Raw genomic sequence first — 56,247 nt, forward strand, 5'->3', positions numbered from 1 at the left:
CCGGTGGCGGGGTGCCGCAAGACGCTCCCCGGAGCCTCTTGCGGCGGTATTTACCTCGACTCGCTAATTCACTCGAACCAGTGCTTGCGCGCTTCCATGATCAGGGCCTTGGCCCGCTCCTCGTCCACGCCCTCGATGTCGGTCAGCTCGTCGGTGGCCAGGTCGGCCAGGTCGTCGCGGGTGACCACGCCGCGCGAGGCGAGCGTGAAGGCCAGCGCCTCGTCCATGCCGTCCAGCGACAACAGGTCGGCGGCGGGCTGGTGCTCGTCGAGCTCCTCTTCCGCGGCCAGGGCCTCGTTGAGCAGGGCGTCGCGGGCGCGGGCGCGCAGTTCCTCGACGATGTCCTCGTCGAAGCCCTCCACCGCGAGCAGCTCGCCGACCGGCACGTAGGCGATTTCCTCGACCGTGCTGAAGCCTTCCGAGACCAGGATGCCGGCGATTTCCTCGTCGACCTCGAGCTTGTCCTGGAACAGCTGGCGCGCCGAGGCCTGTTCGGCTTCGGACTTGGCGGTGACCTGGTCCTGGGTCATGACGTTGAGCTGCCAGCCCGACAGGCGGCTGGCCAGGCGCACGTTCTGGCCGCCCTTGCCGATCGCCTGGGCCAGACGGTCCTCGGCCACGGCCAGGTCCATCGAATGCTTTTCTTCGTCGACGATGATCGACTGCACTTCCGCCGGCGCCATCGCGTTGATCACGAACTGGGCCGGGTTGTCCGACCACAGCACGATGTCCACGCGCTCGCCGTTGAGCTCGTTCGACACCGCCTGCACGCGCGAACCGCGCATGCCGATGCAGGCGCCGATCGGATCGGTGCGGTTGTCGTGGGCGAGCACGGCGATCTTGGCGCGGTCGCCCGGATCGCGCGCGCAGGCCTTGATCGAGACCAGGCCCTGGCCGACTTCCGGCACTTCGAGCTTGAACAGCTCCATCATGAATTCCGGCGCGGCGCGGCTGATGAACAGCTGCGGGCCGCGCGGCTCGGTGCGCACGTCCTGCAGGTAGCCGCGGACACGGTCGCCGGCGCGCAGCACGTCGCGCGGGATGCCCTTGTCCTTGGGGATGATCGCCTCGGCGTTGCCGCCCAGGTCGACGTAGATGTTGCCGCGCTCCACCCGCTTGACGATACCGGTGACCAGCTCGCCGACCCGGTCCTTCCAGGCGTCGACGACCTGCGCGCGCTCGGCTTCGCGCACGCGCTGCACGATCACCTGCTTGGCGGCCTGGGCGGCGATGCGGCCGAACTCGGGGTTTTCGATCTGCTCTTCGATGTAGTCGCCGACCTCGACGCCCTCGACTTCGTCGACCGCGTCCATCAGGCGGATCTGCCGGTCGGGCGACTCCATGACCACGTCGTCGGCCACCACTTCCATGCGGCGGAAAGTCTCGTAGTTGCCGTCCTTCTGGTCGATGGACACGCGCACCAGCACGTCCTCGTCGTGGTAGCGCTTCTTCGCGGCCGACGCCAACGCGGCTTCGATGGCCTCGAAGATGACCTCGCGCGGCACGCCCTTTTCGTTGGCGACCGCATCCACCACCAGCAACAGTTCCTTGCTCATTTCGTCACTCCGCACGGGTCGGCGTTCCGCCGCCGGCTATTCGGGTTGGTATTCGGCTGGAAGCGCCCGGCGCTCCCATGTTCGTCACTTCTTCTTCGAGGCGTCCTGCTTCGAAGCCTTGTCCTTGGCCGGCTTGCCGCGGCTCGGGCTGCCCTTGCTCGGGGCGAAGCCCAGCGCGGCCCAGTCCGGCACGATCCGGCCCTTGTCGATGTTCGAAAACGGCACCGCGAAGCGCACGCCGTCGATCGCGAACGCGACCTGCTCGCCTTCCACGCCGAGGATCTCCCCCTGCAGGCGGCGACGGCCCTCGTGCGGCAGCTTGAGCCCGACCTTGACGGTCTGCCCGGCGAAACGGCGGTAGTGCTCGAGCGTGAACAACGGCCGGTCGATACCCGGCGAGGACACTTCCAGGGTGTAGTTGCCGCTGATCGGGTCCTCGACGTCGAGCTGCGCCGACACTTCGCGGCTGACCGCCTCGCAGTCTTCGATGCTCACCGAGCGCGGTTCCTCGCCTTCCGGCGTGGCGTCGACTTCGGCCGCCGGCACGTCGATGTACAGGCGCAGGGTCGCGCTGCCCGGCGCAGGCAGGTATTCGATGCCGAGCAACTCCACGCCCAGCGACTCGATGGTCGGGGCGAGCATTGCGGCGATTTGGCTGGCCTTGTCCGTCACGCGCCGGAACTCCCTATGTTGCGATTGCCAAGAGGTGCGACTGGTACGACCAATCTTTGGATACGCGAAGCTTGTGTACGCGAAACGGTATATCGCGGGGCCCTGCGGCGCGTCGCGCCGCGAACCGCATCGCGTCCCGGATTACGGAAACCCGGATTACGGAAACGCAGAAACGACAAAGGGCCCGTTGGGCCCCTTGTCCGTTACCGCTGGATTTCGGCGTGGCCGCGCGAGCAGAGCGCAACCACAAAGCCCGAGCCTTAGCCGAAAAGAAAGCCTCATCGGAGGCATTCCCTCAGCCGAAGCTGGTAGCGGGGGCAGGATTTGAACCTGCGACCTTCGGGTTATGAGCCCGACGAGCTGCCAGACTGCTCCACCCCGCATCAGGCCGACCATGATAGCGGTCGACATCACTTCCTGCAAGCCTCCGATCTCGATTCGGGATCTTCCGCTTGCCCTGCGTTCCGTCGTCGTTGCCGACTGCGTCTCGCAGGAACGCAATAATAAGGCGGTTTCAAAATTATTCAAGCCTTATTACGCGGCGAATGCATTTTGATGGATTCGGGCAAGCTCGGGACTCGGGACTCGGGACTCGGACTTGGACTTGGACCTAAAGCGCGACACCGCAGCGACCCACTCCAATCCCCTACCCCGCCTTTCGAGTCCCGAGTCCCGAGTCCCAAAAAAGCGAAAGGGCCGCGAAGCGGCCCTCTCGTCGCGCCTGCGGCAAACGCCTCAGGCCTGGAAGGCGCGCAGGCACCAGTCCATGATCGGGTTCCAGGCGATGCCCAGCGCCAGCAAGCCCAGGGCATTGACGCCGAACACCACACGCAGCGGACGGTCGTCGCTCGGCGCCGGCATCTTGCCGTCCGGCTCGTCGAAGTACATGGCCTTGATCACGCGCAGGTAGTAGAAGGCGCCGACCACCGCGAACACGATGCCGACGATCGCCAGCCACAGCATGTCGCCGTGCAGCGCGGCCTTGAGCACCGCCAGCTTGGCCCAGAAGCCCAGGAACGGCGGCAGGCCGGCCAGCGAGGCCATCACGCACAGGACCATGCCGGCCATCCACGGGCTGCGTGCGTTGAGGCCCTTGTAGTCGTCGATCTTGTCGGCCTCGAAGCCGCGGCCGGACATGACGATGATCGCGGCGAAGGCCGCGGCCGACATCAGCGAGTAGCTGATCGCATAGAACGCCGCCGCGGCGAAGCCCTGCCCGCCGCCGCCGGCCATGCCGATGAACAGGAAGCCGACGTGGGACACGGTCGAGTACGCGAGCAGGCGCTTGAGATTGGTCTGGACCAGCGCGCTGAGGTTGCCGATCGCCAGCGACAGCACCGCCAGGCCGGCCAGCAGCAGGCGCCAGTGGCCGTCCTGACCGGCCGCGCCGACTTCGAGCAGGCGGTAGGTCATGCCGAACGCCGCCAGCTTCGGCGCCGCGCCGATGAACAGCGTGATCGGGGTCGGCGCGCCCTGGTAGACGTCCGGCAGCCACATGTGGAACGGCGCCGCGCCGAACTTGAAGGCGATGCCGGCGACCACGAACACCACGCCGGTGATCAGCATCAGCGAGGACGGGCCGACCTGGCCGGCGACCGCGATCTGGTCGAGCATCAGACTGCCGGTGGCGCCGTAGATCAGCGACAGGCCGTACAGCAGCAGGCCCGAGGCCAGCGCGCCGAGAACGAAGTACTTGATCGCCGCTTCCGAGGCCAGCGGGCTGTCGCGGTCCACCGCGACCAGCGCGTAGGAGCACAGCGCCAGCATTTCCAGGCCCAGGTAGACCATCACCAGGCTGCCGGCCGAGACCAGCAGCATCATGCCGGCCAGGGCGAACAGCATCAGCACCGCGACTTCGCCCTTGTACAGGCCGCGCGAGCGCAGGTAGGGCCAGGTGTAGATCAGCGACAGGATGCCGACCACGCCGATGCCGAGCTTGAGCACGTCCGAGGCGGTATCGCGCACGAACATGCCGGCCAGGACCGACCCGTGGCCGCCGACGTCGAAGGCGATCAGCGCGGTGGCGACCGCGACCGTCGCGATCGCGAACACGTGGGAGACGATGCGATTGCGCTCCTCGACGAACAGGTCGAGCATCAACAGCGCGAACGCGCCGAGGATCACCACCAGTTCGGGCAGCAGGGGCATCAGATCGGCGAAGGTCCGTACGGGCATGTTCATTAGTGCATCTCTTGGCGGATCCGGCTCGGTGGCGAGCCTTGCTCTAGGAGCGAGCGGAGGGAAGTGAGAAGCGAGCGGACCACCGCCCTGCCTTTCTCTCGCACCTCACTCCTCGCTGCTACTCACTTCCAGGACGGCGGGCCACCGGCCCGTCGTCCGTTTACAGCTTGCTGGCGACGATCTGGCTGGCCAGATTGGCGATCGCCGGCTCCATCAGGTCGGTCAGCGGCTTCGGCCACACGCCCAGGATCAGCACGCCGGCCGCGAACACGCCCAACACCAGCGCTTCGCGCGGGTTGATGTCCTCCAGCTCGGCGACGTGGGCATTGCCGACCTCGCCCCAGATCACCCGCTTGACCAGCCACAGGGTGTAGCCGGCGCCGACGATCAGGGTGGTGGCCGCGCCGAACGCGATCAGCGGATGCTGCTGGAACGCGGCCAGGATGACCATGAACTCGCCGACGAAACCGGAGGTGCCCGGCAGGCCGGAGTTGGCCATCGCGAACAGGACCACGAACGCGGCGAACCACGGCATCACGTTGGCGACGCCGCCGTAGTCCTTGATCATGCGGCTGTGCATGCGGTCGTAGAGCACGCCGACGCAGGTGAACATCGCGCCCGAGACGAAGCCGTGGCTGATCATCTGCACCATCGCGCCCTGCAGGCCCAGGCGCGCGGCGTCGGTGCCGTGCGCGTCGCCGTTGTGGACCAGGGCGAAGGCGATGAAGGTGCCCAGGGTGACGAAGCCCATGTGCGAGACCGACGAATACGCGATCAGCTTCTTCATGTCGTCCTGGACCAGGGCGACCAGGCCGACGTAGATCACCGCGATCAGGCTCAGCGCGATCACCAGCCAGGCGTACTCGTGGCCGGCGTCCGGCACGATCGGCAGGACGAAGCGCAGGAAACCGTAGCCGCCGATCTTCAGCATGATCGCGGCCAGGATCACCGAACCGGCGGTCGGCGCCTCGACGTGCGCGTCCGGCAACCAGGTGTGGACCGGGAACATCGGCACCTTGACCGCGAAGGCGATTAGGAAGCCGAAGAAGATCCACATCTGCTCGGTCGCGGTGAGCTGCAGCGCGTACATGTCCGCCAGCTGCCAACTGCCGCCCTTCAGGTACAGGTAGATCAGCCCGACCAGCATGAACACCGAGCCGAGGAAGGTGTACAGGAAGAACTTCACCGACGCGTAGACGCGGCGCGGGCCGCCCCAGACGCCGATGATGATGAACATCGGGATCAGCATGCCCTCGAAGAACACGTAGAACAGCATCGCGTCCAGGGCGGAGAACACGCCGACCATCAGGCCTTCCAGGATCAGGAAGGCGGCGTAGTACTGGTGGACGCGCTTGTCGATCGAGGTCCAGGCGCTGATCAGCACCAGCATCGAGGTCAGCGTGGTCAGCGCGATCAGCGCCGCCGAGATGCCGTCCGCGCCGAGGTGGTAGCGGATGTCGTAGGCCGGGATCCAAGCGTGGTCTTCGACCAGCTGCATGCTCGCGCTGGCGAAGTCGCCGTGGCTGAACATCAGCAGGCTCAGGCCGAGGGTGGCGATGGCCACGATCAGCGCGAACCAGCGCGCGGTGTTGGCGCGCTCGTTGCCGAACGCGAGGGTGGCGAAGCCGCCGAGAATCGGCAGCCAGATCAGGATGCTAAGCAAGGGCACGGGGCTCACGTCGGGTGTCCTTGTCGGATTAGTGCCAGTAACGGATGACGACGGCGAGCAGAGCAATCAGGCCGACAATCATCGCGAAGGCGTAGTGGTAGAGATAACCGGACTGGACCCGGCGAGCGAGGTTGGCGACGAAGCCGACCAGGCTGGCGCTGCCGTTGACCGCGGCGCCGTCGATCAGCTTGCTGTCGAACAGGCGCGAGACCTTGCCCAGGCCGACGCCGCCGGCGGCGAAGCCGTCGATCCACAGGTTGTCCATGCCGTACTTGTTCTCGAGCACGCGGATCGGCAGCGCGAACAGCTTGCGCGCCTTGGCCGGCAGCTCCGGCTTCCACCAGTACATGACCGTGGCCAGCAGGAAGCCCGAGAAGGCGAGCCAGAACGCCGGCGCCTGGAAACCGTGCAGGGCGAACGGCAGCCAGCCGTGCCAGGCTTCCGCACCGACCTGGGCGATGGTGTCGCGCGCCGGCTGCAGGTCGATCGCGCCGAGGAAGAACGGCAGCTGCTTGGCGTGGCCGGACATGTCGGTGCCGAACAGCATCGGACCGGCGGTGAAGATGCCGATCAGCACCGACGGAATCGCCAGCAGCACCAACGGCAGGGTCACCACCCACGGCGATTCGTGCGGCTCGTGCGGGCCGTGGTGGCCATGATCGTCGTGGGCGTGATCGTCGTGCTTGCCGTGGCCGTGGTCGTCGTGGGCGTGCGCCGCATGATCGTCGTGGCCATGGCCGTGATCGTCGTGGGCGTGCGCGTCGCGGAACCGCTCCTTGCCGTGGAAGGTCAGGTACAGCAGGCGGAAGCTGTAGAACGCGGTGACGAAGGCGCCCAGCAGCACCGCCCAGTAGGCGTACTGCGAGACCCAGGTCGCGTGCTCGCCGCTGGCGGCGTGGTGCGCGGCCTCGATGATGGTGTCCTTCGAGTAGAAACCGGCGAAGAACGGCGTGCCGACCAGGGCCAGGGTGCCGAGCAGGCTGGTCCAGTAGGTGATCGGCATGTACTTGCGCAGGCCGCCCATCTTGCGCATGTCCTGCTCGTGGTGCATGCCGATGATGACCGAGCCGGCGGCCAGGAACAGCAGCGCCTTGAAGAAGGCGTGGGTCATCAGGTGGTAGACCGCGGCCGAATAGGCCGACACGCCCAGCGCCACGGTCATGTAGCCCAGCTGCGACAGGGTCGAGTACGCGACCACGCGCTTGATGTCGTTCTGGACGATGCCGATCAGGCCGGTCCAGAACGCGGTGGTGGCGCCGATGAACAGGACGAAGTTCAGCGCGGTCTGCGACATCTCGAACAGCGGCGACATGCGCGCGACCATGAAGATGCCGGCGGTCACCATCGTCGCGGCGTGGATCAGCGCCGAGATCGGGGTCGGGCCTTCCATCGAGTCCGGCAGCCAGACGTGCAGCGGCACCTGCGCCGACTTGCCCATCGCGCCGATGAACAGGCAGATGCAGATCACCGTCGGCAGCGACCACACGATCGGGTCGGCGCCGCCCCACACCGTGATGGTGCGGCCGGCCAGGGTCGGCGCGTTGGCGAACACGGTGCCGTAGTCGAGCGAGCCCAGCGCCCACAGCACGGCGCCGATGCCGAGCAGGAAGCCGAAGTCGCCGACGCGGTTGACCACGAAGGCCTTGAGGTTGGCGAACACCGCGGTCGGCTTCTTAAACCAGAAGCCGATCAGCAGGTACGAGACCAGGCCCACCGCTTCCCAGCCGAAGAACAGCTGCAGGAAGTTGTTGCTCATGACCAGCATGAGCATCGAGAAGGTGAACAGCGAGATGTAGCTGAAGAAGCGCTGGTAGCCCGGATCCTCGGCCATGTAGCCGATGGTGTAGACGTGGACCAGCAGCGAGACGAAGGTCACCACGACCATCATCATCGCGGTCAGCTTGTCGACCATGAAGCCGACATGAGCCTCGTAGCCGCCGATCTGGAACCAGGTGTAGACGTTCTCGTTGAACGGCGCTGCGCCCTGCCCCACGAGCTGCCACAGCACGTAGATCGACATCGCGCAGCTGGCGGCGACGCCGAGGATGGTGACCGTGTGCGAGCCGGCGCGGCCGATCTTGCGCCCGAACAGGCCGGCGAGGATCGCGCCGAGCAGCGGCGCGAGCACGACCGCGAGCAGGATGGTCTTGGAAAGTACGACGGGTTGCATGCCGGTCAGCCCTTCATCGTGTCGATTTCAGCGACGTTGATCGTGCGCCGGTTGCGGAACAGCGTGACCAGGATCGCCAGGCCGATGGCGGCCTCGGCGGCGGCCACGGTCAGGATGAAGAACACGAACACCTGACCGGCCGGATCGGCCAGCTGACGCGAGAACGCGACGAAGTTGATGTTGACCGCGAGCAGCATCAGCTCGATCGACATCAGCAGCACGATCACGTTCTTGCGGTTGAGGAAGATGCCGGCGACGCTGATGCAGAACAGCACCGCGCCGAGGGCGAGGTAGTGGCCCAGCGCGAGGCCGGCTCCGAAGAATTCGCTCACGGCTTGGCCTCCTGTGCGGCGGGCTCGGCGGGGGCCGGAACGACCGGCTTGACCGCTTCCATCTTGATCATGCGGATGCGGTCGCCGGCGCGGACGCGGGCCTGCTCGCTCGGGTTCTGGTGCTTGGCCCCGGCGCGGCGGCGCAGGGTCAGCATCACCGCCGCGATCACCGCCACGGTCAGGATTACCGCGGCGACCTCGAACGGCAGCAGGAAGTCGGTGAACAGCGCGTGCGCCAGCCACTTGGTGTTGGACTCGCCGGCGGCGTCCGCGGTCAGCGGCGCGGCCAGGCTGGCCTTGACCCCGATCAGGGTCAGCATTTCCGCCAGCATCACCACCGCGACCAGCAGGCCGACCGGCAGATACCGGACATAGCCTTCGCGCAACGGCGCCACGTCGATGTCGAGCATCATGACCACGAACAGGAACAGCACCATCACCGCGCCTACGTAGACCAGGATCAGGGCCACGCCGAGGAACTCGGCGCCGGCGATGATCCAGACGCAGGCCACGGAGAAGAACGTCAGCACCAGGCTGAGCGCGGCATGGACCGGGTTCTTGACGCTGATCACGGCCACGGCCGAAAGCGTGGCCGCGGCGGCGAAGACGAAGAAGGCGATCTGGGCGAGATCCATGTCGGGGTACTCAGCGGAAGGCGGCGTCGGCGGCGCGGCGTTCGGCGATCTCGGTCTCGAGACGGTCGCCGATCGCCAGCAGCTGCGGCTTGGTGACGATGTTCTGTCCGCGCTGGTCGAAGTGGTATTCGTGGATGTGGGTTTCCACGATCGAGTCGACCGGGCAGGACTCTTCGCAGAAGCCGCAGAAGATGCACTTGAACAGGTCGATGTCGTAGCGCGTGGTGCGGCGGGTGCCGTCCACGCGCTTCTCCGAATCGATGGTGATCGCCAGCGCCGGGCACACGGCCTCGCACAGCTTGCAGGCGATGCAGCGCTCTTCGCCGTTGGGATAACGGCGCAGCGCGTGCACGCCGCGGAAGCGCGGCGATTGCGGGGTCTTCTCCATCGGGTACATCAGCGTGTACTTCGGCTTGAACAGGTACTTGAGCGTCAGCCCGAGGCCCTGTGCGAGCTCGATCAGGAGCAGGCTCTTGAAATAGGAAACGATGCGATTCATGTAGGTGCCTGCCTTACTGTCCCGGCTGGAAGACGCCGTAGTACGCCATCACCGCGACCACGCAGATCCAGGCGATGGTCAGGGGGATGAACACCTTCCAGCCCAGGCGCATGATCTGGTCGTAGCGGTAGCGCGGGAACGACGCGCGGAACCAGATGAAGCAGCTGGCGAAGAAGAACACCTTGATCAGCAGCCACCACCAGCCGTCGGCCGACAGCAGCGGGATGCCCAGGCCCTGGAACGGGCTCAGCCAGCCGCCGACGAAGAAGATCGAGGTCAGGAAGCTGATCAGGATCATGTTCGCGTATTCGGCGAGGAAGAACAGCGCGAACGCCGAACCCGAATACTCGACCATGTGGCCGGCGACGATTTCCGACTCGCCTTCGACCACGTCGAACGGCGCGCGGTTGGTCTCGGCCACGCCGGAGATGAAATAGACCACGAACAGCGGCAGCATCGGCAGCGCGAACCACTCCAGCGCGCCGGCGTTGCCCGACTGGGCCATCACGATCTCGCTGAGGTTGAGGCTGCCGGCGCCGACCATCACGCCGACCATGGCGAAGCCCATGGCGATTTCGTACGAGACCACCTGGGCCGCGGCGCGCATCGCGCCGAGGAAGGCGTACTTCGAGTTCGAGGCCCAGCCGGCGAGGATGATGCCGTACACGCCCAGCGAGGTCATCGCCAGCAGGTACAGCAGGCCGGCGTTGGCGTTCGACAGCACCACCTGGGCGTCGAACGGCACCACCGCCCAGGCCGCGAAGGCCGGAGCCAGGGCCAGCAAGGGCGCCAGCTTGTACAGGAAGGACTGCGCCCGGGTGGGCTGGATCACTTCCTTGAACAGCAGCTTGAACACGTCGGCGAAGGCCTGAAGGATGCCCATGCCGACGTACATCGGGCCGCGGCGGACGTGCATCCAGCCGATCAGCTTGCGCTCCCAGACCACGTAGAACGCGACCGAGACGATCACCGGCATGGCGATCAGCAGGATCTTGAGCACGATCCAGGCCACGGCGCCGGCCATGCCGAAGGAGAGCAGGAACTCGCGCACCGGGTCGACCACGTGGGTCGTGAACATTCCATCCGTCATGGCTTAGGCCCTCCCCGCCTGCACGCGGCCGGCGCCGAGCGGCGCGGTCGCGCCATGCCCGCTTTCGATCCACACCGTGCCCGTCGCGACCTTGGCGCTGAGCGCCACCGGCAGCGTCGCGGTGCCGGCGCCCGCGCCGAACTTGGCCACCGCGCCGTCGGCCAGGCCGAGCGCCGCTGCGTCGTTCGGATTCAGCACCGCGCGCGGCGCCAGGTTGAGCGGATGCGACTGCAGGGCCGGCGCGCGGCGCACGGTGGCGTCGCTGCGGTAGATCGCGGTCGACACGGCCAGCTCCAAGCCTTCGCTCGCCGACTTCGGCGCGCGGCCGGCGGCCGGGGTCACGCTGCGCGGCGCGATGCCGCGGCGCAGGCCGTCCAGGTCGGTGAACTCGAAACCCTTGGCGCCCAGCTCGCCGCCGAGCGCGCGCAGCACGCGCCAGCCGGCGCGCGCGTCGCCCGGCAGCTTGCCGCCGGCGCTGGCAGCCTGGGACAGGCCGTCGAGATTGGTCAGGGTGGCGTCGACTTCCGGCAGCAGGCCGATCGGCAGGATCACGTCGGCGACCGCCTTGGTCGAGCGGCAGGCGTAATGGCTGAACGCCACCACCTGGGCCGCGCCGAGCGCGCGCAGGGCGCTCTCGCTGTCGGCGAAATCCAGGCCCGGCTCGATGCCGTAGACGATATAGGCGCCGCGCGCGTCCTCGAGCATGGCGCGGGCGTCGCGCGCGCTCGGCAGCACGCCGTGGCGGGCCAGGCCGACCGCGTTCGCGCCTTGCGGAATGCGGCACAGCTTGGCGCCGGTGGCCTCGGCGAAGGCCTTGGCCGCGGCGCGGATCGCGGCCGCGTGCGGGCCGTTCTCGGCCAGCGCGCCGACGATCAGGGCGACATGGTTGCCGGCCTTGGCCGCCTCGCGCAGGGCTTCGTCGGCGAGCGCGCCGGCGAGCTGCGACGGGGCGACGATGCGCTTGCCGGTCAGGTCGAAGGTGAAGTCGAAATCGACCGGGTTGATCGCGTGGACCTTGGCGCCGCGGGTGAAGGCCTTGCGCACGCGCTGGTGGACCAGCGGCAGTTCGTGGCGCAGGTTCGAACCCACGATCACCACCACGTCGGCGCGATCGATCTCGGCGACCGGCATGGCGAAGGTATCGGCGACCGCGGCGTCGGTCAGGTCGTGCTGGCCGATGCGGTGGTCGAGGTTGCCGCTGCCCAGGGCCTCGGCCAGGCGCGCCAGCAGCGCGCCCTCTTCGTTCGAGGTCGCCGGATGGGCGAGCACGCCGAGGTTGTCGCCGCCGTTGTCGCGCAGGATCTTGGCCGCGCGCGCCAGGGCTTCGTCCCAGGACGCTTCGCGCCACTCGCCGTTGTCCTTGACCAACGGACGCTGGGCGCGGTCTTCGGCGTACAGCCCCTGGTGCGAATAGCGGTCGCGGTCCGACAGCCAGCACTCGTTGACCGCTTCGTTGTCGCGCGGCACGGTGCGCAGCACGTCGCCGCGGCGCACGTGCAGGAACAGGTTGCTGCCCAGCGCGTCGTGGTAGCCCAGCGACTCGCGCGCGGTCAGTTCCCACGGGCGGGCCTTGAACTGGAACACCTTGTTGGTCAGCGCGCCGACCGGGCAGACGTCGATGACGTTGCCGGACAGTTCGGTGGTCAGCGGCTTGCCGTCGAAGGTGCCGATCTGCAGGTTCTCGCCGCGGTACATGCCGCCGAGCTCGTAGGTACCGGCGATCTCGGCGGTGAAGCGCACGCAGCGCGTGCACTGGATGCAGCGGGTCATCTCGGTCGCGACCAGCGGACCGATGTCCTCGTCCGGCACCACGCGCTTGCGCTCGGCGAAGCGGCTGACCGAACGGCCGTAGCCCATCGACACGTCCTGCAGCTCGCACTCGCCGCCCTGGTCGCAGATCGGGCAGTCCAGCGGGTGGTTGGCGAGCAGGAATTCCATCACGTTGCGCTGCGACTTCAGCGCGCGCTCGTTGCGGGTGAACACCTTCAGCCCGTCCATGACCGGCGTGGCGCAGGCCGGCGACGGCTTGGGCGCGGCGCGACCGCCGACCTCGGTGTCGACCAGGCACATGCGGCAGTTGGCCGCGATCGCCAGCTTGTCGTGGTAGCAGAAACGCGGGATCGGAATGCCGGCCTTGTCGGCGGCATGGATGATCATCGAGTTCTTCGGCGCGGCCAGCTCGACGCCGTCGATGAAGACGGTGACGTGGTCGGGCGGCAGATTCGGATTTACGGGCTGCGCGCTCATGCCGCCACCTTCTTTTCAATGACCGTGCCGGCGCGCTGGTCGTCGACCAGGAAGCGCTTGTTCACGATCGCGTACTCGAACTCGTCCCAGAAGTGGTGCAGGAAGCCCTGCACCGGCCACGCGGCGGCTTCGCCGAACGCGCAGATGGTGTGGCCTTCGATCTGGCCGGCCGCGGCGCGCAGCATGTGCAGGTCGTCCAGGGTCGCCTGCTGCTGGGCGATGCGGGTCAGCATGCGGTACATCCAGCCGGTGCCTTCGCGGCACGGCGTGCACTGGCCGCAGCTTTCCTTGTAGTAGAACCGGGCGATGCGCTGGCAGGCGCGGACCATGCAGGTGGTCTCGTCCATGACGATGACCGCGCCCGAGCCGAGGCCGGAGCCGGCCTTCTGCAGCGAGTCGTAGTCCATGGTGCAGGCCATGATGGCGTCGGCCGGCAGCACCTTCATCGACGAACCGCCGGGGATCACCGCCTTGAGCTTGTTGCCCTGGCGCATGCCGCCGGCCATCTGCAGCAGTTCCGCGAACGGCGTGCCGAGGCGGATCTCGAAGTTGCCCGGGTTGGCGACATGGCCGGAGACCGAGAAGATCTTCGGGCCGCCGTTGTTGGGCTTGCCCAGATTGAGGAACCACTCCGCGCCGTTGCGCAGGATCGCCGGCACCGAGGCGTAGGTCTCGGTGTTGTTGATCGTGGTCGGCTTGCCGTACAGGCCGAAGTTGGCCGGGAACGGCGGCTTGTAGCGCGGCTGGCCCTTCTTGCCTTCCAGCGACTCCATCAGCGCGGTCTCTTCGCCGCAGATGTAGGCGCCGGCGCCGAGCGCGCCGTAGATGTCGATGTCCACGCCGCTGCCGAGCACGTTCTTGCCCAGCCAGCCGTGCTCGTAGGCTTCCTTCAGCGCCTGCTCGAAATGCTCGAACGGCTCGTGATGGAACTCGCCGCGCAGGTAGTTGTAGGCCACGGTCGAACCGGTGGCGTAGCAGGCGATCGCCATGCCCTCGACCACCGAGTGCGGGTTGAAGCGCAGGATGTCGCGGTCCTTGGCCGTGCCCGGCTCGGATTCGTCCGAGTTGCACAGGATGTACTTCTGGGTGCCGCTGCCCTTGGGCATGAAGCTCCACTTCAGGCCGGTCGGGAAGCCCGCGCCGCCGCGGCCGCGCAGGCCCGAGGCCTTGACCGCGTCGATGATCTGCGCCGGATCGGTCTTCTCGGTCAGGATCTTGCGCAGCGCGCTGTAGCCGCCGGTCTTGAGATAGTTCTCGTACGACCAGGGGGTGTCGTAGTGCAGCGTGGTGTAAACGACCTGATGCTCCTGCGGAGCCGGGCCGACCGGGCCGTAGCCCTTGGAATAATCGTGGTGACCGTGCGCCATCTCGCCCGACCTCACTTCAGACCGTCGAGCAGCTCGTCGACCTTGGCGGCGTCGAGCTTCTCGTGGTAATGACCGTTGATGACGACCACCGGGGCGCCGCAGCACGCGGCCACGCATTCTTCTTCGCGCTTGAGGAAGACGCGGCCGTCGGCGGTGGATTCGCCCAGCTTGCAGCCCAGCTTCTTCTCGGCGTGGGCGACGAGTTGTTCGGCGCCGTTGAGCCAGCAGCTGATGTTGGTGCAGAAGGCGACGTTGTTGCGGCCGACCTTCTCGGTCTCGAACATCGAGTAGAAGCTGGCGACCTCGTAGGCCCACACCGGCGGCAGGCCCAGGTACTTGGCCACCGCGGCGATCAGCTCGTCGGTCAGCCAACCGCCGTTCTGCTCCTGAGCCGCGTGCAGACCCTGCAGCACCGCCGAACGCTTGCGGTCGGGCGGGAACTTGGTCAGCCAGTGATCGATGTGCGCGCGCGTCGCATCCGACAACGCCACCATCGGATCGACGTGCTGTGCGGCTTCGAAATTGCCTGTCGCTTTCATGCTTGAACCTCCGGGACTCGGGACTCGGGACTCAGGACTCGTGGAGCCCGATTCGCCGATCGCCGAAGATCGCGGAAAGAATGTTGAGAAATTGCTATGCGGAAGAACGGCCGAACCGCTCCTGCGAGTCCCGAGTCCCGAGTCCCGAGTCCCGATGCGCTCACCGATCGATCTCGCCGAATACGATGTCGTAGGTGCCGATCATCGCCACCACGTCGGCCAGCATGTGGCCCTTGACCACCTCGTCCATCGACGACAGGTGGGCGAAGCCCGGGGCGCGCAGCTTGACCCGGAACGGCTTGTTGGCGCCGTCGGAAACCAGGTAGCAGCCGAACTCGCCCTTGGGCGCTTCCACCGCGCTGTAGGTCTCGCCGGCCGGGACGCAATAGCCTTCCGAGAACAGCTTGAAGTGGTGGATCAGCGCTTCCATGTCGTCCTTCATCTCCTCGCGCTTGGGCGGGGCGACCTTGAAGTTGTCGACGATCACGGGGCCGGGGTTGGCGCGCAGCCACTTCACGCATTGCTTGATGATGCGGGTGGACTCGCGCATCTCGGCGACGCGGACCAGGTAGCGGTCGTAGCAGTCGCCGTTGACGCCGACCGGAATGTCGAAATCGACTTCCGCGTACTTGGCGTACGGCTGCTTCTTGCGCAGGTCCCAGGCGATGCCGGAACCGCGGATCATCGGCCCGGTCATGCCCCAGGCCAGGGCCTGTTCGGGCGAGATCACGCCGACGCCGACGGTGCGCTGCTTCCAGATGCGGTTGTCGGTCAGCAGCGTCTCGTACTCGTCGACGCGCTTGGGGAAATCGTCGGTGAAGGCGTCGAGGTAATCGAGCATCGAGCCTTCGCGCCACTCGTTGAAGCGCTTCAGGCTGGCGCCCTTCTTCCAGGGCGACTCCTTGTACTTCGGCATCCGGTCCGGCAGGTCGCGGTAGACGCCGCCCGGACGGTAGTAGGCCGCGTGCATGCGCGCGCCGGAGACCGCCTCGTAGCAGTCCATCAGCTCTTCGCGCTCGCGGAACGCGTACAGGAACACCGCCATCGCGCCCAGGTCGAGCGCGTTGGAGCCGATCCACATCAGGTGGTTCAGGATCCTGGTGATCTCGTCGAACATGGTGCGGATGTACTGCGCGCGCACCGGCGCCTCGATCCCCAGCAGGGTCTCGATCGCGCGCACGTAGGCGTGCTCGTTGCACATCATCGACACGTAGTCGAGGCGGTCCATGTAGCCGATCGACTGGTTGAACGGCTTGGACTCGGCCAGCTTCTCGGTGCCGCGGTGGAGCAGGCCGATGTGCGGATCGGCGCGCTGCACGACCTCGCCGTCCATCTCCAGGATCAGGCGCAGCACGCCGTGCGCGGCCGGATGCTGCGGGCCGAAGTTCAGCGTGTAGTTGCGGATCTCGGCGTTGTTGAGACCGGAGGTGTTGGCTTGCGGCATGACGCTAGCGGGGTTGCTCATTTCACTTCACCTCGCGCTGCGCCGGCTCGCGTTGAGCGAGCTCGCCCTGCGCGGTCTGGTAACGGGCGTCGTCGCGGATCACGCGCGGCACGCCGACGCGCGGGTCGATCGAGACCGGCTCGTACACCACCCGGCGCTTGTCGGCGTCGTAGCGCACTTCGACGTTGCCGATCAGCGGGAAGTCCTTGCGGAACGGATAACCGACGAAACCGTAGTCGGTCAGGATGCGGCGCAGGTCCGGATGGCCTTCGAAGACGATGCCGTACAGGTCGAAGGCTTCGCGCTCGAACCAATTCACGCCCGGCCAGATGCCGGTCAGCGAACCGACCACCGGCAGGTCGTCGTTCGGAGCGAAGGCCTTGAGCCGCAGCCGCTGGTTGTGCTGGCACGACAGCAGGTGGGCGACCGCGGCGAAGCGGCGCTCCGGCGCGATCGACGCGGCGTTCGGGCTTTCGCCCCAACGGAAGCGACCGGCGCTCTTGCCTTCGACGCCGCGCGAGAAGCCTTCCGAGGACACGTCGGTGTCCCATTCGTCGCTGCCGAAGCTGAGGTAGTCGACGCCGCTGACGTCGACGCACTGCTCGAAGCCGAACTCGTCGCGCAGCGCGCGGGCGGCGGCGAGCCAGTCGGCGGCGGGGACTTCCAGGGTCAGTTCGCCGCGCGGCTCGGCCACGACGACGGTAGCGCCGGCGAAACGTTCGCGCAGACGCTCGGCGAGGTTGGCGGTGCTCATTCGCGGACGCCCTGCTTCTGGTCGCCGAAATTGGTGCCGCGGCGGATCTTGCGCTGCAGCTGCAGGATGCCGTAGATCAGCGCCTCGGCGGTCGGCGGGCAGCCGGGCACGTAGACGTCGACCGGCACCACGCGGTCGCAGCCGCGCACCACCGAGTAGGAATAGTGGTAGTAGCCGCCGCCGTTGGCGCAGCTGCCCATCGAGATGACCCACTTCGGGTCCGGCATCTGGTCGTAGACCTTGCGCAGCGCCGGGGCCATCTTGTTGACCAGGGTGCCGGCGACGATCATCACGTCGGACTGGCGCGGCGACGGGCGGAACACCACGCCGTAGCGGTCCAGGTCCAGGCGCGCGGCGCCGGCGTGCATCATCTCGACCGCGCAGCAGGCCAGACCGAAGGTCATCGGCCACATCGAACCGGTGCGGGCCCAGTTCCACAACGTGTCGAGATTGGTGGTGACGAAGCCCTGCTGCAGCAGCGGGTTCTCGCCTTCCGGGCGCAGGATATCGTCGAGGCGGCCTTCCGGGAGCGGGTTGTGCATCAACCCGGAAATCGTGTCGCCAACGCTTTGGATCACTCCCATTCGAGCGCTCCCTTCTTCCAGACGTAAACGAAGCCGAGCAGGAGCATGCTGGCGAAGATGCCCATCTCGATCAGGCCGATGATTCCGAGGTCTCGGAACACGGTGGCCCAGGGCACGATGAAGATGATTTCCAGATCGAAGATGATGAACTGGATCGCGATCAGGTAGTAGCGCACGTCGAACTGCATGCGCGCGTCTTCGAAGGCTTCGAAGCCGCATTCGTAGGGAGACAGTTTCTCCGCGGTCGGGCGCTTGGGCCCGAGCACATTGCCTACCACCAACAGGGCGACGCCGATACCACCGGCGACGATCAGGAACAGCAGGGTCGGCAGGTATTCGGCCAGCACGCGGTGTTCTCTCGGCTACTTGTTCGGCTACATGGGCGCGTTACCGCGACCTTGGCTTGGCGCTATGGCGCCCAGTCGTTTGGACGCATTGCGCGGCCCGCCGTGCGTGCCGCACCTGCGTACCGTGGTGCGAGTTGCGAATAACTGAAGCAAAGGGATGGATGTGGTGCCCAAAGGGGGACTCGAACCCCCACGACCTAAGTCGCTACCACCTCAAGGTAGTGCGTCTACCAATTCCGCCATCTGGGCACTGTTACCAACCGCGGCCATCCTGGGCCCGACTCCGCAAGCGCTGCGAAGCCCCTGGTCATCGCTGACCTGCCCTGCCGTCCGTGCGGGGCGATGAAACCGTATTTTAACTCTTTATTTCACTTACCGTCAGCCGGCTGTTTTGCCGGGGTTGCCTGCTCGGCGGGCGCCGGAGCGGGCGCGACCGGAACCGCGGGCGCCTGGGTCGCGGCCGGAGCCGGGACCGACTGCGCCGGCGCCTGCGGCACGCCGGAAGCGGGCGCGGCCGGAGCGGTCGCCGCCGGGGCGGGAACCGTCGGCTGGGCCGCCGGAGCGGTCGCCTGCGGCGCGCCCATCAGGCCCATGTCGGGCTTGCCGGCTTCGGCCGAGGGACGGCTCGCCTGCCAGGCCATGAAGAGGCTGATGGCGAAGAACGCGATCGCCAGCCACTTGGTCGCCTTGGACAGGAAGTTCGAGGAACCGCGCGCACCGAACACCGTCGCCGAAGCGCCGCCGCCGAAGCCCGAGCCCGCCTGCGCGCCGGCGCCGCGTTGCATCAGGATCAGCGCGACCATCGCGATCGCGATCAGCACATAGATGACGTTGAGGAACAACAGCATCGCTTTGGATTCTTCGGTTCGGACTGCTGGTTACGACCGCATCGCTGCGGCGCCGTGCGCCGCAACGCTTCGATCAGGGCGCCGCCGCGGCTGCGATGGCGTTGAAATCCGCGGCCACCAGCGAGGCGCCGCCGACCAGGCCGCCGTCGACGTCGGGCTGGGAAAACAGCGCGGCGGCGTTGTCGGCCTTCACGCTTCCGCCGTAGAGGATCGGAAGCGAGCCAGCGATTGTAGCATCGTGCGCGGCGATTTCGCTACGAATGAATGCGTGGACCTGCTGGGCCTGCTCCGGGCTGGCGGTCTTGCCGGTGCCGATCGCCCAGACCGGCTCGTAGGCCAGGACCGCGCCGTCCAGCGCCTGCGCGCCGAGCAGTTCGAAGATCGGCGCCAGTTGTTCCTGCAGGCGCCATTCGGTCTTGCCGTCTTCGCGCTCGTCCAGGGTCTCGCCGACGCACAGGATCGGGGTCAGGCCGGCGGCCTTGGCCGCGGCGAACTTGCGCGCGACCAGTTCGCTGCTCTCGCCGTGGTACTGGCGGCGCTCGGAATGGCCGACCAGGCCGTAGCCGGCGCCGACATCCTTGAGCATCGCCGCCGAGACTTCGCCGGTGTAGGCGCCCTTCTGGTTGGCGCTGACGTCCTGCGCGCCGAAGCCCAGGCCGCGCTCGCCGTAGTGTTCGATCAGCTCGCCCAGGTACGGCAGCGGCGGCAGGATCAGCCGTTCGACCCCGGGCGGCGGGGTCTGCGCGGCGACCTCGTCGAGCAAGGCGAAAGCGAACTCGCGGCTGCCGTGCAGCTTCCAGTTTCCGGCGACGATCCTGCGGCGCATGGTCTCTCCTGTTGCGTCTGAACGCGCAGTTTAACCCAGCCCGCCGCGCCCCCACCCTATCCCGGCACATTCGCTGCCCCAGCCCAGTCCGAACCCATCGCCGATGACCGCGACGCCCCCCGCCCCCGTCCGCAGCTTCGCCCCGATCGAATCGCCGCAGGCCTGCGTGCTGGTGCTCGGCAGCATGCCCGGCGTCGCCTCGCTGAGCGCCGGGCGCTACTACGCCCATCCGCAGAACCGGTTCTGGCCGATCATGGGCAGCCTGGTCGGCGCCGGCCCGGAACTGGACTACGAGCGGCGCATCGCACGCCTGCGCCAGGCCGGGATCGCGCTGTGGGACGTGCTGGCGCAATGCGAGCGCGAGGGCAGCCTGGATTCGGCGATCCGCGACGAGACCGCGGTCGCCAACGATTTCGCCGGCTTCTTCGCCCGCCACCCGCGGCTGCGTACGGTGCTGTTCAACGGCGCCAAGGCCGAACAGAGTTTCCGCCGCTTCGTCCTGCCGACCCTGGCCTCGCCGCCGGCGCTGCGGCGCCTGCCCTCGACCAGTCCGGCCAACGCCTCGCAGGCCAACGCGAGCAAGTGGAGCGCGTGGCGCGAGGCGCTGCGCGAGGCCGGGGTGGCGGTGCTCGACTGAGCGCGGGGCGCTGCGGCCGCTGCGGCATGTTGCAGGTCTGAAACTTCGCCGCCTCCGCTTTCGCCTCCGCAAGATGGCGCAAACCACTGGCAGCTAAGGCTTTTTTGGCCCGCCGGCCGGCGGTATGACCAACCGGCGACCGGCCGCCCGCCGGCGCCGATGTGCCGCCGCCCTGTCCTGCCCCCTGCGACCCCGGCGTTTGTTGGGGTGACCGCCCGCATCGGGCCCCTCACCGCCAAGGATCGCTTGCGAGCCCCGCCCCCGGAGCTCGCGGGACAGGGAGTGTTCGCCTGCGCAAACCAGCGCCGCCGGCCGGCGCCCGCTTCCCGCCCCGATCCAACGCACGCGCCTTCCGGGTCGGGGCGCGCGCCGGCGACCGCCGACCCGTTCATCGCCCTCAGGGAAGCGATACCACAAGGAGTTCCGCCATGAAGTCGCAGCACCGCTCGCCCCGCCCCGTCGCCCGCCTCGCCGCCCTCGGCGCGCTGGCCCTGACCTTCTTCGCGGCCCAGGCCGCCGATGCAGGCAAGACCGTCCGCACGCCCTACGGCGAAGTGGTCGAAATCCAGGCGCCGCAGTCGCAGCAGCGCCTGTCGGCCTCGGCCCAGGCGCATCCGTTCGCGACCGCCCGCCAACGCGCCGCGGTCAAGCCACTGCAGTGGACGCAGCGCGACGACAAGGCCGCCGCGGCCCCGGCCGAGCTGACCGAGCAGTTGGTCCGCGCCGCCGGCAGCGCGCCCGGCGGCGAAGCGCCGGCGTTCGCCAACTACCTCGCCCGCAACCACTTCCGCGCCACCTGGCAGCGCCTGGACGCGCTCGACGCGGCCAAGGGCGCGGCGGCGCCGACGGCGCTGTCCGACGGCGAGAAGGACGGCGCGCACTACGGCTACACCCGCTATCCGGGCAACTACTACACCAGCCAGTGGAAGACCACACCCTGGAACAAGATCGGCAAGCTCTACTTCACCAAGCCCAATGGCAGCGGCTCGTACTGCACCGCCAACGTCGCCAGCGGCAACTCGGTGCTGGTCACCGCCGCGCACTGCGTCTACACCCTCGGCGCGGGCTGGAACTCGAACTTCGTGTTCGTGCCCGCCGAACGCTACGGCGAAGCGCCGTACGGCCGCTTCGGCTGGAGCAGCGCGCGCATTCCCAGCGGCTACCTGCCGTCCGGCGGCCGACGCTGGGACGTGGCGGTGATCAAGCTCACCGGCGAACAGACCAGCGGCTTGCCGGTCACCAGCTATGTCGGCTGGCTCGGCCGCACCTGGAACCGCCCCTACTCCGAGTACGCCTATTCGCACGGCTACGCCAGCAACCTGAGCACCCAGTACACCCACGTCTGCGCCGGCCAGACCTACGACTCGCCCAGCGAAGGCACCAACGTGCTGGTGCAGGGCTGCGACATGACCTACGGCGCCAGCGGCGGCGCCTGGCTGCTGAACCTCGGCGGCAGCCACTACGTCAACAGCGTGGTCAGCGGCCCGCACATCGGCGCCTTCGGCACCGCCTGGGTCGGTCCGCGCTTCGCCGACGACAACATCGTGGCGCTGTGTGCGGCGATTGGGTGCTGAAGCGGGAATGGGGAATGGGGAATGGGGAATCGGAAAGCGGGTTGCGACTCGCCTCCTCCCCTGGCCAGGGAATGGCCTGTGCAAGAGGGAAGAAGCCGGCGTGGGCCGGCTTCTTCTTGCCCGGACGGCAGCGGGAACCGAAGTGCCGCGGGTCCGCAATGGCCGATGACAAACGCCGGGCGGTGCCGTCTGGCATCGCGATGGCTGGTTCGCTCCGGGAGAAAAAGAAAAAGCCGGCGCGAGCCGGCTTTTCCGTTGCTGCGATGCCTCGCGCGCGAGGCTTACTTGAGCTTGATCTCGCGCAGGCGCTCTTCCAGATAGCCCTGGGCGGTGATCGGCTCGGGGTAGCGGCTGGGGTTGTCGGCGCTGATCGTCGAGGGCAGCACGTCGATCAGGAAGTCCGGGTTGGGGTGCAGGAAGAACGGGGTCGAGTAGCGCGGCTGGCGCGCCTGCTCGCCCGGCGGGTTGACCACGCGGTGGGTGGTCGAGGGATACACGTGGTTGGTCAGGCGCTGCAGCATGTCGCCGATGTTGACCACGATGGTGTCGGCGTCGGCGGTGAACGGCACCCACTCGCCCTGGCGCGACTTCACTTCCAGGCCGGCGGCGCTGGCGCCGACCAGCAGGGTGATCAGGTTGATGTCCTCGTGCGCGCCGGCGCGCACGTTGGGGATGTCGTCGGTGGTGATCGGCGGATAGTGGATCGGGCGCAGGATCGAGTTGCCCGAATTGGTTTTGTCGGCGAAGTAGTTCTCCGCCAGGCCGATGTGCAGGGCCAGCGCGCTGAGCACGCGCGAGCCGAGCCGGTCCAGGGCCTGGTACAGGCCGTAGGCCTGCTCGCGGAATTCGGGGATTTCCTCCGGCCACAGGTTGGCCGGCATGTCCGCGGCGTACTTGGAGTCGCGCGGGATCTCGCGGCCGACGTGCCAGAACTCCTTCAGGTCGAAATGCTTGGAGTCCTTGGCGGTTTCCACGCCGAACGGGGTGTAGCCGCGCGCACCGCCGCCGCCGGGCACGTGGTACTTGCGCTTGACCTCGTCGGGCAGAGCGAAGAAGCGCTTGAACACGTCGTAGGAGCGGTCGATCTGCTCGTCGGAGATGCCGTGGCCGCGAATGCCGGCGAAGCCCCATTCGCGATAGGCCGCGCCGAGTTCGGCGACGAAGGCCTCGCGGTCGGTGTCGAAGCGGCGGATGTCCAGGGTGGGGATCTGACTCACGTAACCTTCCTGTGGTGTCTTCGGTCTCGAGTAATGGACCATTTTCGCTCAAACCCGGCGTCCGCGCTCGCCGCGGCGCGACAGGGCCGGCAAAGCCGCCTCCCGGCGGTATTCCGGGGGCGGATTACGCGATACAGTCGCGCCCCGACCGGCCTTGCGCGCCGGCAGTACCGTCGGCCGCCGAGAACGCCCCCCGCATGCAAGATACAGTCGCCCGCCCCGCCTTCCCGGCGCGCCGCGCCCTGGCCTGGCTGACCGGGTTCATCTTCAGCAACGCGCTGGCCGCGATCGCCATCGCCGCGTCCAACATCCCCTTCGCCCATCTGGCCGAGCACTGGAAGGCCGCGTTCTTCCTGACCCTGGCCCTGCCCGGCCACTTCCTGTTCTTCGGCGCCGTACTCGGCCTGCCGGCGCTGCTGCTGGGCTGGGCGACCCGCAGCGTGCGGGTGCTGGGCGCGTCGGCCGTGCTGCTGCAGGCGGCCTGGATCTGCCTGCTGCTGACCGACGCCAAGGTCTTCGCCCTGTACCGGTTCCACCTCAACGCGATGGTCGCCAACATGGTGTTCGGCGGCGCGATGCAGGACCAGGTGGTGTTCTCCGGCGCGGTCTGGGGCCTGATCGCGCTCGCGGTCGGCTCGGTGCTGGCGCTGGAGATCGTGATCGCCTGGCTGTGGTGGCGCCTGCTCGAGCGCCGGCCGGGCTGGCAGCGCGTGCTCAAGGGCTGGCTGGCGGCCGCGGCGGTGATGCTGGTCGGCCAGGGCATGGTCGCCTACTACGACGCGCGCGGCGACCGCGCGGTGATGTCGCAGCTGCCCTACATCCCCTGGGCCCAGCCGATCACGCTCAAGGACGCCTTGGCCCGATTCGGCATCGAGCGCGACCCAGGCGCGTCCTTGCCGACCCAGGGCGAGGGCCTGTTGACCTACCCGCTGCGCCCGCTGCAGTGCGACCCGGCGCCGAAGCTCAACGTGGTGGTGATCCTGCTCGAATCGCTGCGCCACGACGCGCTCGACCCGCAGGCGATGCCCAACGTGTGGGCCTACGCGCAGCGCTCGCAATGGTTCGACGACCACTACAGTTCCGGCAACGCCACCCGCTTCGGCGTGTTCGGCCTGCTCTACGGCCTGCCCGGCGGCTATTGGCACCCGATGCTGGCCGAACAGCGCGGCTCGGCCCTGATCGGGCAGATGAAGCGCGACGGCTACGGCATGCACATCTACGGCAGCGCGCCGCTGTACAGCCCCGAATTCGACCGCACGGTGTTCTCGGAGGTGCGCGACCGGGTGGTCAACGGCCCGCGCAAGCGCAAGAGCGCCGAGCGCGATCGCGAGATCCTGCGCCGGCTGCAGGCCGACATCGCCGCGACCCCGCGCGACGGGCGCTTCTTCGGCTTCGTGTTCCTGGATTCGCCGCACCAGCCCTATTACATGCCCAAGGGCTATCCGCCGCTGGCGCGGCCGATGGCGGCCGACGTCAATCCGCTGGACCTGGGCCCGGACCACGACCCGACCCCGGAATTCAACCGTTACCGCACCGCGGTGCATTACGCCGACAGCCTGATCGGCGAGTTCCTGCGCGCGCTCGACGCCGGCCCCTTCGCCGAAAACACGGTGGTGCTGATCACCGGCGACCACGGCGAGGAATTCAACGACCTCAAGCTCAACTACTGGGGCCATAACGGCAACTTCTCCGACTACCAGCTGCGCACCCCGTTCGTGCTGCGCTGGCCCGGCCGCGCGCCGCAGAAGTTCGCCCACGTCACCGCGCACGAGGATTTCGTCCCGACCGTGATGCGTCACGCCTTGGGCTGCCGCAACCCGGCCGGCGACTACAGCACCGGCCGCGACCTGTTCGGCCCGCCCCAGCCGCAGCGGCCGTTGCTGGTGGAAAGCTGGTCGCAGCGCGGCATCCGTCAGGGCGACCGGATCTATCTGTTCGACAGCTACGGCGCCGCCACCGTGGTCGACCGCCGCTACCGCCCGCTGCCCAACGCCAAGGTCGACCCGACCGCCCTGCGCCAGTCCTGGGACATGCTGACCCGGTTCCAGCAACAGCACTGACCTGCACGCGCTTCGGTCTGTGGGGTTGCGTTGCGGCCGCCGTTGCCGTTGCCATTGCCGTTGCCGTTGCCGTTGCCGTTGCCGTTGCCGGAAAGAGCTTGGCGCCGCCGCGAACTCGCGAGAACGCCCTGAAGCCCCGGAGGGCGGCCCGCAGGGATGCGGGCCGTGCGCAGCCAGGCCATGGATGGCCTGTGCGGAGCAGCCCTGCGAAAACACCGTCCCATAGTGGCTCTTGATTCGAAACAGCCATGGCGTTTTCTTTGGTTACTTTCTTTGTCGCCTTGGACAAAGAAAGTGACCCGGCCGCTTGCGGACGGAAGCTTTGCTTTTGAGCTTTGGAAGCCTTCGAACGGCAGACGCCGCGAGACCGCAAGAACGCGGTCGCGGCTTGCGTCGCTCCTACAGGGGGCATAGGACAAAGACGCGGCTAGATTGAACGATGGCAGTCGCGGCTCACGCCGCTCCTACAAGGGCGGTGCGCAAACAAAAACGCACCGGCGCGCTGGGCGCCGGTGCGTCAGATCGCAACTGCGTGCCGGCGACTCAGGCCGCGGCGGCGCGCACCGCAGCGGACAAGGTGTCCAGGGTCGATTGCATCAGCGCCTCGTCGTCGGCCTCGACCGTGACCCGCACTACCGGCTCGGTGCCCGACGGACGCAGGAAAGCGCGGCCGCGGCCGCTGACCGCGGCCTGGGCGTTGCGCAACGCCTCCTGCACCGAGGCCGCTTCGGCCGGCTTGGCCTCGCCCTCGTAGCGCACGTTGACGGTCTTCTGCGGCACCCGGTACAGCCCGTCCAGCGCCTCGCGCAGGCTGATGCCGTTGCGCCCCAGCACTTCCAGCACCTGCAGCGCGCTGACGATGCCGTCGCCGGTGCTGGTGCGGTCCAGGCACAGCAGATGGCCGGAGGCTTCGCCGCCGAGCACGCCGCCGTGGGCGATCAACTGCTGGTGCACGTAACGGTCGCCGACCTTGGCGCGCAGGAAGCCGATGCCCATCTGCTCGAACGCGCGCTCCAGGCCGTAGTTGGTCATCAGGGTGCCGACCACCGGCCCCTGCAGGCGGCCGCTGCGCTGCCAGTCGCTGGCCAGCACGTACAGCAGGTCGTCGCCGTCGCAGACCCGGCCTTCGCCGTCGACGAACAGGACCCGGTCGCCGTCGCCGTCGAAGGCGATGCCCAGGTCGGCGCCGGTGGCCTTGACCCGCGCGACCAGGGTCTGCGGATGGGTCGAGCCGACGCCGTCGTTGATGTTGAGGCCGTTGGGATCGATGCCGATCGCGTCGACCCGCGCGCCGAGCTCGCCCAGCACCAGCGGACCGGTCTGGTAGGTCGCGCCGTTGGCGCAGTCCATGGCGATGCGCATGCCGCTGAGGTCGAAGCCCTTGGGCACCGAGTTCTTGCAGGCTTCGACGTAACGGCCGATCGCGTCGCGGGTGCGCACGGCCTTGCCGAGGCGTTCGGACTCGACGGTGCGGAACGGCTGCTCCAGCGCCGCCTCGATCGCCAGTTCGGTCTCGTCGTCGAGCTTTTCGCCCTCGGCCGAGAAGAACTTGATGCCGTTGTCGTAATGCGGATTGTGCGAGGCGGAAATGACGATGCCGCCGTCGGCGCGCAGCGAACGGGTCAGGTGCGCGACCGCCGGGGTCGGCATCGGCCCCATCAGTTGCACGTCGACGCCGGCGGCGACCAGCCCGGCTTCGAGCGCAGCCTCGAACATGTAGTTGGAGATGCGAGTGTCCTTGCCGATGATGACCATCGGATTGCGCCAGCCGCGCCGGGTCAGGGCGTGACCGTAGGCGTTGCCCAGGCGCAGGACGAAATCGGCGGAAATCGGGCCTTCGCCGACCCGGCCGCGGATGCCGTCGGTGCCGAAATACTTACGAGCCATGCAGTTCAACCTCCAGGTAGCGCGGCGCGTCGCACCAGGACGCGGGCGCTGGATGTGATCGGGACAGGATCGAAGACGCCGCCGACACCGATCGCGCCCCTAGGCCATCCAGCCCACGCTCGTGTCCACAGACGGCAAGGACCGCCGCAGCGGTCCCCCATGACGCGCGCGGTCGGGCCGCTGCGATCAAGCCGCCGCCTCTGCGTCGTCTTCGGGTTGCGATTGTTTCATCAACAGCGCCAACAGATGCGAGAGGCGGTCACGCATTTCGCGTCGATCGCAGATCTGGTCGACGGTGCCGTGCTCGAGCAGGAACTCGCTGCGCTGGAAACCGTCCGGCAATTTTTCGCGCACGGTCTGTTCGATCACGCGCGGGCCGGCGAAGCCGATCAGCGCGCCGGGCTCGGCCAGGTTGAGGTCGCCGAGCATCGCGAACGAGGCGGTGGTGCCGCCGAAGGTGGGATGGGTCATGACCGAAATGAACGGCAGCCCGGCGTCGCGCAGCCGGCCCAGCGCGGCGGAGGCCTTGGCCATCTGCATCAGCGAGAACAGGCTTTCCTGCATGCGCATGCCGCCGCTGGCGGCGAAGCAGATCAGCGGCACGCGGTCGGCCAGGGCGCGCTCGGCGGCGCGGGCGAAGCGTTCGCCGCTGACCGAGCCCATCGAGCCGCCCATGAAGGCGAAGTCCATCGCGCAGGCGACCAGCGGACGCTGCTTGAGGGTGCCGGTCATCGCCACCAGCGAGTCGCGCTCGCCGGTCGCCTTCTGCGCCGCCTTGAAGCGTTCGGCGTACTTCTTCTGGTCCTTGAACTTCAGCACGTCGACCGGGCTGAGCTCGGCGGCGATTTCCTGCGAGCTGCCGGCGTCGAGGAACGCGAGCAGTCGCACGCGGGCGCGGATCGGCATGTGGAAGCCGCACTTGGGGCAGACCTCCAGGTTCTCCTCCAGCTCCGGCCGGTACAGCACCGCGCCGCAGCTTTCGCACTTTTCCCACAGCCCCTCGGGGACGCTGCGCCGCTTGGCCGCGACCGTCTCGGTGCGGATGCCGGAGGGCATGAGTTTCTTGAGCCAAGACATGCGATGGAATCTTCCTGTTCAGGCAACCACGGGTGAAGTGCCGGCGGGCAACGGGGCGGCAGGCGCCACCGCGCACCGGCGGATGAGTTTAGCGCAGCGGGCGCCGACGCCCGCCGCCGGCCGTTCAGCCGCGCGCGTCCAGGGCCTGGCGCAGCGGGGCGAGGAAGTCCGCGGCGGTGCGCGCGGCGGCCTCGTCGCCGGCCTCGGCCAGGGCCGCGACCAGGGCGCTGCCGACCACCACGCCGGCGGCCTCGCGCGCCATCGCCGCGGCGCTGGCCGCGTCCTTGATCCCGAACCCGGCCACCACCGGCACCCGGCTGCGGGCGCGGATCTCGTGCAGGCGGTCGTTGGCGGCGCCGGCGTCGAGCCGGTCGGCGCCGGTGACCCCGGCGAAGCTGACGTAGTACAGATAGCCCTGGGCGCCCTCGCACAGCAGGGCCAGGCGCTGGTCGGTGGTGGTCGGCGAGGCCAGCAGGATCAAGGCCAGGCCGGTGTCGGCGAAGGCGCCGCGCAGTTCGTCGGCCTCTTCCGGCGGCAGGTCGACCAACAGCACGCCGTCGACCCCGGCCGCGACCGCGTCGGCGGCGAAGCGCGCCGCGCCGCGGATCTCGATCGGGTTGAGATACCCCATCAGCACCACCGGCGTATCGGCGTCGTCGCGGCGGAACTCGCGCACCGCCTGCAGCACCCAGCCGAGCCCGGCGCCGCGCGCGATCGCGCGCTCGGAGCTGCGCTGGATCACCGGCCCGTCGGCCATCGGATCGGAGAACGGCACGCCCAACTCGAGCACGTCGGCGCCGGCGCCGACCAGCGCGTGCATGACCGGCACGGTCGCTTCCAGCGAAGGGTCGCCGGCGGTCAGGAACGGGATCAGCGCCTTGCGGCCGGCGGCGTGCAACTGGTGGAACTTGGCGTCGATTCGGTTCATGGATGAAAGGCTTTGGCTTTAGCCCCTCGCCCGCGTGCGGGAGAGAGGTCGGGGTGAGGGCCGCCGGCGTCGGCGAGCATCGGATCGGGCGCGCGCCCTCATCCGCCCTGCGGACGCGTGCTCCCGCAAACGGGAGACGGGAGCATCAGAAGTGCAGCCCCTCGCGCCCGGCGATGGTATGCACGTCCTTGTCGCCGCGCCCGGACAGATTGCACAGCACCACCTGGTCCTTGGGCATCGAGCGCGCCAGCTTGATCGCCTGGGCGATGGCGTGGCTGGACTCCAGCGCGGCGAGGATGCCTTCGGTGCGGGCCAGGGTGCGGAACGCGGCCAGCGCGTCCTCGTCGGTGACTCCGACGTACTCGGCGCGGCCGGCGTCCTTGAGGAAGGCGTGCTCGGGACCGACGCCCGGGTAGTCCAGGCCGGCGGAGACCGAGTGGGTCTCGATGATCTGGCCGTCGTCGTCGCACAGCACGTAGGTGCGGTTGCCGTGCAGCACGCCGGGGCGGCCGGCGGCCAGCGAGGCGGCGTGGCGGCCGCTGTCGATGCCGTCGCCGGCCGCTTCGGCGCCGACGATGCGCACCGAGCGGTCGTTGAGAAAAGCGTGGAACAGGCCGATCGCGTTGCTGCCGCCGCCGACGCAGGCGGTGATCGCATCCGGCAGGCGGCCGTACTCGTCCAGCATCTGCGCCCGCGCCTCGCGCCCGACCACGGCGTTGAAGTCGCGCACCATGCGCGGATACGGGTCGGGACCGGCGACGGTGCCGATGATGTAGAAGGTGTCGCGCACGTTGGTGACCCAGTCGCGCATCGCTTCGTTGAGCGCGTCCTTGAGGGTCTGCGAGCCGCTGGTCACCGGCACCACGGTCGCGCCGAGCAGCTTCATCCGGTAGACGTTGATCTTCTGCCGCTCGATGTCGGTCGCGCCCATGTAGACCACGCACTCCAGGCCCAGGCGCGCGGCCACGGTGGCGCTGGCGACGCCGTGCTGGCCGGCGCCGGTCTCGGCGATGATCCGGGTCTTGCCCATCCGGCTGGCGAGCAGGGCCTGGCCGATGGTGTTGTTGATCTTGTGCGCGCCGGTGTGGTTCAGGTCTTCGCGCTTGAGCAGGATCTGCGCGCCGCCGACTTCGTCGCTGAGCCGCTGGGCGTGGTAGATCGGGCTGGGCCGGCCGACGTAATGGGCCAGGTCGCGCTCGAACTCGGCGATGAAGGCCGGGTCGACCCGCGCCGCATCGTAGGCCGCCGCCAGTTCCTCCAGCGGCGCGATCAGGGTCTCGGCGACGAAGCGCCCGCCGAAGCGGCCGAAGTGACCGGACGCGTCCGGGTAAGCGTGGAAATCGATCGATTCTGCGGACATCGGCTCGGCGCGCTGAGTGGGCAACGTGGGACGCCGCCGGAAGCGGCGACGGGAACCGTGGAGTTTAGGCCATCGCGGGCCCGACCGTACGCGTTGCCGGCCGATGGAATGGGACCGGGGTCGCGGCGCCGTGGCGGGCGGCGTCCAGGACGCTGGAATCGCCCGACTGCCGCCCGACCGGGTCCAGCCCCTGCCCCGATCCGGCAAACGCGCCGGACCGCACGCCAGCAACACTCCGGCAACGAAAAGGGCGCCGCAGCGCCCTTTCGTCAACGATCCCGGATCAGGCGCGGCGGGTCCGCCGCGGCGCCGGCCTGCGCGCTCCGCGCCGAGCCTGCGCCGGCTTGGCCGCCTTGCGCGGCTTGCGCGCGCCGCGGCGCGACTTCTTGCCGCCCTTGAGGCCGAGCTTGTCCAGCACCGGCGCCAGCCGGGCTTCGACTTCGGCGCTGAACTTCACCACCGTCGGCTCGACCTGGCCGCGCATGTTCTCGATCCCGCCGCGCACGTTGTCGCGCGCATCGGCAACCAGGCCCTGGGCGCGACGCTGCAGCGAACCGATCCGGTCCAGCGCGCGCGCGCCGCCCGCCAGCGCTTCGCGGCGCGCGACCACGGCCAGGCCGAGGCCGGCCAGCCAGACGTGGCGCAGCGTGGGGTTGGGGCTCTTCGCCGCCGTCTTGTTGCGCTTCACAGCTGCCATGGTTCGCTCCGCACGACCGCCCGGGACCGGGGGTTTCACCGCGCCACTGTGGGCCGTCGCCATCGAGCATTCACACTAGCCGCGACCGCCGCCGCAAGCCCGCGGCCGCCCTCTTGCCAGCGCGCGGCCGCGGCGGGATGCTGCCCACCCGACCTGTCGACAAGGACCGCAGATGGCCGCCAAATCCGCTTGGGCCGCTTTTCCCCACGACGCCAAGGCCTACGCCTATGCCGGCGACGCTCTCAAGAAAGCCTGGCCCAAGCTGCATGCCGGCGACACCGAGCCCTACCCCGACGCCAAGCGCGCCGCCGCCCTGATCGACGCCGCCGGCAAGGCCGCGCCCAAGGGCCTGGATGCGGCCGCGCTCGCCGACGCCTTGCAGGAGGCATGGCGCGCTTTCCACCGCGGCGATTTCAAGGCCGCCTTCGACGCCGGCCAGGCATTGGGCCCGATCGGCGCCACGGTCGCGGTCAAGGCGCTCGGCATCCACGCCACTTACCTGGTCGAGGACGAAGACGAGCAACTGCAGCGCTACGAGCAGGCGGCCAAGATCGCCGAGGCCGCGGTCAAGGCGCTGCCGGACGAAGCCAACAGCCACTATCGCCACGCCTTCGCCCTGGGCCGTTACAGCCAGGGGCTGAGCATCGCCAAGGCGCTGAAGGCCGGCATCGCCGGCAAGGTGCGCAACGCCCTCGACGCCACCCTGGAACTCGCGCCCAAGCACGCCGAAGCGCATACCGCGATGGCGCTGTACCACGCCGAGATCATCGACAAGATCGGCGGCATGATCGGCGGCCTGACCTACGGCGCCAAAGCCGCCGATGCCGAGAAACACATCAAGACCGCGCTCAAGCTGACCCCGGACTCGCCGATCGCGCATATCGAACACGGCAACGTGCTGCTGCTCCTGCACGGCGACAAGCAGGAAGCCGCGGCCGCGGCCGCTTACGAGAAAGCCGCCAAGCTCAAGCCGCTGGACGCGATGGAAGCCTTGGACGCGGCCTTCGCCAAGGAGCAGTTGGAGTAATCTCGCGGCGGCCGCGAGGACCATGAAGGGACGGAGGGGGTTAAGCGCCCGCGCTTAACCCCCTCCGTCCCTGTCGCGATTGTCCCTGTCGCGATCGGGCAGAACGCGACTGCGGCCGGACACGCCTGCCTCGCCCCGCGGAAAAATTTTCCGCCGAGGCTTGTCAGCCCGGAAAAGCCCGATTACACTTTGCGGCCCGATAAGAATCGGGCGGTTAGCTCAGCGGTAGAGCATCGCCTTCACACGGCGAGGGTCGCAGGTTCGAACCCTGCACCGCCCACCAGTTCCACGAAAGGCCGGCGCAAGCCGGCTTTTTTCGTTTCCGGCACCGCGCCGGCGCGGACCTCGCCTCCGCCCTCGCCCCGTCCAGACCAGGACCCGCCCCATGGCCGACCCTCATCTCGCCCCCACCCGCCTCTACCACAACCCGCGCTGCTCCAAATCGCGCGGCGCCCTGGAACTGCTGCGCGAGCGCGGCCTGGAGCCGGCGTTGGTGACCTATCTGGACTCGCCGCCCGACGCCGCGCAATTGCGCGCCCTGCTCGGACTGCTGGGCCTGCCGGCGCGCGCGCTGCTGCGCAGCGGCGAAGACGAGTACCGCGAACTCGGCCTCGCCGATCCCGCCCTCGACGACGCCGCGCTGATCGCAGCGATGGTCGCGCACCCGCGCCTGATCGAGCGCCCGATCTTCGTCCACGCCGACCGCGCCGTGATCGGCCGACCGCCCGAGCGGGTGCTGGAGTTGTTGTAAGCGGCACGCCCTAGTCCACTCCGACGAACGCTCCGCTCACCGCAGCGGCACAAGCCGTTGCCGTTGCCGTTGCCGTTGCCGTTGCCGTTGCCGGAATGAGCTTGGCGCAGCAGCGAACTCGCGAGAACGCCCTGAAGCCCCGGAGGGCGGCCCGCAGGGATGCGGGCCGTGCGCAGCCAGGCCAGGGATGGCCTGTGCGGAGCAGCCCCGCGCAGGCTCCGTCCCATAGTGGCTTTTGATTCGAAACAGCCATGGCGTTTTCTTTGGTTACTTTTGACCGAAGGAAATCCCGTGGGACTTTGTCGCCTTGGACAAAGAAAGTGACCCGGCCGCTTGCGGACGGAAGCTTTGCTTTGGAGCTTTGAAGCTTTAGAAGCCTCCGAACGGCACACGCCGCGAGACCGCAGGAACGCGGTCGCGGCTTGCGCCGCTCCTACCCCGCGGTGGTTTCGAGCTTCGATCAATAGCACAAGCGTTGATTTCTCTACGCGTCCCGTCGCGGCTTACGCCGCTCCTACAGGGGAGGACAAAGACGCAGCGAGATTGAGCGATGGCGGTAGTGGTTTGTGACCGAAGAAAGCCCCCGTGGGACGCCGCCCCCCCCCTTCTCTCAACAGATACCGATCCTCCCCGCCAACACCCGGCTACAGCGACTTGCTCTCGCGCATCGCCAGCACCCGCGCCGGCGCGGCGAACGAATCGCTGCGTGCCGCGCTCCAGAACGCCTGGAACACCGCATGCGCCGGCACCTTGCCGATCAGGTCGCCCGGAGCGAGGAAATTGTACAAAGCCCCCAGCGAACGCACCTCGGTCGGCGAGACCCGGCGCAGGATGTGCTCGGGCCCGATTTCGCCCGGATGACGCAGGCCCGCCGCGCACAACAGGTCGCGCAGCGCCTTGAGCGTGTTCTCGTGGAAATGGAACACGCGGCTGGCCTTGTCCGGCACGTCGAGCTTGCGCCAGCGGCTCGGATCCTGGGTCGCCACCCCGGTCGGGCAGCGGTCGGTGTGACAGCTCTGCGCCTGGATGCAGCCCAGCGCGAACATGTAGCCGCGCGCGGCGTTGCACCAGTCCGCGCCCATCGCCAGGGTGCGGGCGAGGTCGAAGGCGCTGACGATGCGGCCGGCGGCGCCGATCCGGATCTTGTCGCGCAACTCCAGTCCGACCAGGGTGTTGTGGACCAGCATCAGCGCCTCGTGCATCGGCACGCCGACGTGGTCGATGAACTCCGCCGGCGCCGCGCCGGTGCCGCCCTCGGCGCCGTCGACGACGATGAAGTCCGGCAACAGGCCCGACTCGTGCATCGCCTTGGCGATGCCGAACCACTCCCAGGGATGGCCGATGGCGAGCTTGAACCCGGTCGGCTTGCCGCCGGACAGTTCGCGCAGGCGGGCGACGAAGCGCAGCAGGCCCAGCGGCGAATCGAACGCCGAATGCGCGGCCGGCGACACGCAGTCCTGGCCCATCGGCACGCCGCGGGTGGCCGAGATCTCGGCGCTGACCTTGGCCGCCGGCAGCACCCCGCCGTGGCCGGGCTTGGCGCCCTGCGACAGCTTGATCTCGATCATCTTGACCTGCGGGTCGCCGGCGTTGGCGGCGAAGCGCTGCTCGTCGAACAGGCCGCGCTCGTCGCGGCAGCCGAAATAGCCCGAGCCGATCTCCCACACCAGGTCGCCGCCGTTCTCGCGGTGATACGGCGAAATCGAGCCCTCGCCGGTGTCGTGATAGAAGCCGCCGAGCTTGGCGCCCTTGTTGAGCGCGCGGATCGCGTTGGCCGAGAGCGAGCCGAAGCTCATCGCCGAGATGTTGAATACGCTGGCCGAGTACGGCTGGGCGGCGTTCTCGCCGATCGTCACCCGGAAGTCGTGCGGCACGTGCGCGGTCGGCGCCAGCGAATGGTTGATCCATTCGTAATCCTGGCTGTAGACGTCCTGCTGGCTGCCGAACGGACGCACGTCGTTGACCGACTTGGCGCGCTGGTAGACCAGGGCGCGCTGCTGGCGCGAGAACGGCACCTCGGCGGTGTCGGCCTCGATGAAGTACTGGCGCATCTCCGGGCCGATCGATTCCAGGCCGTAGCGGAAATGGGCCAGCACCGGATAGTTGCGGCGCAGGGTGCTGCGGGTCTGCAGCAGGTCGGCGGTGCCCAGCGCGGCGATCGCGCCGAACGCGGCCACGCCCCACCACCAGTCCGGATGGTGCAGCCAGACCAGCGACAACGAGATCACGGTCAACAGCAGGCTGGCGGCGTAGGCGGCATAACGCATGGCGATCGGTCGGTTCACGAGCTGGCGCCGAGCATAACCGGCCGCGGGTGCAGGCATCGTGCCCGTGCCCGCGCGGCGGCCGCGCCGGCTACAGCCGCGCGTCGACCTGGTCGCGCGGGTACAGGCTCTTGATGTCGTACAGCAGGGCGCCGGGCTTGCCGAACGCGCGCGCGCCGGCGGCGCCGAGGGCGCGGAACTGTTCGTGCGCGACCGCGACGATCACCGCGTCGTAGCTGCCGGCCTGCGGCGCCTCGACCATTTCCAGGCCGTATTCGCGCCGCGCCTCTTCGGCGTGGGCCCAGGGGTCGTGGATCTCGACCCGGGCCTGGTACTCGCCGAACTCGCGCGCCAGGTCGACCACCCGGGTGTTGCGCAGGTCGGCGCAGTTTTCCTTGAAGGTCAGGCCGAGGATCAGGATCCGCGAACCGGCCACGGCGATGCCGCGCTGGATCATCCGCTTGATCACCTCGGCGGCGACGTGCCCGCCCATGGCGTCGTTGATGCGCCGGCAGGCGAGCAGGATGTCGGGGTAGTAGCCCGCGCTCTGCGCCTTCTGGATCAGGTAGTAAGGGTCCACGCCGATGCAGTGGCCGCCGACCAGGCCGGGACGGAACGGCAGGAAATTCCACTTGCTGCCCGCCGCTTCCAGCACCTCGGTGGTGTCGATGCCCAGGCGCTGGAAGATCAGCGCGAACTCGTTGATCAGGGCGATGTTGGCGTCGCGCTGGGTGTTCTCGATGACCTTGGCCGCCTCGGCCACGCGCAGGCTGGAGGCCTTGTGGGTGCCGGCGGGAATGATGCTGCGGTACAGCGCGTCGACCCGCTCGGCGGTGGCCGCGTCGGAGCCGGAGGTGACCTTGGGAATGTCGACCAGCCGGCGCTGGCGATCGCCGGGGTTGATCCGCTCCGGGCTGTAGCCGACGAAGAAATCCCGGTTGAAGCGCAGGCCGCTGGCGCTTTCCAGTTCGGGAATGCAGATCTCCTCGGTCGCGCCGGGGTAGACGGTGGACTCGTAGATCACCGTGTCGCCGGCCTTGAGCAGCGCGCCGAGCGCGCGGCTGGCCTGGATCAGCGGGCTGAAGTCCGGGCGCTTGTGCTCGTCGATCGGGGTCGGGACGGTGATCACATAGGTGTCGCGATCGGCCAGATCCTGCAAGCTGGCGCTGAAGCGCAGCCGGGTCGCGGCGGCGATCTCGCCGGCCTCGTTCTCGCGGTGCAGGTCCTCGCCCAGGCTGAGCTGGGCCACCCGCACCGGGTTGATGTCGTAGCCGACGGTGTCGTAGCGCTTGCCGAATTCCAGCGCCAGCGGCAGGCCGACGTAGCCCAGGCCGATGATGCCGATGCGCGTCTGCGCGAGGTTGCCGCCCTGCTCCGCCATGCCCTGCCCCGATCTTCGAGTCTGCGCCGGGTGTTCCGGACGGTGGATTCTAGTGAGCCTGTTTCGTTGCTGGCAAACCCCGCTCCGCCTCGGCGTCGGCGCACACCACCTGGTTGCGGCCGCGCTGCTTGGCCTGGTACAGCGCCGCATCGGCGTGGCGCATCCACATCGCCGCGCTGACCGTGCGCGGCCCGGTCGAGGCCAGGCCGATGCTGACCGTGCAGCGCAGCGCCGGCGCGTCGTCGAAACGCGCGTCCTCGATCGCCTTGCGGATCCGCTCGGCGATCGAGCGCGCCGGCTCGTCGTCGATGTTCATCAGCACCAGGGCGAATTCGTCGCCGCCGATCCGGCTGGCGGTGTCGGTCAGGCGCACCACGCCGTGCAGGATGCCGGCGACCCGGCGCAGCACCGCATCGCCGATCTGATGGCCGTGGAAGTCGTTGATGTCCTTGAAATGGTCGACGTCGATCAGGATCAGGCTGGCGTGGCGGGACGAGCGCGCGCAATGGGTCATCGCCGCGGTCGCCGAATCGTCCCAATGCAGGCGGTTCTGCAGGCCGGTCAGGGGATCGGTGCGGCTGAGCTGGTCGAGCTGCTTGTTCTGCCGGACCACCTTGCGCGCCAGGCCGTAGGCGGCGCTGCTGATCGCCATCGGATAGACCACCATGAACGGCAGGCAGGCCAGAACCACGGTCATCGAACTGTAGGGCGAGAACGGAAAGCCGATCAGGGTCCACACCGCCGCGCCGGTGATCAGCATCGCCAGCGCGGTGCGGACCAGGAAACGCCAGCCGCCGACGCCGATCTTGTCGGCCGACAGCATCACCGCGAGCAAGGCGCTGGGCACCAGGTTGAACTGCATCACCGCGACCCACAGCCCGCCCAGCGCCGAGTCGATCACCAGGTTGCGGTACTCGGCGTACTCGGGGTCGCGGCTGCGCGAAGCCAGTACATAGGCCAGCGTGGGCCACAGATAGCCGTTGGCGAACAACAGCGCCCACACCCCGACCGCGGCGCGCTGCTCGTACAGCACCCCGGCCACGGCGAAGAACCCGAAGCCCAGCCCCAGCGAGCGCATCGCATAGATGCGGCGGACGAAACGCAGATGCTCGGCGGTACGCCCCGAATCGCGGGAACTGTCGGTCATTCCGCTCAAGCCCCCTCGCTCGTGGATGATCGCGCCGAACCGGTCGTGCCTGCCGTCCGAGCATACCTCGCTTGACGGTCCGGCGAGCACACTGGCGCGGGCCGATCCGCCGTCTGCGCCGGCGCGGCCAAGCGCCGGCCGGGGCCTGCCGGCCCGCCCTCGCCCGCCCCCCGTCCGCGCCCGTCGCGGCGCCGGCCGGCGCGTGACCGCGGTCGCGCAGCGGAGCGGATCGCGATCGCAGAGATGAACGTTTGCCTCGATTGAATCGCCGTCTACACGTGCATCTAACGGCGCGTTCGGGCACCATCTGCGAAACAGGGGGTTCCTCCACGGAGCCTGAGCGATGACGACCACCCTACGCGGCCGCCACAGCCCGAACACGCCCGGGCTCAGCTATTGGGCCAGCCATTACCGACACGCGGATTTCTACCGCGACGGCATGCGCTTCAGCGATTACGCACCGGCGTTCTACGTCGGCATTTCGGTGCATCTGGAACACCCGGATCGCGACTTCGACGACCCGACCCTGCAGCTGCGCCAGCGCTATCAGCGCATCCGCCTGGGCTCGGCGCTCAATTGGGAGCAGGCCGAACGCGCCGCGCGCTCGGCCTGGCAGCGCGCGCGCAACACCGCCGAAGCCGCGCAGGCGCGCATCGCCCGGCACATGGCCGAACTGGCCGCCCAGCCCTGAGCCGGGCCCGCCGCGCGCATCCCGGCGGCCTCGAACAGACCATGCGGCGGCGCTGCCGCCGCATGCGGATCCGGGCCTCGGACCCAGCATTCGGATCCGGGCCTCCGGCCCAGGCTTTCACAACCTGAAGCGGCCGCCGTCGACGCGCAGGATCTCGCCGGTGCAGTAGGCCGCATCGCTCAGGTACATCACCGCCGCCACCACGTCCTCGGGCGCGCCGATCCGCCCGAGCACCGTGCGTGCTGCGATCGCGCCTTCCTGCTCGGCGCGTTCGGCCGGGTCGCGCACCGACGGCAGCACCGTGCCCGGCGCGACCGCGTTGACCCGGGTCGGCGCCAGTTCGGTCGCCAGCGCGCGCACCAGGCCGGCGCCGGCGGCGCGGCTGACCTGGTAGGCCGCATGCCCGGGAAAGGACCGGTCCAGGTAGGTGTCCAGCAGCATCACCACCGAAGCCAACGGCCGGCGCCGCTGCAAGGCCAGCGCCAGCTCCCACGGCGCCAGCAGGTTGACCTGCAGATGGCGCTGCATGCGCGCGCGCTCCTCGTCCAGCCCGGCCGGGTCGAGCGCGTTCCAGTCCTGGCCGCGCTCGAACATCGACGCGCTGAGCACCAGGTCGGTGATCTCCGCCTCGGGCAGGGCCGGCAGCGCCTGGTTCAAATCCCAGCTCCAGCCGCTCACCGGCCCCGAATACGGCGCCGGCTCGGCGTCGGCCTCGCGGCGGTGCGCGATCACGCGGTCGCCGCGCGCCAGGCAGGCTTCGGCGATGGCGCGGCCGATCCGGCGCGAGGCGCCGGTAATCAAGGTGACGCGCTGCGACATCAACCGGCCTCCGCTGCGAAATCTACCCAGAGATCCTTGCTGTGCAGGCAACGTTCGACGAAGGCCGCGCCGGCCAGGGCATAGAACCCTTCGGCGTTGCGCTCCGGCACGAAGCCGCGCTGCGCGGCGACCGCGTCCAGCGCCTGTTTCAACGCCGGCAGCGGCAGCTGGTGCAGGCCGTGGAACAGATACGGCCGCCCCGGATCGTAGCGCGGCTGCCATTGCACGTCCGTGTCGATGCGCCCGACCAGGTCGATGTCCAGCGGCACCGGCAAGGCCCGCTGCGGATCGCGGCGGCGGCCGAAGTCGTTTTCGATCTGCTTGAAGCGCCGTTCCAGTGCCTCGACGCTGTCGGCCGCGGCGGTCTGCAGCGCCAGCATCAGGTTCACCGTCACCCCGCCGCGGTAATCGCGATGGCGGTCGGCGAACAGGTCCGAGCACGCGCGCAGGCTGTTCGGGCCGGCCTGCGCGCGCAGTCGCGCGGCGGCGCCGATCAGGGTCTCGACCCGGGCGCCGTCGCAGGCGCCCAGGCAGATCAGCGCGATCGCGCTCATGCCGGCCCCGCCGGCGGCGCGCCGTCGCGCGGGAAATGCGGACCCGGAATCGTCTGGTAGCGGTGGCTCAATGCGGCGCCTCGTCGGTGAGCGGCGACGGCGCGCCCGGCGCCGTCGTCATCGGGCCCCATTCTAGCCAGCGCCGGGCGGACGCCCCAGCCGGCGCGCGCCGAATCCGCCGCAGCCGCGTCGCGACGGCGCCGGCCGTCCGCTCCGGTCGCCCGCTTCAATCGCCCGCTCCAGTCGCCGTTCAAGCCACCGGATAGGGCATGTCCTCGAAGCGCTGCGCGTGATAGCCCTTGACCCCGACCTCGCGCGCCAGTTCGCTGCGGAAGTCGCGGCCCTCGCGCAGGCAGTCCAGCACGTGGCCGAAGTCGTAGTGCGGCCGCCAGCCCAGGTCGCGGCGCGCGCGCGCGTTGTCGTAGATCCGGTCGAGCTGGGGAAACAAGCGCCAGCCCTGCGCCGCGTACAGCTCGCGGCAGTGCGGGTAGTGGCGCTCGACCGCGGCCGCGGCGTCGCGGCGCAGTTCGGCCCGCTCGGTGCGCGAGAACGGGCTGGTGGCCGAGACGATGTAGCGGCCGAAACCCAGCGCCGGCGCGCGTTCGATCGCGCACAGATGGGCCTGGACCACGTCCTCGATATCGGCGCGCCGGTACAGCAGTTCGTTGGCCTGCGCATTGGCCGGGCCGTAGACGCTGCGCACCGCCGCATCGTCGTCGTCTTCGGGAAAGAAGCGCGAGGTGCGCAGCACCAGCGCCGGCAGGCGGTGCTTGCGGTGGAACAGCTCGCACAGGCCCTCGGCGGCGATCTTGGTGGTGCCGTAGATGTTCTTCGGCACCGGCGCCACGTCCTCGTCGATCCACGCCGCCGGTTCGCCCGGCGCCGGGCTCAGCGCCGCGCCGAAGGCGCTGGTGGTGCTGGTGAACACGAAAGCCTCGACCCGCTCGGCCAGGGCCGCCTCGAGCAGGGCCAGGGTGCCGGCGACGTTGGTGTCGACGAACTGGCGGTAGCTGTGGGTGGCGACGTGCGGCTTGTGCAAGGTCGCGGCGTGGATCACCTGGCGCACGCCGCGCATCGCCGCGGCGGCGAATTCGGGATCGGCGATCGAACCGACCGCGTCGGTGTAGGGCGAGGACTTGATGTCCACGCCGCGCACCGCCCGCCCCTGAGCGCGCAAACGGCGCATCAGGCCTTCGCCGAGGTGGCCGGCGCTGCCGGTAACGAGAATCGACATCGGTGGACGCTCCTGGCCGGCGTCGGCCGCATGGCGCGGCGCGACGGCAAAAAATCAGACTAGCAAGCCGCTCCCACCGCTGCCATGCGCGGCGCGGCGTTTTGTCCGCGCATCGTTCAGAGCGTCGGCTTCATCGCCACCGACATCGACCGGATCGCCCGGGACCGGATCGACGACAACGGGCCTATCGACGACAGCTGGCCTATCGAGGACAACCTCGGCTGATGCGCCAGCCCGGGTCCGGCGACGATTCGCGTTGAGCCGATCGCGGCGCGCAGGCCGGAGCCGCGTCGATGCGGCTCCGGCGGCGGTTCACAGCGAACCCGGCTTTTGCGTCGGCAGGGTCGGCGCCTGCTGCTGGCCCTGGGTCTGGGTCGTCGCCGACAGCGATTGCGCGAAACCGTCGTGCTGACGCAGCTTGTCGAGCAGCAACTGGGTATTCAGGCCGTCCAGCCCGCCGTCGATCTGCACCCGCTTGTGCGAGACGTTGTTCGGATCGCCCTGGACCAGGAACAGGCTGCGGCGATCGCGGCTTTCGACGATGTCGTCGACCTGCTTGAGCCCGCCCTTCAAGGCCTGCTGGACCATCGAGCCGGAACGCTCGTCCAGGCGCGCGTCCATGTCCTGGGCCTGCTTCATCGAGCTGGCGAAGTGGAACTTGAGCGAACGCGTATTGTCGTAGACGAGCTTGGTCATATCCTCGTCCATCGACATGCCCTGGTCGTAGTACTTGCAGAAAATCTGCTCGGCGCTGCCGCGTTCGATCAGGGCCTGCGGAAACGTCCGGTTGACCCCGAGGTCCTGATGGGTCTTGAACGGGCTCGCGCTCTGCAGGTTCGCCAGCACTTCGCCTTCGATGCTGAGGGTCTTGATCGGCAGCGCCGGCTTGTCGACCGCACCGATGTCGACGCCGTGTTTGGCCAGCGTGTTCTCGTGCAGCGAGGCCGAGTTGGCCACGATCGCGGGTACGCCGGTCACGGTCGAGGCGAGCATGGCTTGGCCGCCGCCCTTGGAGTGGCCGAGCAGGCAGACCAGATTCGGGCCGCACACCGTTTTGAGGTGCTTGGCGACTTCCACCGACTGATCGTGCTGCGGGCTATCCAGGCCGATGTGCTGCTTGAAATTGGTCAGCCAGTCCTTGAACGAGGTCGGCTTGGTGCCGCAGAAATTGGCCGCGAGGCTGTCGCCTTTGGCGTAGACGGTGACGTCCAGGCCGGTCGACGCGTCCTGCAGGCGATCGGCGTCGACCCCGCGCTGCTGCAACTCGTCGCGATCGAGCCGTTTCCAACCGTCGATCTTCTTGTCGCTGCCGGCCTCGTAGCCGTCCATCATCAATTCGACCGCGACGCGCTCGCTGGGCCGTTCCAACGTAGGCTGGTACTGCGGCGAGGGCGCAGGATGGCGCAACATGCCGAGGCGGTCCATGAAGCCGTACAGCAGGCCGCGCTCGCGGGTGGGATTGTTCGGGTCCGACATGAAGGGCGTTCCTCGCTCCTGATCCAACGCCCAATGTGCATGCGGACGCCTCCGTGGACAGGCGGATGCGCGCGACCGCCATCACATTTCCGCGGTTTCGCCCGATAGGGTCGGCTCGCAAACGACGACAGCCGGCGCAAGGCCGGCTGTCGCAGTCGTTGCGGGTCGATCGCGCGGCTCAGTGGCCCTTGCCGTTGCCGCCGCCTCTGCCGTTGCCGCCGCCGTGGCCGCCCTTGTCCGGCTTGCCGTGACCGCCGCCCTGCCCGCCCTTGTCGGGCTTGCCGTGGCCCGGGCCCTTGTCGCGGCCCTTGCCGGAGGCGCCGGGGCCGCGGTCGGGACCGCCGCGCTCATGACCGCTCTTGGGACCGCCCTTGCCCTTGCCCGGGCCGTGCTGCGACCAGTCCACGCGCACGTTCTGGTTGACCGTGATCGGATAGCCCCAGCGGTCGTAAGTGCCGACCGCGCCGCGCTTGAGCGCGTGGAAGGCCGGCGAGCCCGGTTTGATGCCCATGCGCTGGGCGACCGCGCCCCAGCCCTGGCCCGGATGGCGGTCGTACTCGCGCACTACGTTCAAGCACGGCACGCCGAGCGCGCGGGCGATGGCGCAGGCGTAGTAGACGTCGCCCGGCGCCCAGCCGCGACGGCCGAGCAACTCGTCGATCAGCGAGCGCGGCGCGCCGTAGTAGCCGGTCATTTCGTTGATGAAGGGATCGCGATAGCGATACCCGTAGTCGTTGATCTCGCCCAGCCGGGTGTCGACCCACACGTCGCCGGTGCGGATGTTGTAGCCGATGGTCTGGGCCTGGACCCCGGCCGCCAGGCCGAGGCCGAGCAGCAGGACCGCTGCCGTCCGCTTGATGGTTCGCATCGCTTGCACCTCGTCGTTCGTGCGTGATTTTGCTGTGACGGTCATGGTTTTTCGCGCCCCCGGGCCGCGGACGGCATTGCCGTCGAGCGCAGTATGCGCATTCTGGCTTAATCGCACCGGAGCGCGTTTGCCGCATCGCAGAATGCATTCGCGCACGCGCTCTGCTTAGGTGCGATCAGGTCCGCGCGACGGGCCTTTGCCGTTCATTTTGTTCACTTACGTTCGGGGGTTTCGGAATGAAAATCAGTCTCATGTCCGCGGTCGCGGGCAGCGTGGTGCTGGCCGGCGCGATCGCCTCGGTGACCGCGGCGCCGAAGTACGAAAAAGCCAATCCCTTGCGCATCGGCCTGATGGCCGTCGCCGATTCGTCCGGCCGCTTCGACGGCCTGGTCGAAGTGACCGTGACCAACACCAGCCGCCACACCGTGCGCGTGCCGAAGTGGCAGCTGCCCTCCGCCCTGGCCGAGTCCAAGCTGTTCAACGTCAGCCGCGACGGCGTCGCGGTCGACTACCTCGGCCCGATGATCAAGCGCGGCCTGCCCCAGGCCGAGGATTTCGCGATCCTGCGCGCCGGCCAGACCCTGCGCAGCACGATCGACCTGTCGCAGGCCTACGACTTCTCCCAGCGCGGCCAGTACGTGGTCAACCTGGACTCGCCCCTGCAGTACGCCTCGCTGTCCGACGGCAGCCTGCTGCGCCAGGACAACGGTCTGCCGCTGGTCGCGCGCAGCGTGCCGCTGAGCCTGTGGAGCGCCGGCAAGGGCGGCGACGTCACCGCCCAGGGCAAGCCCGGCGGCGGCGGCACGGTGGTCGGCGGGGTGACCTACAAGAGCTGCAACGCGACCCAGATCGGCACCATCGGCAACGCGGTGACCGCCGCGCGCGGCTATTCCGAGAACGCCAAGGGCTACCTGGCCGCCGGCACCGTCGGCCCGCGCTACACCACCTGGTTCGGCGCCTACACCTCGGCGCGCTACGGCACCGCCAGCCAGCACTTCGTCGCGATCGACCAGGCCATGGACCAGAGCAACGGCCAGATCACCGTCAACTGCGGCTGCAACCAGCGTTACTACGCCTACGTGTATCCGAACCAGCCGTACGAGATCTTCGTCTGCAAGACCTTCTGGACCGCGCCGCTGACCGGCACCGACTCCAAGGCCGGCACCCTGATCCACGAGATGAGCCACTTCAACGCCGTCGCCGGCACCGACGACCACGTCTACGGCCAGGCCGGCGCCAAGAATCTGGCGATCAGCAACCCGGCCAATGCGCTCGACAACGCCGACAACCACGAGTACTTCGCCGAGAACACCCCGGCGCAGAACTGAGCCGGCGGCAGCGCGGTAGAAAAACGAAGGCCCCGGGAAACCGGGGCCTTCTGCTTTGCCGCTGTTGGGTACTGTCGTGTCCCTGCCCTCGCCCGTCGCGCGGGCGGACGCGGGCGGCGCCGGACTCAGAAGCCGCTGGCGTTGAGCCGGCCGCCGCTGACGGTCTTGCCGCTCAGCGACGGCGTGGCGATCGCCGCGCTCATCACCGCGCTCTTGATGTCGGCCGCGCTCGCGCCCGGATGCGAGGAGGCGTACAGCGCCACCGCGCCGGTCACGTGCGGGGTCGCCATCGAGGTGCCGTTGTAGCTGGCGTAGCCCGGAATCACCTTGCCCTTGGACGAGACCGGCACGGTCGACCAGATGCCGTAGCCCGGCGCGCCGATGTCGATGGTGGTGGCGCCGTAGCTGTAGATCTGGGTGCCGTTGGAACGCAGCGCGGTCACCGCCAGCACGTTCGGGTTCGGGTACTCGGCCGGGTAGCAGTCCGAGGTGTCGCAATTGACCCCGGAGTTGCCGGCCGCGACCACGAACAGGATGCCGGCGGTGTTGGCCCGGCCGATCGCGTCCTGCAGCGCCTGCGAGAAGCCGCCGCCGCCCCAGGAGTTGTTGGTGGCGACGATGTTGAGGCCGTGGCGGCTCTTGAGGTCGTTGAAGTAGTCGATCGCGGTGATCGCGTCGGCGGTGCTGCCGCCGCGGCGGCCGAGGAACTTGCCGCTGATCAGCTTGACCCCGCTCCAGCACACGCCGGCCACGCCCTGGCCGTTGCCGCCGGCGCCGGCGATGGTGCCGGCGACGTGGGTGCCGTGGTCGTCGCCCGCGCCGTCGAAGACTTCGTTGTTGCCGCCTTCGAAGTCCCAGCCGTGGACGTCGTCGACATAGCCGTTGCCGTCGTTGTCGACGCCGTCGGCCGGGTCGTAGGGATTGGTCCAGGCGTTCGCCGCCAGGTCCGGATGCGAGTACATGTAGCCTTCGTCGATGATGCCGATCACCACGTTGCTGCAATCGGTATGGCCGCCGGCCCAGGCCTGCGCGGCCTGCGAGCCGTAGGCGTTGGCCGGGCTGGTGCCCGAACCGTACATGCCCCACAGCGAGCCGTTGGTGTAGTAGGTGTCGTTCGAGGTCGCCTGGTGCTGGTACTCCCAGTTCGGCTCGGCGTATTCCACGCTCGGGTTCTTGCTCAGTTCGTACACGGTCGCGGCCAGATCGCGCCCGGGCGCCACTCGCCACAGCGCCAGTTCGCCGTTGCGCGCATTGCCGCCGCGCAGGGTCTTGAGCTTGTCCAGGCCGAAAGCCTGGCGCGCGGCGCCCTGTTGGCTCGCGCTGCTGCCGTCGCGGAACTTGACCAGCACTTCGCCGGCGCGATGCGCTTGCCCGGCCTTGAGCCCCGCCAGCACCAGATCCGGCCGGCCGCCGGCGATTGCGGCCGAGGAAGCGCCCAGCGCGGTCAGCACCGCGCCGCACAACAAGGCGATACGAAACGAGGACGTCATGGCGAGTACCCTTTGAGTCGAACCGCGACCAGGAGCGGCCGCAGGGCAAATGTAATTTGCGCAAGTTGTCACATTCATGCTGCGCTGCAGCGAACGCTAAATCCGCTGAACAGGACCCCGAAACCGTGACCGCCGGCGCCGAACCGTTGTCTGCCCCGTTTCTGCCGCCGCGTCCGGTTGCCGTCGCCCATGCTTGAGGTGTTCCGGGTGTTTCTGCGCCTGGGCCTGACCTCGTTCGGCGGCCCGATCGCCCACCTGGGGTATTTCCGCGAAGAGTTCGTGCGCCGGCGCGGCTGGCTGGACGAGGCCGGTTTTGCCCAGTTGCTGGCGATCTGCCAGTTCCTGCCCGGCCCGGCCAGCAGCCAGCTCGGCTTCGCCATCGGCCTGCTGCGCGCCGGCTGGCGCGGCGCGCTGGCCGCCTTCGTCGGCTTCACCCTGCCCTCGGCGCTGCTCATGTTCGCGCTGGCGGCGTCGGCGCCGCACTGGATCGCCCACCCCACCGGCACCGCCCTGGTGCACGGATTGAAGCTGGTCGCGGTGGCGGTGGTCGCGCACGGCGTCTGGGGCATGGCGCGCAGCCTGACCCCGGACTGGCGCCGGCGCCTGATCGCCCTGGCCAGCGCGCTGGCGATCGCGCTGATCGGCGGGGCTTGGGTGCAGTTGCTCGCCGTCGCCGCCGGCGGCGCGGCCGGGCTGGCCTGGTGCCGGGCGCCCGTCGCCGAATCGACGCCGGCCGCGCCGACGTTCGCGCCGGGCTATGGCCGCGGCGTCGCCCTGCTGTGCCTGACGCTGTTCGCCTTGGGCCTGGGCGCGGCCTTGCTGTGGTCCGGCGGGCCGGCATCGCTGGCGGGACTGGCTGCCGCCTGCTATCGCGCCGGCGCGCTGGTGTTCGGCGGCGGCCACGTGGTGCTGCCCTTGCTGGAACAACGTCTGGTCGCCAGCGGCTGGCTCGACCTGGACCGTTTCCTGCTCGGCTACGGCGCGGCGCAGGCGATGCCGGGGCCGATGTTCTCGCTCGCCGCCTACCTCGGCGCGGCCTTGCCGCTGGCGACGCCGGCGCCGTGGCGCGCCCTGGCCGCACTGCTGGCGCTGTTCCTGCCCGGCCTGCTGCTGGTCGCCGCGGCGCTGCCGTTGTGGTCGGCGTGGATGCGCCGCGCCTGGGCCGCGCGCGCGGTGGCCGGGATCAACGCGGCGGTGGTCGGCCTGCTCGCCGCGGCCCTGTACGACCCGATCGTCCGCGAGGGCATCGGCGACGTCCGCGACCTGGCCATCGTCGCGGTCGGCATCGCCTTGCTGGCGCGGACGCGGCTGCCGGCGCTGGCGGCGATCGCCTGGTGCGTGCTGGCCGCGCTGGCGTCGGCCTGGCTATGGCCGCGGGCTTGAGCGCACGCCGCGGCCGACGCCGCAGCGGCCTTGCGTTGGTATCGGCTAGGCCGGCCGAGGTTTGCCGGGCGGCGACCGTCGCCTGGGGCGCGCGGTCCGGACGCGATCCGGGACCGGGCTGGCGCCGCAGCGTCGCCCAGGCCGGGCGGCCGACGGACACAGGGGAGCGGATGCGATACGCCGAAAGCGGCCTGCGCGCGGTGCGAACTCGGTCACGTCCGGGCCTCCCCCGCTTGCCTCTATGCTCCGCTCGCCAAGCACCGCCGCTACCCGTTGTCGCTCGCAGTTCCCAACGTTTCGCCAACGCCGGAGCCCGCGCATGAGCGTGTCACGCCCCCCGCCTCGCGCCGTTCCCGCCGGGCTAGAGAAGTCGCGACAAATCCGACAGGATGGGCCATGAATAACATTTCGATTCGCCAACGCATCGTGCTCGGCTTCGCCATCATCGTCGCCGCGATGTTGGTGATGGGGGGCATCGCCTTCGTCCGCCTGCAGCACATCCAGGACGAAGAGGACCTGCTGCGCAACGACTCCATTCCCGGGCTGTACGCCGCCGGGCAGATGGAGGCGGCCTGGCATTCGTACTACACCGCCGTGCATGGCCTGGCCGCGCTGCCGGCGGCCGAACTGCCCGCCGCCCAGGCCCGGCTGGAAGAACGCCGCGCCGCCTACGAGGCCACGGCCAAGCACTACGAGGGCAGCATCGTCCAGGCCGAAGACCGCGCCGCGTTCCAGACCCTGTCCGGCCTGACCGCGCCGCTGTTCGCCCAGCAGGCCGAACTGCTGCGCCAGGCCGGCAGCGGCGACACCGCCGCCCTGCAAAAGACCCTGCGCGAACGCATCGACCCGATCTTCGACAAGGCCGAGACGGCGATCGGGCGGCTGATCGAATACAACAACGACCGCGCAGTGACCTCCGGCAAGCGCATCGACGACGCAGTGCAGTCGGCCCGCTACGGCATGAGCATCGCCTTCTCCGTCGCCCTGCTGGTCGCGGTGCTGGCCGGGTTCTACCTGCTCAAGGCGATCACCGAGCCGCTGCAGCGCCTGGCCGGCGCGGCCGAGGTGTTCGCCAAGGGCGATTTCAGCCAACGCCTGAATTTCCGCCGCAACGACGAGTTCGGCACCCTCGCCCACGGCTACAACAAGATGAGCGGCGAGCTGTCGGGCCTGGTCGGCCAGGTCCAGACCTCGGGCATCCAGGTCAATTCCTCGATCAACGAGATCACCGCGACCCTGCGCGAACAGCAGGCCACCGCGGCGCAGATCGCCGCCACCACCACCGAGATCGGAGCGACCTCGCGCGAGATCGCCGCGACCTCGAAGGAACTGGCGCGGACCATGGACTCGGTCGCGACCAGCGCCGAACAGACCGCGACCCTGGCCGGCAACGGCCAGGACGGCCTGGCGCAGATGGAGGAGACCATGCGCCGGATGATCGAGGCGACCGCGGCGATCAGCGGCAAGCTGGCGGTGCTGGCCGAAAAAGCCAACAACATCGGCCAGGTGGTCACCACCATCACCAAGGTCGCCGACCAGACCAACCTGCTCTCGCTCAACGCCGCGATCGAGGCCGAGAAGGCCGGCGAATACGGCCGCGGCTTCTCGGTGGTGGCGGTGGAAATCCGCCGCCTCGCCGATCAGACCGCGATGGCGACCCTGGACATCGAGCAGATGGTGCGCGAGATCCAGTCGGCGGTCTCCGCCGGCGTGATGGGCATGGACAAGTTCTCCGAAGAGGTGCGCCGCGGCACCGGCGACGTGCAGCGGGTCGGCGAGCAGCTCACCCAGGTGATCGACCACGTGCAGACCATGGTGCCGCGCTTCGATGCCGCCAACGAAGGCGTGCAGGCGCAGGCCGCCGGCGCCGAGCAGATCAACCTGGCCCTGAGCCAGCTCAGCGAAGCCGCGCAACAGACCGTCGACGCGCTGCGCCAGTCCAACCAGGCCATCGACGAACTGCACCAGGTCAGCGCCAGCCTGCGCGACGGGATTTCCAAGTTCAAGCTGCTGGCCTGAGCGAAGGCGCCGGCGGCGCGACCGACCCAGCGGAGAACGCGTGCTCTTTCTCGTCTTCCAGCTCGACCAGGACCGATACGCGATCGAAGCGCGGCGGGTGACTGCGGTGCTGCGGATGGTCGCGCCCAAAGCGATCCCGCAGGCGCCGGCGGCGGTCGCCGGCGTGTTCGACTACGCCGGCGAACCGGTGCCGCTGATCGACCTCAGCCAGTTGGCCCTGGGCCGGCCGGCGCAGGCGCGGCTCAGCACCCGGGTGGTGCTGGTGCCCTACGCCGACGGCGCGGGCCGCAACCGCAGCCTGGGCCTGATCGCCGAACACGTCATCGAGACCGTGCAGCGCGACCCGGCCGAGTTCGCGCCCAGCGGCGTCGACAGCGCCGGCGCGGCCTACCTCGGCCCGGTCGCGGCCGACGCGCACGGTCTGCTGCAGTGGATCCAGGTCGAACGCCTGTTGCCGGCGTCGCTGCGCGACCTGCTGTTCGCGGCGGTGGGCCGCGAGAGCGCATGAAACTCGCCGGCTTCGAGCGCTGGTTGAAGGAAACCATGGGGCTGGACGCCAGCACCATCGGCCCGACCATCGTCGACCGCGCCCTGCGCGAACGCATGGCCGCGGTCGGCAGCGCCGACCTGGCCGGCTACTGGCAGGCGCTGCGCGCCTCGCCGCTGGAACAGCAGGAGCTGATCGAGGCGGTGGTGGTGCCGGAGACCTGGTTCTTCCGCGACCGCGAAGCCTTCGCCGCGCTGGCCCAGCGCTTCGGTCCCGGCGGCGCCGGCGAACGCGCGCCCGAACGCTTGCGCTTGCTCAGTCTGCCCTGCTCCACCGGCGAAGAGCCCTACACCATGGCCATGGCGATGCTCGACGCCGGCCTGTCCGGCGAGCGCCTGGCGATCGACGCGTTCGACATCAGCGAACGCGCGCTGGCCAAGGCGCGCCGCGCGATCTACGGCAACAACTCGTTCCGCGGCAGCGACCTGCAGTACCGCGAACGCCACTTCAGCCCGGTGCCGGGCGGCTGGCAGCTCGGCGCGGCGGCGCGCGAGCGGGTCGGTTTCCGCCAAGGCAACGTGCTCGACATCGGCTTCCTGCCCGGCGCAGCGGTGTACGACGCGGTGTTCTGCCGCAATCTGCTGATCTACTTCGACCCGCCGACCCAGGCCCGCACCGTCGCCGTGCTCGACCGCCTGCTGCGGCCGGACGGGCTGATGTTCGTCGGCCCGGCCGAAACCGGGCTGATGCTGTCGCTGGGCTTCGTCTCGGCGCAGCTGCCGATGGCGTTCGCGTTCCGCAAACCCGGCGCGACCGATGCCGCGACGGCCGGGGCGGCCGTCGCGCCGGCGCGCGCGGTCAAGCCCGCAACGGCCAAGCCTGCGACGGCCAAGCCTGCGACGGCCGCGCCCGCTCCGGGCAAGCGCGCCAGCCCGCCCGCCGCGACCGGGCCGGCGGCTACCGCGCCGCGTCCGCGCACTGCGCCGCCTACCGCCACCGCGCCGGCCGCGGACGCATCGCCGTTGCAGACCGCCCAGCGCGCCGCCGACGATGGCCGCTTCGACGAAGCGATCGCGATCTGCCAGGCGCAGTTGCGCGAACGCGGGCCCTCGGTCGAACCCCTGCACCTGCTCGGCCTGGTGTACGGCGCGATCGGCCAGGCCACGCGCGCCGAGGACAGCTTCCGCAAGGCGCTCTACCTCGACCCCGCCCATGAGGAAACCCTGATGCACCTGGCCCTGCTGCTCGACGCCAAGGGCGATGCCGCCGGCGCGCGCGTGCTGCGCAGCCGCGCCCAGCGCCACCGCAAGCACGAATCGCGTAGCGGAGACCGCGCATGAACCCGGGCGACGAACGCGGCGCCATCGGCTCGGCGGTCGCGCGCCTGCTCGAGCGCGCGCCGCAGGCGCAAGACCTGTGCGAGGCCACCGCCGAGGCCGCGGCGCGCCACGCCGGCCAGGCCGTGCTCAGCGGCTCGGCCTTCCTGTTCCGGCTCGGCGGCGAATGGCTGGGGCTGGACAGCGCGGTGGTCGACGAGGTGATCGAACCGCGCAGCGTGCACAGCCTGCCGCACCGCCGCGACGGCCTGGTGCGCGGACTGGTCAACGTGCGCGGCCGGCTGACCGTATGCGTGGCCCTGGAATCGCTGTTCCAGCTCGACGCGGCGCGCGCGCAGGCGCCTGCGCGCCGGCGCCTGGTGGTGTTGGCCCAGCACGACCAGCGCCTGGCCTTCGAGGCCGACGAAGTGCACGGCTCGCACCGCTACGATCCGGCCGAATGCCTGCCGGTGCCGTCGACGGTGGCCCATTCGACCTCGCGTTTCAGCACCGGCGTGCTCCAATGGAGCGTGCCGCATCGGGACGGCGGCGCCCACGCCGCGGCGGCCGCGGCCGGACCGGTCTCGCGCAGCGTCGGCCTGCTCGACGCCGAACTGATTTTGAGCAGCATCAACCGGCGGCTGGGATGAGCAACGGCAATCTCCAGGACTACTCCCTGCACGACCTGTTCCGCCTCGAGGTGGAGGGGCAAAGCCAGCTGCTGACCGACGGCCTGCTGCTGCTCGAACGCCAGCCGACCTCGGCCGCCGAGTTGGAGTCGTGCATGCGCGCGGCGCATTCGCTCAAGGGCGCGGCGCGGATCGTCGGCCTGTCGGCGGCGGTGGCGGTGGCGCATGCGATGGAGGATTGCCTGGTCGAGGCCCAGCACGGCCGCATCGTCCTCGACCAGGGCACCATCGACGCCCTGCTCGGCGGCGTCGACCTGCTGGTGCGGATCGCCTCGACCCCGGCGGCCGAGGCCGGGCCGTGGATGCAGGACGAGGCGCCCGAGGCGCTGCGTTTCCGCGAGGCGCTCGCGGCGGCCCTGGCCGGCGAACGCGCCGCGCCGCCACCCGCGGCGAGCGCCGCGGGCGAAGCGCCCGAGCCAGGCCGGGCGGCGGCGCAGGCGCCCGCAGCGGCCGCGCAGACGGCCGAGCCGTCCGCCGCCGAGACCGAGGCCGAAGAACGCGTGCTGCGCATCGACGCGCGCAATCTCAACCGCCTGCTCGGCCTGGCCGGCGAATCGCTGGTGGTGTCGCGCTGGCTGGATCCGTTCCTGCGCTCGCTCAACCGGCTCAAGCAACTGCAGCATGCCGGCGCGCAGGCGCTGGACCGGCTGGCCGAAGCCGCGCCGGCGCTGGCCCAGGAGCAGCGCGCCGCGGCCTTGCTGCTGCAGGCGCGTACCGCGCTCGGCGAAGCCCAGCACCTGCTCGGCGAGCGCAGTTACCAGCTCGACCTGTTCGAACGCCGCTTCGCCAGCGTCGCCCATCGCCTGTACGACGAAGCCTTGGCCAGCCACATGCGGCCCTTCGCCGACGGCACCCGCGGCCTCAACCGGATGGTCCGCGACGTCGCCCGCGAACTCGGCAAACAGGCCCGGTTGGAGATCGCCGGCGCCAAGACCCAGGTCGACCGCGACGTGCTGGCCAGGCTGGAGGCGCCGCTCGGCCATCTGCTGCGCAACGCGGTCGACCACGGCATCGAAACGCCCGCCGAACGCATCGCCGCGGGTAAGCCGGTCGAAGGCCGGGTCCGCCTGGAGGCGCATCATGTCGCCGGGCTGCTGGAGATCGTGGTCGAGGACGACGGGCGCGGGATCGAGGTGGACCGGGTGCGCGAGCTGGTGATCGAGCGCGGCCTGTCCGACCCGGCCACCGCGCAACGGCTCAGCGAAGCCGAATTGCTGGAGTTCCTGTTCCTGCCCGGCTTCACCCTCAAGCGCACCGTGACCGAAATTTCCGGGCGCGGCGTCGGCCTGGACGCGGTGCAGAACATGGTCAAGCAGCTGCGCGGCAGCGTGCGCCTGAGCGTGCGTCCCGAGCAGGGCCTGCGCTTCCAGTTGCACCTGCCGCTGACCACCTCGGTGCTGCGCGCGCTGGTGGTCGAGATCGGCGGCGAACCCTACGCCTTCCCGCTGGCGCAGATCGCCCGCACCGCGATCGTCGCGCGCCACGACCTGCAATGGCTGGAAGGGCGCCAGCATTTCGCCCTCGACGGGCGCCGGATCGGCCTGGTCGCGGCGCAGCAGTTGCTCGGCGGCGAAGCCAAATCGGCGCCCGAGCAACTGCAGGTGGTGGTGCTCGGCGACCGCGGCCGCGCGCACGAATACGGCCTGGCCGTGGACCGCTTCGTCGGCGTCAGCGAGCTGGTGGTGCAGCCGCTGGATCCGCGCCTGGGCAAGGTCAAGGACATCGACGCCGGCGCCCTGCTCGACGACGGCACGCCGGTGCTGATCGTCGACGTCGAGGACCTGCTGCGCTCGATCGAACGCCTGGTCTCGACCGGCCACCTGGCCCAGGTGCGCTACGACGACGGCGCCCAGGCCGCGACCCGCAAGCGGGTGCTGGTGGTCGACGACTCGCTGACCGTGCGCGAACTGGAGCGCAAGCTGATCGAAAGCGGCGGCTATGCGGTGGAAGTGGCGGTGGACGGCATGGACGGCTGGAACGCGGTGCGCTCCGGCCATTTCGACCTGGTGGTGACCGACATCGACATGCCGCGCATGGACGGCATCGAGCTGGTCTCGCTGATCAAGAAGGACGCCCGCTTGCGCACCACCCCGGTGATGATCGTGTCCTACAAGGACCGCGAAGAGGACCGCCGCCGCGGCCTGGACTCCGGTGCCGATTTCTATCTGACCAAGGGCGGTTTCCACGAGGAAGCGCTGCTGCAGGCGGTGGTCGACCTGATCGGCGAGGCCTCGGCATGAGCGCGGCGCGACGACGCAACCGGGCAATCACCCAATGAAGACAAGGCTATGAGCGGATCGGCATGAGAATCGGCATCGTCAACGACCTCGCGCTCGCGGTCGAGGCGCTGCGCCGCGCGCTGAGCCAGCGCTCGGACCACACCGTGGTGTGGACCGCGCGCAGCGGCGAGGACGCGGTGGTGCAGTGCGCGCGCAACACCCCCGACCTGGTGCTGATGGACCTGGTCATGCCCGGCATGGGCGGGGTCGAGGCGACCCGCCAGATCATGGCGCGCAGCCCTTGCGCGATCCTGGTGGTCACCGCCAGCGTCGGCGGCAACGCGCCGCTGGTGTTCGAGGCCATGGGCCACGGCGCGCTCGACGCCACCGACGTACCCGCGCTCGGCAGCGACGCGCCGGGCGCGGCCGACGGCCTGCTGGCCAAGATCGACCTGATCGGCCGCCTGATCGGCGACCGGCCGGCGCGCGCGCCGCGCATGCCGACCCGCCGCGCCGGCAACGGCGAACGCCTGATCGCGATCGGCGCCTCCGCCGGCGGCCCGGCGGCGGTGGCCGAGGTGCTCGGCGGCCTGCCGGCGGGATTCCCGGCCGCGATCGCCGTGGTCCAGCACATCGACGAAAAATTCGCCGGCAGCATGGCCGAGTGGCTGAACCGTTACTCGCCCAACCCGGTGCGGCTGGCCCGCCCCGGCGACGGCCTGGTCGCCGGCGAGGTCCTGCTGGCCGCGACCAACGAGCATCTGGTGCTGACGCCAGAGGGCGTACTCGACTATACGGCCGAGCCGAAAGAGCAACCTTATCGGCCGTCGGTCGACGTATTCTTCGACAGCATCGCCGAGCGCTGGCCGGGCCCGATCGCCGGCGTGCTGCTCAGCGGCATGGGCCGCGACGGCGCCAGCGGCCTGCTCGGCCTGCGCCGCAAAGGCCATCCCACCATCGCCCAGGACCGCGCCACCAGCGCGGTCTACGGCATGCCCAAGGCCGCCGCCGAACTCGGCGCCGCGGTCGACGTGTTGCCCCTGGACCGGATCGCGGCGCGGCTGCGAGTCCTGTTCGGGGATCTACGGAGCGCATCGCAATGAACGCCACCGCCGAGCCGGCTCCCGCCGATCTGCGCCCCGGCCGCATCGTCGTGCTGCTGGTCGACGACCAGCCGATCATCGGCGAGGCGGTGCGGCGCGCGGTCGCCAGCGCCGCCGACATCGAATACCACTACTGCGCCCACGCCGGCGAAGCGGTCGCGGTCGCCGAGGCGCTGCGGCCGACGGTGATCATGCAGGACCTGGTCATGCCCGGCATCGACGGCATGAGCCTGGTGCCGCTGTACCGCAACAGCCCGATCCTGCGCGACGTGCCGATCGTGGTGCTGTCGAGCAAGGAAGACGCCGCGGTCAAGAGCCAGGCCTTCGCCACCGGCGCGGCCGATTACCTGGTCAAGCTGCCCGACCCGATCGAGCTGATCGCGCGCATCCGCCACCATTCGCGCGCCTACCTCAACCAGGTCGAGCGCGACGCCGCTTATCGCGCACTGAGCGAGAACCAGCAGAAGCTGATGGAGATGAACGAGGTGCTGCGCCGGCTCAGCGAGGTCGACGGCCTCACCGGGCTCAACAACCGCCGCTACCTGGATTCCTTCCTCGATCACGAATGGCCGCGCGCCGCGCGCGAGCGCAGCGCGTTCTCGGTGCTGATGATCGACGTCGACTACTTCAAGTTCTACAACGACACCTACGGCCACCTGGCCGGCGACGAGGTGCTGAAGGCGGTCGCCGGCGTGGTCCGCGGCTGCGCGCGGCGCCCGGCCGACGTCGCCGCGCGCTATGGCGGCGAAGAGTTCGCCCTGGTCCTGCCGGCCACCGACCTGGAAGGCGCGCGCATCGTCTCCG

General features: G+C 69.3%; 49 protein-coding genes and 3 tRNA genes (1 of these 52 only partly in view). 17 read left to right on the top strand and 35 right to left on the bottom strand.

The annotated features are described in order from the left end of the window. Positions 1 to 68: 68 nt before the first annotated feature. The 20 genes from nusA to tpiA form a co-directional block, all read right to left on the bottom strand. On the bottom strand, positions 69 to 1,556 hold the full coding sequence (nusA, locus tag K4L06_RS19385) for a transcription termination factor NusA (protein ID WP_221672950.1): 1,488 nt from the start codon (positions 1,554 to 1,556) through the stop codon (positions 69 to 71). 84 nt (positions 1,557 to 1,640) lie between these two features. Beyond that, on the bottom strand, positions 1,641 to 2,228 hold the full coding sequence (rimP, locus tag K4L06_RS19390) for a ribosome maturation factor RimP (protein ID WP_221672951.1): 588 nt from the start codon (positions 2,226 to 2,228) through the stop codon (positions 1,641 to 1,643). 306 nt (positions 2,229 to 2,534) lie between these two features. Next, positions 2,535 to 2,611 (bottom strand) — tRNA-Met (locus K4L06_RS19395). 352 nt (positions 2,612 to 2,963) lie between these two features. After that, positions 2,964 to 4,409, bottom strand: coding sequence for an NADH-quinone oxidoreductase subunit NuoN (gene nuoN, locus K4L06_RS19400; protein WP_221672952.1), 1,446 nt, complete (start codon positions 4,407 to 4,409; stop codon positions 2,964 to 2,966). Positions 4,410 to 4,569: 160 nt separating this feature from the next. After that, positions 4,570 to 6,087: an NADH-quinone oxidoreductase subunit M gene (locus tag K4L06_RS19405; protein ID WP_221672953.1), complete on the bottom strand. Its 1,518-nt coding sequence runs from the start codon at positions 6,085 to 6,087 to the stop codon at positions 4,570 to 4,572. Positions 6,088 to 6,106: 19 nt separating this feature from the next. After that, positions 6,107 to 8,248, bottom strand: coding sequence for an NADH-quinone oxidoreductase subunit L (gene nuoL / locus K4L06_RS19410; protein WP_221672954.1), 2,142 nt, complete (start codon positions 8,246 to 8,248; stop codon positions 6,107 to 6,109). Between the two features lie 5 nt (positions 8,249 to 8,253). Then, positions 8,254 to 8,550 carry an NADH-quinone oxidoreductase subunit NuoK gene (nuoK, locus tag K4L06_RS19415; RefSeq protein WP_148649187.1) on the bottom strand — a complete coding sequence of 99 codons (297 nt, stop codon included), beginning with the start codon at positions 8,548 to 8,550 and terminating at the stop codon, positions 8,254 to 8,256. Between the two features lie 26 nt (positions 8,551 to 8,576). Continuing rightward, positions 8,577 to 9,215, bottom strand: a complete 639-nt coding sequence (locus tag K4L06_RS19420) for an NADH-quinone oxidoreductase subunit J (RefSeq protein ID WP_221672955.1) — start codon at positions 9,213 to 9,215, stop codon at positions 8,577 to 8,579. Between the two features lie 10 nt (positions 9,216 to 9,225). Further along, a complete protein-coding gene (gene nuoI / locus K4L06_RS19425) occupies positions 9,226 to 9,714 on the bottom strand; it encodes an NADH-quinone oxidoreductase subunit NuoI (protein WP_221672956.1) in 489 nt (162 codons plus the stop codon). A gap of 13 nt (positions 9,715 to 9,727) precedes the next feature. Then, entirely contained in the window at positions 9,728 to 10,792 is a 1,065-nt protein-coding gene (gene nuoH, locus K4L06_RS19430; RefSeq protein WP_255595295.1) for an NADH-quinone oxidoreductase subunit NuoH, read from the bottom strand. 15 nt (positions 10,793 to 10,807) lie between these two features. Beyond that, a complete protein-coding gene (nuoG, locus tag K4L06_RS19435) occupies positions 10,808 to 13,051 on the bottom strand; it encodes an NADH-quinone oxidoreductase subunit NuoG (RefSeq protein ID WP_221672958.1) in 2,244 nt (747 codons plus the stop codon). Next, positions 13,048 to 14,418 carry an NADH-quinone oxidoreductase subunit NuoF gene (gene nuoF, locus K4L06_RS19440; RefSeq protein WP_221672959.1) on the bottom strand — a complete coding sequence of 457 codons (1,371 nt, stop codon included), beginning with the start codon at positions 14,416 to 14,418 and terminating at the stop codon, positions 13,048 to 13,050. Before nuoF ends, nuoG begins: the two co-directional genes overlap by 4 nt. Positions 14,419 to 14,429: 11 nt before the next feature. Further along, positions 14,430 to 14,957, bottom strand: coding sequence for an NADH-quinone oxidoreductase subunit NuoE (gene nuoE / locus K4L06_RS19445; RefSeq protein WP_064749530.1), 528 nt, complete (start codon positions 14,955 to 14,957; stop codon positions 14,430 to 14,432). 160 nt (positions 14,958 to 15,117) lie between these two features. Continuing rightward, positions 15,118 to 16,422 carry an NADH-quinone oxidoreductase subunit D gene (locus tag K4L06_RS19450; RefSeq protein WP_221672960.1) on the bottom strand — a complete coding sequence of 435 codons (1,305 nt, stop codon included), beginning with the start codon at positions 16,420 to 16,422 and terminating at the stop codon, positions 15,118 to 15,120. 1 nt (position 16,423) lies between these two features. Then, positions 16,424 to 17,155: an NADH-quinone oxidoreductase subunit C gene (locus K4L06_RS19455; RefSeq protein ID WP_221672961.1), complete on the bottom strand. Its 732-nt coding sequence runs from the start codon at positions 17,153 to 17,155 to the stop codon at positions 16,424 to 16,426. Next, entirely contained in the window at positions 17,152 to 17,739 is a 588-nt protein-coding gene (locus K4L06_RS19460; protein WP_064749533.1) for an NADH-quinone oxidoreductase subunit B, read from the bottom strand. Before K4L06_RS19460 ends, K4L06_RS19455 begins: the two co-directional genes overlap by 4 nt. Continuing rightward, positions 17,730 to 18,086 (bottom strand): NADH-quinone oxidoreductase subunit A, encoded by a 357-nt coding sequence (locus K4L06_RS19465; RefSeq protein WP_064749534.1) that lies wholly within the window; start codon positions 18,084 to 18,086, stop codon positions 17,730 to 17,732. Before K4L06_RS19465 ends, K4L06_RS19460 begins: the two co-directional genes overlap by 10 nt. A 164-nt stretch (positions 18,087 to 18,250) precedes the next feature. Continuing rightward, positions 18,251 to 18,335, bottom strand: a tRNA-Leu gene (locus K4L06_RS19470). 119 nt (positions 18,336 to 18,454) lie between these two features. Continuing rightward, a complete protein-coding gene (secG, locus tag K4L06_RS19475; RefSeq protein ID WP_221672962.1) occupies positions 18,455 to 18,934 on the bottom strand; it encodes a preprotein translocase subunit SecG in 480 nt (159 codons plus the stop codon). A gap of 73 nt (positions 18,935 to 19,007) precedes the next feature. After that, on the bottom strand, positions 19,008 to 19,760 hold the full coding sequence (gene tpiA, locus K4L06_RS19480) for a triose-phosphate isomerase (RefSeq protein ID WP_221672963.1): 753 nt from the start codon (positions 19,758 to 19,760) through the stop codon (positions 19,008 to 19,010). Between the two features lie 103 nt (positions 19,761 to 19,863). Here tpiA and K4L06_RS19485 point away from each other — a divergent pair, with 103 nt between their 5' ends. Then, complete coding sequence (locus tag K4L06_RS19485; protein WP_221672964.1) at positions 19,864 to 20,397, top strand: DNA-deoxyinosine glycosylase; 534 nt, start codon at positions 19,864 to 19,866, stop codon at positions 20,395 to 20,397. 428 nt (positions 20,398 to 20,825) lie between these two features. Next, complete coding sequence (locus K4L06_RS19490) at positions 20,826 to 21,971, top strand: hypothetical protein (protein WP_221672965.1); 1,146 nt, start codon at positions 20,826 to 20,828, stop codon at positions 21,969 to 21,971. A gap of 281 nt (positions 21,972 to 22,252) precedes the next feature. Here the strand turns inward: K4L06_RS19490 and K4L06_RS19495 are convergent, their stop codons facing one another. Beyond that, the gene (locus K4L06_RS19495; protein ID WP_343225788.1) at positions 22,253 to 23,188 is read right to left on the bottom strand and encodes a 2-oxoglutarate and iron-dependent oxygenase domain-containing protein; all 936 of its coding nucleotides are present in this window, start codon (positions 23,186 to 23,188) and stop codon (positions 22,253 to 22,255) included. 197 nt (positions 23,189 to 23,385) lie between these two features. On the opposite strand from K4L06_RS19495, the gene K4L06_RS19500 reads away from it, so the two are divergent. Beyond that, positions 23,386 to 25,248, top strand: a complete 1,863-nt coding sequence (locus K4L06_RS19500; RefSeq protein WP_221672967.1) for a sulfatase-like hydrolase/transferase — start codon at positions 23,386 to 23,388, stop codon at positions 25,246 to 25,248. Between the two features lie 543 nt (positions 25,249 to 25,791). Here the strand turns inward: K4L06_RS19500 and glmM are convergent. The 5 genes from glmM to K4L06_RS19525 form a co-directional block, all read right to left on the bottom strand. Next, positions 25,792 to 27,135, bottom strand: a complete 1,344-nt coding sequence (gene glmM / locus K4L06_RS19505; RefSeq protein WP_221672968.1) for a phosphoglucosamine mutase — start codon at positions 27,133 to 27,135, stop codon at positions 25,792 to 25,794. Positions 27,136 to 27,321: 186 nt separating this feature from the next. Then, positions 27,322 to 28,212, bottom strand: coding sequence for an acetyl-CoA carboxylase, carboxyltransferase subunit beta (gene accD, locus K4L06_RS19510; RefSeq protein WP_221672969.1), 891 nt, complete (start codon positions 28,210 to 28,212; stop codon positions 27,322 to 27,324). A 124-nt stretch (positions 28,213 to 28,336) separates the two neighbouring features. Further along, positions 28,337 to 29,140 carry a tryptophan synthase subunit alpha gene (gene trpA, locus K4L06_RS19515; protein WP_221672970.1) on the bottom strand — a complete coding sequence of 268 codons (804 nt, stop codon included), beginning with the start codon at positions 29,138 to 29,140 and terminating at the stop codon, positions 28,337 to 28,339. A gap of 145 nt (positions 29,141 to 29,285) precedes the next feature. After that, positions 29,286 to 30,500, bottom strand: coding sequence for a tryptophan synthase subunit beta (gene trpB, locus K4L06_RS19520; RefSeq protein WP_221672971.1), 1,215 nt, complete (start codon positions 30,498 to 30,500; stop codon positions 29,286 to 29,288). A 283-nt stretch (positions 30,501 to 30,783) separates the two neighbouring features. Then, on the bottom strand, positions 30,784 to 31,197 hold the full coding sequence (locus K4L06_RS19525; protein ID WP_221672972.1) for a hypothetical protein: 414 nt from the start codon (positions 31,195 to 31,197) through the stop codon (positions 30,784 to 30,786). A gap of 172 nt (positions 31,198 to 31,369) precedes the next feature. Here K4L06_RS19525 and K4L06_RS19530 point away from each other — a divergent pair, with 172 nt between their 5' ends. The 3 genes from K4L06_RS19530 (at position 31,370) to arsC (ending at position 32,975) form a co-directional block, all read left to right on the top strand. Continuing rightward, a complete protein-coding gene (locus K4L06_RS19530; RefSeq protein ID WP_221672973.1) occupies positions 31,370 to 32,224 on the top strand; it encodes a hypothetical protein in 855 nt (284 codons plus the stop codon). A gap of 208 nt (positions 32,225 to 32,432) precedes the next feature. After that, positions 32,433 to 32,507: transfer RNA gene (locus K4L06_RS19535), tRNA-Val, on the top strand. 102 nt (positions 32,508 to 32,609) lie between these two features. Beyond that, entirely contained in the window at positions 32,610 to 32,975 is a 366-nt protein-coding gene (gene arsC / locus K4L06_RS19540; protein ID WP_221672974.1) for an arsenate reductase (glutaredoxin), read from the top strand. 644 nt (positions 32,976 to 33,619) lie between these two features. On the opposite strand, the gene K4L06_RS19545 is transcribed toward arsC, so the two are convergent. The 3 genes from K4L06_RS19545 to K4L06_RS19555 form a co-directional block, all read right to left on the bottom strand. Continuing rightward, on the bottom strand, positions 33,620 to 35,242 hold the full coding sequence (locus K4L06_RS19545; protein ID WP_221673704.1) for an FMN-binding glutamate synthase family protein: 1,623 nt from the start codon (positions 35,240 to 35,242) through the stop codon (positions 33,620 to 33,622). Positions 35,243 to 35,330: 88 nt separating this feature from the next. Continuing rightward, the gene (locus tag K4L06_RS19550; protein ID WP_221672975.1) at positions 35,331 to 36,620 is read right to left on the bottom strand and encodes a nucleotide sugar dehydrogenase; all 1,290 of its coding nucleotides are present in this window, start codon (positions 36,618 to 36,620) and stop codon (positions 35,331 to 35,333) included. 49 nt (positions 36,621 to 36,669) lie between these two features. Continuing rightward, positions 36,670 to 37,767 (bottom strand): diguanylate cyclase, encoded by a 1,098-nt coding sequence (locus tag K4L06_RS19555; protein ID WP_221672976.1) that lies wholly within the window; start codon positions 37,765 to 37,767, stop codon positions 36,670 to 36,672. 343 nt (positions 37,768 to 38,110) lie between these two features. On the opposite strand from K4L06_RS19555, the gene K4L06_RS19560 reads away from it, so the two are divergent. Then, positions 38,111 to 38,458 carry a hypothetical protein gene (locus tag K4L06_RS19560; RefSeq protein ID WP_064749826.1) on the top strand — a complete coding sequence of 116 codons (348 nt, stop codon included), beginning with the start codon at positions 38,111 to 38,113 and terminating at the stop codon, positions 38,456 to 38,458. 117 nt (positions 38,459 to 38,575) lie between these two features. On the opposite strand, the gene K4L06_RS19565 is transcribed toward K4L06_RS19560, so the two are convergent. The 3 genes from K4L06_RS19565 to K4L06_RS19575 all read right to left on the bottom strand — a co-directional run bounded on the left by K4L06_RS19565 (position 38,576) and on the right by K4L06_RS19575 (position 41,065). Then, complete coding sequence (locus K4L06_RS19565; protein ID WP_221672977.1) at positions 38,576 to 39,277, bottom strand: SDR family oxidoreductase; 702 nt, start codon at positions 39,275 to 39,277, stop codon at positions 38,576 to 38,578. After that, a complete protein-coding gene (locus K4L06_RS19570) occupies positions 39,277 to 39,831 on the bottom strand; it encodes a 2-amino-4-hydroxy-6-hydroxymethyldihydropteridine diphosphokinase (RefSeq protein ID WP_221672978.1) in 555 nt (184 codons plus the stop codon). Before K4L06_RS19570 ends, K4L06_RS19565 begins: the two co-directional genes overlap by 1 nt. A gap of 250 nt (positions 39,832 to 40,081) precedes the next feature. After that, on the bottom strand, positions 40,082 to 41,065 hold the full coding sequence (locus K4L06_RS19575) for an NAD(P)-dependent oxidoreductase (protein WP_221672979.1): 984 nt from the start codon (positions 41,063 to 41,065) through the stop codon (positions 40,082 to 40,084). An 84-nt stretch (positions 41,066 to 41,149) separates the two neighbouring features. On the opposite strand from K4L06_RS19575, the gene K4L06_RS19580 reads away from it, so the two are divergent. Continuing rightward, complete coding sequence (locus tag K4L06_RS19580) at positions 41,150 to 41,290, top strand: hypothetical protein (RefSeq protein ID WP_221672980.1); 141 nt, start codon at positions 41,150 to 41,152, stop codon at positions 41,288 to 41,290. Positions 41,291 to 41,377: 87 nt separating this feature from the next. Here the strand turns inward: K4L06_RS19580 and K4L06_RS19585 are convergent, their stop codons facing one another. Together K4L06_RS19585 and K4L06_RS19590 are read right to left on the bottom strand one after the other, a co-directional pair. Next, on the bottom strand, positions 41,378 to 42,541 hold the full coding sequence (locus tag K4L06_RS19585) for an XVIPCD domain-containing protein (protein WP_221672981.1): 1,164 nt from the start codon (positions 42,539 to 42,541) through the stop codon (positions 41,378 to 41,380). 178 nt (positions 42,542 to 42,719) lie between these two features. Further along, positions 42,720 to 43,409 (bottom strand): hypothetical protein, encoded by a 690-nt coding sequence (locus K4L06_RS19590; RefSeq protein WP_221672982.1) that lies wholly within the window; start codon positions 43,407 to 43,409, stop codon positions 42,720 to 42,722. Between the two features lie 236 nt (positions 43,410 to 43,645). Here K4L06_RS19590 and K4L06_RS19595 point away from each other — a divergent pair, with 236 nt between their 5' ends. Next, the gene (locus K4L06_RS19595) at positions 43,646 to 44,737 is read left to right on the top strand and encodes a M35 family metallo-endopeptidase (protein ID WP_221672983.1); all 1,092 of its coding nucleotides are present in this window, start codon (positions 43,646 to 43,648) and stop codon (positions 44,735 to 44,737) included. Positions 44,738 to 44,862: 125 nt separating this feature from the next. On the opposite strand, the gene K4L06_RS19600 is transcribed toward K4L06_RS19595, so the two are convergent. After that, positions 44,863 to 46,227: a S8 family serine peptidase gene (locus K4L06_RS19600; protein ID WP_221672984.1), complete on the bottom strand. Its 1,365-nt coding sequence runs from the start codon at positions 46,225 to 46,227 to the stop codon at positions 44,863 to 44,865. A gap of 189 nt (positions 46,228 to 46,416) precedes the next feature. Here K4L06_RS19600 and chrA point away from each other — a divergent pair, with 189 nt between their 5' ends. From chrA to K4L06_RS19640, 8 genes are all read left to right on the top strand, one after another. Beyond that, complete coding sequence (gene chrA / locus K4L06_RS19605; RefSeq protein WP_221672985.1) at positions 46,417 to 47,610, top strand: chromate efflux transporter; 1,194 nt, start codon at positions 46,417 to 46,419, stop codon at positions 47,608 to 47,610. Between the two features lie 396 nt (positions 47,611 to 48,006). Then, on the top strand, positions 48,007 to 49,629 hold the full coding sequence (locus K4L06_RS19610; RefSeq protein ID WP_221672986.1) for a methyl-accepting chemotaxis protein: 1,623 nt from the start codon (positions 48,007 to 48,009) through the stop codon (positions 49,627 to 49,629). 40 nt (positions 49,630 to 49,669) lie between these two features. Next, positions 49,670 to 50,137, top strand: a complete 468-nt coding sequence (locus K4L06_RS19615; RefSeq protein ID WP_221672987.1) for a chemotaxis protein CheW — start codon at positions 49,670 to 49,672, stop codon at positions 50,135 to 50,137. After that, complete coding sequence (locus tag K4L06_RS19620; RefSeq protein ID WP_221672988.1) at positions 50,134 to 51,456, top strand: protein-glutamate O-methyltransferase CheR; 1,323 nt, start codon at positions 50,134 to 50,136, stop codon at positions 51,454 to 51,456. Before K4L06_RS19615 ends, K4L06_RS19620 begins: the two co-directional genes overlap by 4 nt. Then, positions 51,453 to 52,082, top strand: coding sequence for a chemotaxis protein CheW (locus K4L06_RS19625; RefSeq protein ID WP_221672989.1), 630 nt, complete (start codon positions 51,453 to 51,455; stop codon positions 52,080 to 52,082). Before K4L06_RS19620 ends, K4L06_RS19625 begins: the two co-directional genes overlap by 4 nt. Further along, positions 52,079 to 54,361 carry a hybrid sensor histidine kinase/response regulator gene (locus tag K4L06_RS19630; protein WP_221672990.1) on the top strand — a complete coding sequence of 761 codons (2,283 nt, stop codon included), beginning with the start codon at positions 52,079 to 52,081 and terminating at the stop codon, positions 54,359 to 54,361. Before K4L06_RS19625 ends, K4L06_RS19630 begins: the two co-directional genes overlap by 4 nt. A 62-nt stretch (positions 54,362 to 54,423) precedes the next feature. Continuing rightward, a complete protein-coding gene (locus tag K4L06_RS19635; protein WP_221672991.1) occupies positions 54,424 to 55,443 on the top strand; it encodes a chemotaxis response regulator protein-glutamate methylesterase in 1,020 nt (339 codons plus the stop codon). After that, positions 55,440 to 56,247, top strand: the 5' portion of a protein-coding gene (locus tag K4L06_RS19640; protein ID WP_221672992.1) for a diguanylate cyclase. It continues 203 nt past the right edge of the window; 808 of the gene's 1,011 nt are visible here — the first part of the coding sequence; its start codon is at positions 55,440 to 55,442; the stop codon falls past the right edge of the window. The genes K4L06_RS19635 and K4L06_RS19640 overlap by 4 nt, the downstream gene beginning before the upstream one ends.

This window comes from Lysobacter sp. BMK333-48F3, from assembly GCF_019733395.1.
GTDB lineage: Bacteria > Pseudomonadota > Gammaproteobacteria > Xanthomonadales > Xanthomonadaceae > Lysobacter.

What these genes read in the sequence shown, in the direction of transcription:
- nusA (WP_221672950.1), bottom strand. Translation starts at nt 1,556, where the DNA reads ATGAGCAAGGAACTGTTGCTGGTGGTGGATGCGGTCGCCAACGAAAAG.
- nuoN (WP_221672952.1), bottom strand. Translation starts at nt 4,409, where the DNA reads ATGAACATGCCCGTACGGACCTTCGCCGATCTGATGCCCCTGCTGCCC.
- nuoL (WP_221672954.1), bottom strand. Translation starts at nt 8,248, where the DNA reads ATGCAACCCGTCGTACTTTCCAAGACCATCCTGCTCGCGGTCGTGCTC.
- K4L06_RS19420 (WP_221672955.1), bottom strand. Translation starts at nt 9,215, where the DNA reads ATGGATCTCGCCCAGATCGCCTTCTTCGTCTTCGCCGCCGCGGCCACG.
- nuoI (WP_221672956.1), bottom strand. Translation starts at nt 9,714, where the DNA reads ATGAATCGCATCGTTTCCTATTTCAAGAGCCTGCTCCTGATCGAGCTC.
- nuoH (WP_255595295.1), bottom strand. Translation starts at nt 10,792, where the DNA reads ATGTTCACGACCCACGTGGTCGACCCGGTGCGCGAGTTCCTGCTCTCC.
- nuoG (WP_221672958.1), bottom strand. Translation starts at nt 13,051, where the DNA reads ATGAGCGCGCAGCCCGTAAATCCGAATCTGCCGCCCGACCACGTCACC.
- nuoF (WP_221672959.1), bottom strand. Translation starts at nt 14,418, where the DNA reads ATGGCGCACGGTCACCACGATTATTCCAAGGGCTACGGCCCGGTCGGC.
- nuoE (WP_064749530.1), bottom strand. Translation starts at nt 14,957, where the DNA reads ATGAAAGCGACAGGCAATTTCGAAGCCGCACAGCACGTCGATCCGATG.
- K4L06_RS19450 (WP_221672960.1), bottom strand. Translation starts at nt 16,422, where the DNA reads ATGAGCAACCCCGCTAGCGTCATGCCGCAAGCCAACACCTCCGGTCTC.
- K4L06_RS19455 (WP_221672961.1), bottom strand. Translation starts at nt 17,155, where the DNA reads ATGAGCACCGCCAACCTCGCCGAGCGTCTGCGCGAACGTTTCGCCGGC.
- K4L06_RS19460 (WP_064749533.1), bottom strand. Translation starts at nt 17,739, where the DNA reads ATGGGAGTGATCCAAAGCGTTGGCGACACGATTTCCGGGTTGATGCAC.
- secG (WP_221672962.1), bottom strand. Translation starts at nt 18,934, where the DNA reads ATGCTGTTGTTCCTCAACGTCATCTATGTGCTGATCGCGATCGCGATG.
- tpiA (WP_221672963.1), bottom strand. Translation starts at nt 19,760, where the DNA reads ATGCGCCGCAGGATCGTCGCCGGAAACTGGAAGCTGCACGGCAGCCGC.
- K4L06_RS19485 (WP_221672964.1), top strand. Translation starts at nt 19,864, where the DNA reads ATGACCGCGACGCCCCCCGCCCCCGTCCGCAGCTTCGCCCCGATCGAA.
- K4L06_RS19490 (WP_221672965.1), top strand. Translation starts at nt 20,826, where the DNA reads ATGAAGTCGCAGCACCGCTCGCCCCGCCCCGTCGCCCGCCTCGCCGCC.
- K4L06_RS19500 (WP_221672967.1), top strand. Translation starts at nt 23,386, where the DNA reads ATGCAAGATACAGTCGCCCGCCCCGCCTTCCCGGCGCGCCGCGCCCTG.
- glmM (WP_221672968.1), bottom strand. Translation starts at nt 27,135, where the DNA reads ATGGCTCGTAAGTATTTCGGCACCGACGGCATCCGCGGCCGGGTCGGC.
- accD (WP_221672969.1), bottom strand. Translation starts at nt 28,212, where the DNA reads ATGTCTTGGCTCAAGAAACTCATGCCCTCCGGCATCCGCACCGAGACG.
- trpA (WP_221672970.1), bottom strand. Translation starts at nt 29,140, where the DNA reads ATGAACCGAATCGACGCCAAGTTCCACCAGTTGCACGCCGCCGGCCGC.
- trpB (WP_221672971.1), bottom strand. Translation starts at nt 30,500, where the DNA reads ATGTCCGCAGAATCGATCGATTTCCACGCTTACCCGGACGCGTCCGGT.
- K4L06_RS19525 (WP_221672972.1), bottom strand. Translation starts at nt 31,197, where the DNA reads ATGGCAGCTGTGAAGCGCAACAAGACGGCGGCGAAGAGCCCCAACCCC.
- K4L06_RS19530 (WP_221672973.1), top strand. Translation starts at nt 31,370, where the DNA reads ATGGCCGCCAAATCCGCTTGGGCCGCTTTTCCCCACGACGCCAAGGCC.
- arsC (WP_221672974.1), top strand. Translation starts at nt 32,610, where the DNA reads ATGGCCGACCCTCATCTCGCCCCCACCCGCCTCTACCACAACCCGCGC.
- K4L06_RS19545 (WP_221673704.1), bottom strand. Translation starts at nt 35,242, where the DNA reads ATGCGTTATGCCGCCTACGCCGCCAGCCTGCTGTTGACCGTGATCTCG.
- K4L06_RS19550 (WP_221672975.1), bottom strand. Translation starts at nt 36,620, where the DNA reads ATGGCGGAGCAGGGCGGCAACCTCGCGCAGACGCGCATCGGCATCATC.
- K4L06_RS19555 (WP_221672976.1), bottom strand. Translation starts at nt 37,767, where the DNA reads ATGACCGACAGTTCCCGCGATTCGGGGCGTACCGCCGAGCATCTGCGT.
- K4L06_RS19560 (WP_064749826.1), top strand. Translation starts at nt 38,111, where the DNA reads ATGACGACCACCCTACGCGGCCGCCACAGCCCGAACACGCCCGGGCTC.
- K4L06_RS19565 (WP_221672977.1), bottom strand. Translation starts at nt 39,277, where the DNA reads ATGTCGCAGCGCGTCACCTTGATTACCGGCGCCTCGCGCCGGATCGGC.
- K4L06_RS19570 (WP_221672978.1), bottom strand. Translation starts at nt 39,831, where the DNA reads ATGAGCGCGATCGCGCTGATCTGCCTGGGCGCCTGCGACGGCGCCCGG.
- K4L06_RS19575 (WP_221672979.1), bottom strand. Translation starts at nt 41,065, where the DNA reads ATGTCGATTCTCGTTACCGGCAGCGCCGGCCACCTCGGCGAAGGCCTG.
- K4L06_RS19580 (WP_221672980.1), top strand. Translation starts at nt 41,150, where the DNA reads ATGCGCGGCGCGGCGTTTTGTCCGCGCATCGTTCAGAGCGTCGGCTTC.
- K4L06_RS19585 (WP_221672981.1), bottom strand. Translation starts at nt 42,541, where the DNA reads ATGTCGGACCCGAACAATCCCACCCGCGAGCGCGGCCTGCTGTACGGC.
- K4L06_RS19590 (WP_221672982.1), bottom strand. Translation starts at nt 43,409, where the DNA reads ATGCGAACCATCAAGCGGACGGCAGCGGTCCTGCTGCTCGGCCTCGGC.
- K4L06_RS19595 (WP_221672983.1), top strand. Translation starts at nt 43,646, where the DNA reads ATGAAAATCAGTCTCATGTCCGCGGTCGCGGGCAGCGTGGTGCTGGCC.
- K4L06_RS19600 (WP_221672984.1), bottom strand. Translation starts at nt 46,227, where the DNA reads ATGACGTCCTCGTTTCGTATCGCCTTGTTGTGCGGCGCGGTGCTGACC.
- chrA (WP_221672985.1), top strand. Translation starts at nt 46,417, where the DNA reads ATGCTTGAGGTGTTCCGGGTGTTTCTGCGCCTGGGCCTGACCTCGTTC.
- K4L06_RS19610 (WP_221672986.1), top strand. Translation starts at nt 48,007, where the DNA reads ATGAATAACATTTCGATTCGCCAACGCATCGTGCTCGGCTTCGCCATC.
- K4L06_RS19620 (WP_221672988.1), top strand. Translation starts at nt 50,134, where the DNA reads ATGAAACTCGCCGGCTTCGAGCGCTGGTTGAAGGAAACCATGGGGCTG.
- K4L06_RS19625 (WP_221672989.1), top strand. Translation starts at nt 51,453, where the DNA reads ATGAACCCGGGCGACGAACGCGGCGCCATCGGCTCGGCGGTCGCGCGC.
- K4L06_RS19630 (WP_221672990.1), top strand. Translation starts at nt 52,079, where the DNA reads ATGAGCAACGGCAATCTCCAGGACTACTCCCTGCACGACCTGTTCCGC.
- K4L06_RS19635 (WP_221672991.1), top strand. Translation starts at nt 54,424, where the DNA reads ATGAGAATCGGCATCGTCAACGACCTCGCGCTCGCGGTCGAGGCGCTG.